Source organism: Bradyrhizobium sp. AZCC 1721 (assembly GCF_036924715.1).
Classification (GTDB): Bacteria; Pseudomonadota; Alphaproteobacteria; order Rhizobiales; family Xanthobacteraceae; genus Bradyrhizobium.
Window position 1 is genome coordinate 3423739 of sequence record NZ_JAZHSB010000001.1, and the last position, 56580, is coordinate 3480318.

Consider the following 56580-nt stretch of genomic DNA (forward strand, 5'->3'; position numbering starts at 1 on the left):
CCTGAAGCGTCTGCTCGCTGCACTGGAGCCGGATTACGTCATGCTGGGCGGCGGAAACGCCGACAAGATCGACAAGCTGCCGCGCAAGGTCCGCCTCGGCGCCAACACCAACGCGTTCGAGGGCGGATTTCGGCTGTGGAAGAAGGGGGCAGTCAAACCGCGCGGTGCACCCCGATAGAGAATGCCAGAGCTGGCGGCGTCAATGAGTAGGGCGGGCTATTGACGATCAGGGTCCGGTCGTTCGGTCGATTGCTCGACCTCTTGCTCCCAAGCGCCCTCAAACGGCCGGGACACTGCCGCCGCCTGGTTGCCTCGGATATAGGATGGCCGCGTGATCCTGCGCTCGTAGTGGGAGGCGAGTTGCAGCAGCCGCCTCTTGATCAACGGGTCAGCTTGCTCGGCGAGGGCCCTGACTGTCCTTGCCCTTTCCCTGCAAAACTCGTCGTCCATATTCGTCCCCGGAACTCGAGCACCACGGGCGAAAGTGTAGGGCAGGTGGTTTGAACCGCGTGTGGGCCAGGTCACAGATCCGGGTCGACTGTCCCGGGGTGAGTGGGCTGCGCCATCGTCGGGGTCCTTTTGTTTAGTGAGCGGGTTCCCAGCATCGCGGACAGCCCGTAAGCTGTGTTAGCCGAACGCGCCCCACCTCTCGTCAGAGATCATCGCGGAACGCCGATCGAAGACGGAGCGAAGGAGAAGAGAACAGCGAAAAGCTGCGACGCGGCTCATGGTCTTAAAGGGGAGGACACCGATGCCGCTGTCTATCGACCGCCGTCGCGCGCTTGCGCTCCTTGGCTCTTCCGTTGCCGCGCCGTGGCTTATGCCGCACGCGGGACGCGCGGCAGAGGCCTGGCCGATCCGGCCCGTGAAATACGTCAACGGCTTTCCGGCCGGCGGCGCCACCGACACGCTCTCGCGCCTGCTCTGCCAGAAGATGAGCGAACTGTCCGGGCAATCTTTCGTGGTCGAGAACAAGGCCGGCGCCGGCGGTGTGCTGGGCGCGGACGCGATCGCAAAAGCGCCGGCGGACGGCTACACGGTCGGGCTCGGCGGCATCGCCTCCAACGTGCTCGCAATCGGTAGCTACGCAAAACTCCCGTATCGCCCGCGCGAGGATTTCACCTTCATCACCGGCATGTGGCAATTGCCGAACATTTTAAGCGCGAAGAAGGACCTGTTCTCCGCGGACCTGAAGGAATTGCTCGCGGCGTTCAAGAAGGAGCCGGGCAAATACACCTACGCCTCCGCGGGCTTCGGCACCACGCTGCATCTCTCCGGCGAGATGCTGAACAGCATGGCCGGCGTCCAGCTCCGTCACGTGCCCTATCGCGGCGCAGCTCCAGCGCTGAACGACCTGCTCGGCGGCAATGTCGATCTGTTGTTCGACAACCTGCCAGGCTCGCTGCCGAGCGTGCGCTCGGGTGCGATCCGCCCCGTGGCGGTCACCGCGAAGAAGCGGATCGCGGAGCTTCCCGACGTGCCGGCGTTCGCCGAACTGTTGCCCGGCTACGAGATGACCTCATGGACCGCACTGATCGGCCCCGCCAACATGCCGGGCGACCTCGTCGCGCAGATCAACGCGCTCACCGCAAAGGCCCTGAACGACCCCTGGCTCAAACAGCGCTACGCCGACTTAGGCGCCACTACGTGGCCGACCACCCCGCAGGAGATCACGGCTTATCGTGATAGCGAGGAAGCGCGACTGTTGCCGATCATGAAGGCGGCGGGGATCAAACCGGAAGGTGGGTAAGGGGAAGGGATACTCGTGGTCTCCGCGGCTCGCCTGCCGAGATCGCCCTGAGAATTTGCGCAATGGAGCCCATGACAACGAGAGCGCCCCGTCTCGCGCCTGCGAGACGCCTGCTTTCTTCGGCTACGCCCTCACTCCTCAGGGAACACCTGTTTCGCTGCGGCGTTCCTGCTCGAGAGGAGGAATTCGCCATGAAATTTAGAGCATTGTTCATTGCAGCAGCCATGCTGCTGATGCCGACCGCCGCACTGGCGGCGCCGGGCATCGTTACCACCACGGTCAGCCTGAAGGCCGGGCCCGGTGAAGGCTTTCCGACCGTCGACCGCATTCCCGGCGGCACCCGTGTCAACATCCACGGGTGCTTCAGAGGCAAGGCCTGGTGCGATGTGAGCTGGTCGGAGGATCGTGGCTGGGTGTCGTCGCGGTATCTCCAATATCTCTACCGCAACCGCTACGTCTATCTGCCCGACTATGTCGACGAGATCGACGTTCCCATCGTGCCGTTCGTGCTGACCACGTACTGGTCGAGCCACTATGCGGCACGTCCCTGGTATCACCGCCGCGCCCACTGGAGTGGCTACTGGCGGTCGCATGAGCGTGTCGCAACGCGGTTGACGATCGACCGCTCGGCGGCCCGGATCGGCCGCGCGGCGGTCGCGCGCGATGGTGCGCTCCCCGAGGCAAGGACGCGTGCAAATGCGCGTATCGGCGTCGAGGAGAGGTCGCGTGCCCGCGTCGAGGAACGGACGCGCGCCGGTGTCACGGAGCGGAGCCGCGCCGGCGTGACGGAACGCGTGACGCGGGAGAGGGACATCACGACGCGTGGCGCACGCGAAGCGCGCGAACGCGCGGTGGTGCAGGACCGCATGACGCGCGAAAACGCGCGGACGGCGCGAGAGAGCGCACGGCTGACGCGTGAGAACGCAAGAACGACGGTGCGCGAGCAGCCGATGGTCCGCGGTGGACGCACGCAGCAGACGCCGCCGATCGTGGCCCGCGGCCATGACGAACCGCGCGCGGCTGCGCCGCGGATGGAGCGTGCCACGCCCCGCATGACGCAGCCCGATGCGGCGCGCGGTGGTGGCGGCCCGCCGAACGTACGCGCGCAGCAGACGCCGGCCCCGGCCGCCCCGCGCGCAGCAGCGCCCGCGACGCCGCAGGGCGGCGGCGCGCCGCAGATCGCACCGCGCGGTGGCGGTGGACCGGGCGGTGGCGGAGGCCACGGTCAGGACAGGCGCTAATACACGAAAAGCCCGGCCTTGAGCCGGGCTTTTCTTTTGCTCGACGATCATCCGGACAACGCTTGGGTACTACGCTGCTCCAAGCTGTATGGCGAGTTAGTTAGTGAGCGGGAACCGCCGCAAAATCGCCTCACCTGCCGAAATTTCATGCTGTTCCACGATCTCTGGTGTCGGAACACACTACCCTGCCGCTCGTTCTAACTGGCGTAACAGCTCAACGCGTTCGACAGGAGTATCCATGCGAAATGTCATTCTTCCAATTGTCACTGCCTTAGCGCTTGGTGCAGCGACACCTGCCGTCGCCTTCGATTCCGGTGACCAGATTTCGATGGAGACCGCGCTCGACGTCGCGACCGGTCTCGGCGTCATGACGGTGTCCTACACCCAGTTCCAAGGCAATCAGTGGGAGATCAAAGGCCGCGACCGCGCGGGCCGCTGGATGGAAGTCTATGTCGACTCGCGAACCGGCGAGGTACGCCACATGAATCGCGGATGGTAGCCGCGTTCTCACCGGCAAGTAACGAGTAGCAAGCAGCCTGTATGAGCCAAACCGGGTCGCGCATTCGCGCGACCCGGTTGCTCGTCCGGCCACGCTGCTAACGCCACATGCCGCGCATGCGCTCACGAATATCCATCTGCACGCTTTGACTTGGCGTCGGGCGTGCGGCCGTTGGCGCCGCCGGCCATGTGTGCCGATCGAACAGCTTCACAAGATGATCCGGTATGAAGCGCGTCCGGGACGCATAGACATGTCGGTCGCCGCGTGCCTGCTGACCGTGCACGAAGAAGCGCTGCGGCACGATCAGATGCAGATCGTCCTTGGCGCGCGTCATCGCAACATACAGAAGACGTCGCTCTTCTTCGAGTTCAGCCGTCGTGCCGGCGCCGAGGTCAGACGGCATGCAGCCGTCGACCACGTTCAAGGCGTATACCGACGTCCATTCCTGCCCCTTGGCAGAGTGGATCGTGGACAGGATCAGATAGTCCTCGTCTCGCAGTGGTGGCCCGGAGCGATCGCTGGTCGCGTCAGGCGGATCGAGCGTGAGCTCGGTCAGAAAGCGTTCGCGGGAAGGATAGCCCGACGCGATCTGCTCGAGCTGCAGCAGGTCGGCCAGCCGCACCTCGGCATCCTCGTGGATGCGCTCCAGATGCGGGGTGTACCAGAGCCTGATACGTTCGATGTCAACAGGCCATTCCGAATAGCGGAGATTACCAAGCGTTTCGACGAACGCGGTCCAATCCTGGCCGGCGCGGGGAGGCGTCGGCAGCGCTGCAAGCGCGGCGATCGGATCGGCCATTACGGTGGTTTGATCGAGAATGCGCTGCGCCGACGCCGGGCCGATACCGGGCAGCAAATGAAGCACGCGGAATCCGGCGACGCGGTCCCGCGGGTTCTCGACGAACTTGAGCAGCGCCAGCACGTCCTTGACGTGGGCGGCGTCCAAAAACTTCAGGCCGCCGAACTTGACGAAGGGAATATTGCGCCGCGTCAGCTCGACCTCCAGCGGGCCGCTGTGCGAGGACGTCCGGAACAGAACAGCCTGCTCCTTGAGACGCGATCCTTCCTCGCGGTTCGACAGCACCTGCTCGACGATGTAGCGCGCCTGGTCGGCCTCATCGCGAACCGTGACCAGACGGGGTAGCTGGGCCGAATTGCGCTCGGTCCAGAGGTTTTTGGTGAACCGTTCCCTGGCAAGTCCAATCACGCCATTGGCGGCCGTCAGAACCGGCTGAGTGGAGCGATAGTTGCGGTCGAGCGTGACGATCTCTGCTTTTGGGCTGAAGTGATCGGGAAAATCCAGAATGTTTCTGACAGTGGCCGCGCGAAACGAATAGATCGATTGGGCGTCGTCCCCGACCACGGTAAGGCCGCGTCCATCCGGCTTGAGCGCCAGCAGGATCGTCGCCTGAAGCCGATTGGTGTCCTGATATTCGTCGACCATGACATGATCGAACCGGCCGCCGATCTCCTGCGCGATTGCAGGCTCCGAGACCATCTGCGCCCACCACAGCAGCAGGTCGTCATAGTCGAGCACGTTTTGCTTCTGCTTGGCCTCGACGTAAGCAGCGAACAATCGCTTGAGTTCGTCAGCCCATCCCGAACACCAGGGATAATGCTGTCCGAGCACCGCCTCGATCGGCGCCTGCGCGTTCACGCAGCGGGAATAGATTGAAAGGCAGGTGCCCTTGGTCGGAAAACGAGACTCGGTCTTTGAAAATCCGAGCTCGTGACGCACCAGATTGAGCAGGTCTGCCGAATCCTCGCGATCATGGATGGTGAAGGCCGGATCGAAGCCGATGCGTTCGGCATATTCGCGCAGCAGCCGCGCCCCCATGCCATGAAAGGTCCCGGCCCAGGTCAGCGCCTCCGTCATGATACCGGCCTTGTCGCCGAGGACACGGCGCGCGATGCGTTCGACACGCTGCGTCATCTCGGCGGCGGCACGGCGCGAAAACGTCATCAGCAGCATGCGGCGCGGGTCGGCGCCTTTGATGATGAGGTGGGCAACCCGGTGCGCGAGCGTGTTGGTCTTTCCGGATCCTGCGCCGGCAATGACAAGGAGAGGCGAGCCTATGATTCCATCCGGGCCGATGCCGTGCTCGACGGCCTTGCGCTGCTCGGGATTGAGGCTGTCCAGATATTGATCGGTAGTTTCAGCGAGCACGAATCACCCCATGTCGATCGGAGGATCGGCGGATTCGCTGAAGGTCGCAATGAGGGATGTCCGCGGCTCGCCCTCGGCTAACTCGCCCTACGTTTGCTTCTCCTTGACATGTCAGTGCTCCGCCGCCCGAATGGCGAATAGCGCATAAGCGCCCGTCGCGGTGCCTCACCCGGCGCATAAAAAACAAAGCGGGAGGGTTTGCGAATGTTTCGCCAGGTCAGCAATTTGGTCAGAAATTTCGCGCTTGCGGCGCTTGCGGCCGCAAGCCTGCTCGGTGCCGGAAACGCGCAAGCGGCCTTCCCGGAGCGGCCGATCACGCTGATCGTGCCGTGGGCCGCTGGCGGCGGCACCGACGCGGTCGCGCGCCAGATCGCGAGCATGCTGGAACGCGATCTCAAGCAGCCGGTGAACGTCGTGAACCGCACGGGCGGGTCGGGCGTGGTCGGCCACCAGGCGATCGCCACCGCCGCGCCTGACGGTTACACGTTCGGTCTCATCACGCTCGAGATCAACCTGATGCACTGGGTGGGGCTCACCGATCTCACTTGGGAGAAGTATACGCCGATCGCGCTGGTCAACCAGGACCCCGCCGCGATCCACGTGAAGGCGGACTCGCCCTACAAGACCGTCAAGGAGCTGTTCGCGCATATCAAGGCGAACCCGAACAAGGTGGTGGCCTCGGGTACGGGGCAGGGCGGAAGCTGGCATGTCGCGCTCGCCGGCCTGATGCAGGCCGGCGGCGTGTCGCCGAGCTCGATCCGTTGGGTGCCGTCCACCGGCGCCGCGACCGCGCTGACCGATCTCGCGGCCGGCGGCGTCGACTTCGTCGCGTGCTCGATGCCGGAGGCCGAGGCGCTGATCAAGGCGGGGCGTATCCGCAGCCTCGTGTTCTTCTCGCCCAAGCGCGCGCCGAACTTCCCTGATGTGCCGACCACCGAGGAGGCGACGGGTCACAAGTGGCACAAGGGTGTGTGGCGCGGCTTTGCAGCGCCCAAGGGTCTGCCGAAGGAGATTGCCGCGCAGTACGAGACCGCGATCAAGAAGATCTGGGACAGCGAAGAGTTCAAGGAGTTCATGAACAGGCGCGGCTTCGACATGATCTATCTGGACTCGGCGAAGTTCGCGGAGTTCATGAAGGCGGACAACGAGGACAACGGCAAGGCGCTGAAGTCGCTCGGGCTGGCGAAGTAAGTGAATGAGGTGAGTGTAGCCCGGATAGCCCGGATGAGCGAAGCGATATCCGGGGCGGTGCTGGGGTCGTCCCGGATATCGCCGCGCTCGTCGGGGCTGCTTGCTGACGATCTCGCCTCCCGGACTCGGTGCAGATACTCTTCCGCAGTACACCGCAGGGCCCAGACACAAAATCGCGAAAACAACCCCATGCAAAGTAGCGAGCGCAGCCCGGATGAGCCAATGGGTCGCGCGAATGCGCGCCCGATGGCAGGCTCCACGAAATCCGAGGCGGTGCTCGGGTTGTCCCGGATATCACTGTGCTCATCCGGGCTACTCGCTGTGGAAAAAAAGGACTACAGTCAACGCAAGGCCGAGCCGCCATGCCGCGTGCGTGTCTCGCATCGGAACCCAAGGGCAACGGTAGCCCGTTCCTCCGGTCTTGGCATCGGCGGTACGTTGTCGAAGATGTCCTCCTGAAATTTTTGAGGCCCACTTGGCTTGGGTGTAGAATTGATGCCGGTTGCCCACTACAGGAGGTAAGCCATGAACAGGCTCTATGCTCTCGCGTCGGTTGGGTTCTGCGTCGCATCGGCAGCCCTCACCATCACATCGGCATCGGCTCTTCCCACCGAGGAAGTCCCGAAGACCGAACCAGAGTACATCGCCAAGGTGAAGACCGCTGCTCCGGCGTCGGTCGTGAACAACGCGACGATCACCATGCCGCAGCCGGATGGATCTTCCAAGACGATCCAAACCGGATCGAACGGTTTCACTTGCTTTATCGGAAATGACGGAACGCCCGAATGCGATGACGAGAACGCCATGGAATGGCGCAAGGCTCTGCAGGCCAAACAGACTCCGCCGAACAAAATTGGCCTCATTTTCATGCTGGACGGTGACACAGGCACGAGCAATCATGATTCCGCCGAACGGCACACGCACAAGCATTGGGTCCAGACCGGGCCGCATGTGATGATCGTCGGCGGCGCAGCACGTGAGATGCTCAGTCCCTATCCGCGCGATCTGGATGTCAAGGACCCGACGCAGCCCTACATCATGTTCCCCGGCAAACCCAACGAGCACCTGATGATCCCGGTACACTCGGAACCGATAACGACGGGCAGTGCGCGGTAACGCGCGCGAATTCCGCCGTGCCTGAGGCCAACGGCACGGCGGGGCGCGCAAACGCGAAGCAAACGCATTGTTAAGAAGTGGCTCGCGCTGATTTGTGCGATTCCGATTCGTTCTTTGCGAACAGAATGGAGTCGGATGGAGAACAAAGCTGCGTCCGCATAACATGCGGCGTCAAAAGGTCATATTACGGTGAAAGTGCATTTAATCACCGTTGGGCACCCATGCTGCCTTGCTAGCGGCTTTCCGAGTTAAGTGCACTGTCACCGTAATTGGGGCGCTCCGACGGGACCCTAACCGGTATTAAAGGGGTGTAGCGCCGGCCCAAATCGTTTCGTAAGCCTTTATCTTGAGGTCTGACGTACCGGGGTCCGTTTTTGTAAACGAAGTCGGTGCTCTGCCGGCCAGATTGTTAAAGGATTGGCCGACATTCCATACATGCTTTTCGTCGACTACGATCAATCTGTCATGCAGCGTTCTAGGGGCGGCAAGTCTGATCTCTATGGGCCGGCGCCCGCCGTGCTGTGTGGCCCATGTCCGCGCCATAGGCGCAAGCGAGGCTTTCATTTGATGGGCATCACGAAGAAGACGTAGCGGCGTTCCTTCGTTAGCCAACTGTGCAAAGTCGATGAGAAATTTTTCGTCCAGATATGGATCGACGATAAGCAGATCGATTGTTGCTTCACTGAAAATTCTGCTAACCGCTGCCATAGCGTCGAATACGTTGCCGGCCGGTATGAAAGCGCCGCGCTGACCCGCGGGCAATTCAAACTCGATAGTCGCGATAGCCTTGAAGACTAACGTCTTGATTTCTTCGACCCCCGTTTCGTGGCCGTTCATGGAATCTAGCTTGCCTTGGGCGAGTTTGAACTCAGTCTCTGCTGCCAAGCCGAGAGCCTCACCGATGAGGGCTCTGGCGCGACCCATCCAGCGGTGGCGATCATCAGTCATAGGTATTTGATATGTCAGATCGGGAAAGCTTTCTGCCAGCGCGCGCAGTTCCCCGTAAAGCGCCAGTGTCGGCAATTTCGACAGCGTGCTTCTCATTGCGTGTCCCCCTACAATGGAGAGTAGCGGTAAGGTGCCATAGCAAACGCATTGCACCGACGTTAGCAAGTAGAGCGAGTTAGCGAAGCGTAACCGCCGACGTGGTGGCAAAGAACGGCGGATAACGCCTTCGGCCAATCCGCCCGACGTTAGCTACGGGCCAGTCGATGGGTTTTGAGCGCGATAAGCCTTCACCAAGCGTGCAAGCAACGCCAGTCTAGATGGAGTAGCCGGTTTTCGATCGGCCACTCGGATGGCGTCCGCAACCAACCCAATGAGTTCAGAGACCTTGTTGCTTGAGCCAAAGGCGCCCCGACCCATCGCTTCTTGTCGTTGTTCCGGCGTGTTCGTACTGCTGTAGATAATGAAGGGTACGTCTGCTTTCTCAGCTTTCAGGCGATCCAGAAGCTCATATCCGGCCTTGGGCCCTTCGGGACGGGCCATGTCGGAAATCACTGCGTCGTAGTTGTGCTCTCTTAACTTACGCATGGCTTCGTCGGTGCTAGTAGCGGTGTGGACCGTGATGCCTAAAGCCTCCAAGGCCTGTCGTTCATGAACGTTCCCTTCGGGGTTATCGTCGGCCCAGAGAATAGTCTTGCCATTGGTCTCCTCCATCGGAATGGCGCGTGCTAATAGCTCCGCTGCCTGCCAAGACTTGCCCAGTGCGTTCTTCCAAAAAACGAAATCGGTGGGCGGATGGGCTGGGGATTCGGTCTTGGCAATTTCCGCAGTGGCGACAGCGGTTGCGAACCGTCTCTTTGCCGAGGCCTCGACTCCAAGCACCTTCAAAGAGCCTTCTCCCATATCAGAGAGAAAGTCCCGCAAGGCCGATCCGCAGCGATAAATGAGGTAAATGCCCACGGCTGGCCACGCGATCGCAGTGATCAGCTTAGCGGCGGCCTCGGTGACTTTGACGAATTCGTCGACCATGCTCAACCCCCAGTAGTGCCTATGGTTTTAGCAGGCGCGGGTCTCGCAATAAAGGCCTGCTGTAAGAGGGCCGGTCTCCAGTGCGTCGCGCCGGCAGCGCGCGTAGCCGGATGAGTGTAGCGAGTAGGGTGGGTTAGCGCAGCGTAACCCACCGACCTCTCGCGAGAGAGCGGCGGATTACGCTACGCTAATCCGCCCTACGCGCTATTTTTAAGTTACGCCGTAAATCTCAGCAGCCTTTCTGCATACCAGCGGCGATGCTGCACTTTGCAAGCTCCGAAGATATTCGAGGAAAGCGTCCCCAGACCGCGTGGAGAATATCTTGGCTCTTATGTTTAAGTCAGAGCTCAAAGGATATTCCGACAACATCTGAGCGCATTCGTTGTCCAAAAACATCGCGTCAACATAAGGGCCGTAAGTTGCGATAGCGTTGATGTCGTTGAACATCCCTTTGGTCGGCCTTCGCTTCTGGCCCGACGCGATTTTGCGCGCAAGCGCAGCGAACATGTATGCTGATATTTTGTGAACGGGCAATTGTTCATTGCCAGGCCAATCCCAAAAATCGGAAACCGTCTTGGCCGATTCGCTAGTGGGTACGCCACGTTCTTCGAAGAAGGCCCTTAAACGCTTAAACTGCTCCATAACTGGATGAGAGAGCTTTTCAAAGAAAGCCATGGCGTCCGAAGTCTCGAAAGCACGAGAGGCTCTTTCCACAGCGAAAACGAGGGCGGAACGATTTGCGGTCCCGAAGCTTTTTAACTCGCTGTTCAGAACAGCTTCAAACGTTGGTTTTTCGGCTGCCCACTTATCTAGCAGTGGGACAAATTCAGATGCAGTGGCATCTCTGTGGGCGCGGATTCGATCTGCAAACACTGAATAATCGGCATTTACAGTGATGTGCATATCCCGCAGCCACCCGTTTCTTTCTCCGTCTAGGATATCATCGATGTCGAAAGCGATATCGGGTGGCTCGCCTGCTTTGAGATAGGACTTCGCAAACTCCTCGACCTGAAGCATATTGACTTCGTCGACGTGTGAGAATGACACGTCTCCGCTAAGCATCTCATGGGCCAACATGAGTTCGCTTGAAAACGGGGAAACGATTGTCTCGTCGCTGTGTATGTTCGACGCCGGAAAAATGACCTGCTGAAGCAGATAGGCGCGATCTATTTCGTGCTCCACCTCACGCCAAAAATCTTCATTGTTTGCTCCCACACGTCGTGTTTTGGTTTTTATTTTGAAGACTTCGCTGATCGCTAGTTGATCAAGATAGATTACTTTCTTCTGTAGTTCAGGAAGAAACTCGGTGACGCGATGGCGGCAATGCTTACATCGTCGAACAAGTTGATCTCCTCCTGCCGATAGAATGCCAAGGCTTTCTGATTGTTTGCACCTGGGGCAATCTCGAAAGGGGGCGCGTTCGAACACTTCACCGCTCACATGCAGTAAGGCCGCCCCAATCAGGCGGCCTTACGAACGAAATTGGCGGTCTATAGTCTCTCACGAGCACCCCGTCGTGCTGCCACACGTATCGCACTTCATGCACGTGCCATTCCGCACCAGCGTGAAGTTGCCGCACTCCGAGCACATCTCGCCTTCGTAGCCCTTGGCCTTGGCTTCGGCGCGGCGTTCGGCCTTGCTTGGCGCGACCGCCACGGCCGCGCTGCCGGACTTGCTCCATTGCAGGGCTCCCAGCTTTTCTGTCGGGGACAGGTCGTGTTGGGATTCCTGCCTTAACGCCACCGCGCCTTCGTGCGCGTCGGAGGCGCGGGCGCTGGGGCCGTGGCCGCCGATTGCGGTGACGTTGTGGGAGCCGCGGGCATCGACATCGCCGCCGCGCATGACGACGAGGTTATCCGTGCGCGAGCGGGTCAGTCCCTTGGACAGATACTTGGTGGCCTGCTGGCCCTGGTCGGACGGCTCCTTGCCTTCCTCGACGCCCTTGCCGAGCGCGTCGAAATTCGACTCGGTCGGGTCGACATGGGCGAGATCGAAGCGCGACATGTAGCTGACCGCGAGTTCGCGGAACACATAGTCGAGGATCGAGGTCGCATACTTGATCGAGTCGTTGCCCTGCACGGGGCCCGCCGGCTCGAAGCGGGTGAAGGTGAAGGCGTCGACATATTCCTCCAGCGGCACGCCGTATTGCAGGCCGAGCGAGACCGCGATGGCGAAGTTGTTGATGAAGGAGCGGAGCGCGGCGCCTTCCTTGTGCATGTCGATGAAGATCTCGCCGAGACGGCCGTCGTCATATTCGCCGGTGCGCAAATAGACCTTGTGGCCGCCGACCACCGCCTTCTGGGTGTAACCCTTGCGGCGATCCGGCATCTTCTCGCGCTCGCGCATCACGACGATGCGCTCGACCAGTTTCTCGACGATCTTTTCCGAGACCTGCGCGGTGCGCGCTGCCATCGGCTTCTCGTAGAGCGCCTCCACCGCATCGTCCTCGTCGTCATCGTCGGCGATGAGCTGCGAGTTGAGCGGCTGGGAGAGCTTCGAGCCGTCGCGGTAGAGCGCGTTGGCCTTCAGCGCGAGCTTCCAGGACAAGAGATACGCTGCCTTGCAATCCTCGACGGTGGCGTCGTTCGGCATGTTGATGGTCTTCGAGATCGCGCCCGAGATGAACGGCTGCGAGGCCGCCATCATGCGGATATGGCTCTCGACCGACAGATAGCGCTTGCCGATCTTGCCGCAGGGGTTGGCGCAGTCGAACACCGGATAGTGTTCGGCCTTCAAGTGAGGCGCGCCTTCCACCGTCATCGCGCCGCAGATGTGCACGTTGGCGGCCTCGATCTCGCGCTTGGAGAAGCCGAGCGCTGCGAGCAGGTCGAAGCCGGGAGCGGCAATGGCTTCAGGCGCGAGGTTCAGCGTGTCGCGCAAAAAGTCTTCGCCAAAGGTCCACTTGTTGAAGGCGAACTTGATGTCGAACGCGGTCGGCAGCGCCTTTTCCACCTTGGCCAAGGCTTCGTCGGTGAAGCCCTTGGCCTTGAGGGTGGTGGCGTTGATGCCGGGGGCGTTGGAGAGCGAGCCGTGGCCGACGGCGTAGGCCTCGATCTCCGCGATGTCGGCTTCGCTGTAGCCGAGCGCGCGCAGCGCCACGGGGACGGCCTGGTTGATGATCTTCCAGTAGCCGCCGCCGGCGAGCTTCTTGAACTTCACCAGCGCGAAATCAGGCTCGATGCCGGTGGTGTCGCAATCCATCACGAGGCCAATGGTGCCGGTCGGCGCCACGACAGTCGTCTGCGCGTTGCGGAAGCCGTTGGCTTCGCCGAGGGCGAGCGCGTCATCCCAGGCCTTGGTCGCATGCGCGATCACGTCTCCTTGCGGGCAGGAGGCGTGGTCGAGCGGCACCGGGTTGACCGACAGCGCTTCATAGCCCGAGGCGTGGCCGTGCGCGGCGCGGCGGTGGTTGCGGATCACGCGCAGCATGTGCTGGGCGTTCTTCTTGTAGCCGGGGAAGGTGCCGAGCTCAGCCGCCATCTCGGCCGAGGTCTTGTAGGCGATGCCGGTCATCACGGCGGTCAGCGCGCCGCACAGCGAACGGCCTTCCTTGGAGTCATAGGGCAGGCCCATGGTCATCAAGAGGCCGCCGATGTTGGCAAAACCCAGGCCCAGCGTGCGGAACTCGTAGGACAGTTCAGCGATCGCCTTCGATGGGAATTGCGCCATCATCACGGAGATTTCGAGCACGATGGTCCAGAGCCGGCACAGGTGCTCGTAGGCCTCGACGTCGAAGCGCTTGGTGGTGGTCGAATAGAACGTCAGCAGATTGGCGGAGGCGAGGTTGCACGCCGTGTCGTCCAGGAACATGTATTCCGAGCACGGGTTCGACGCGCGGATGTCGCCGGACGCCTTGCAGGTGTGCCAGTCGTTCATGGTGGTGTTGAAGTGCAACCCCGGATCGGCCGAGGCCCAGGCGGCGTGGCCGATCTTTTCCCAGAGCTCGCGCGCCTTCAGCGTCTTGGTGATCTTCTTGTTGGTGCGGCCGATCAGATTCCACTCGCCGTCGGTTTCGACGGCGCGGAGGAAATCGTCCTTCAGCGAGACCGAGTTGTTGGAGTTCTGGCCGGAGACGGTCAGGTACGCTTCCGAATCCCAATCGGTGTCGTAGATCGGGAAGTCGATGTCCTTGTAGCCCTGCTTGGCGAACTGGATCACTCGCTTGATGTAGTTGTCGGGCACCAGCGCGCGGCGCGCCAGCTTGATCTCGCGGCGCAGCGCTGGGTTCTTCTCCGGATCGAAGCAGTCGTCGCCCGAACCTTCGCAGTTCACGCAGGCCTTCAGCACGGCCTTGAGGTGCTTCTGATTGATCTTGGAGCCGGTGACGAGGGCTGCAACCTTCTGCTCCTCCTTCACCTTCCAGTCGATATAGGTCTCGATGTCGGGGTGATCGACATCGACCACGACCATCTTGGCCGCGCGGCGCGTGGTGCCGCCGCTCTTGATGGCTCCCGCCGCGCGGTCGCCGATCTTGAGAAAACTCATCAGGCCGGACGAGCGGCCGCCGCCCGAAAGGCGCTCGCCTTCACCGCGCAGGCGCGAGAAGTTGGAGCCGGTGCCGGAGCCGTATTTGAACAGGCGCGCCTCACGCACCCAGAGGTCCATGATGCCGCCCTCGTTGACGAGGTCGTCCTCGATGCCCTGGATGAAGCAGGCGTGCGGCTGCGGGTGCTCGTAGGCCGATTTCGACTTGGTCAGTTTGCCGGTCTTCCAGTCGACGTAATAGTGGCCCTGGCCGGGGCCGTCGATGCCATAGGCCCAGTGCAGCCCGGTGTTGAACCATTGCGGTGAATTCGGCGCGACCATCTGCTTTGCGAGCTGGTAGCGCAGCTCGTCGTAGAACGCTTGCGCGTCTTCATCGCTGGAGAAGTAGCCGCCCTTCCAGCCCCAATAGGTCCAGCAGCCGGCGAGGCGATCGAACACCTGTTTTGCGCTGGTCTCGCCGATATAGCGCTCACTTTCGGGGAGCAGGGCGAGGGCCTCGGTGTCCGGCACCGAGCGCCATAGCCACGACGGGACGGTCTCTTCCTCGACCTTCTTCAGCCGCGCAGCGACGCCGGCCTTGCGAAAGTACTTCTGCGCCAGGACGTCGGAGGCGACCTGCGACCAGAACTGGGGCACTTCGACGTTCTCGAGCCGAAACACGACCGAGCCGTCGGGGTTGCGGATCTCCGATGTCGTCAGCCTGAAATCAATCCCTGCATAGGGTGACTGGCCGGAAGTGGTGTTGCGCCGTTCGATTCGCATAGTTGTCGTGCCCCGTCTTCTTGCCCGGTCCGCATTTCCTGCGGTTGCCGGATGTTTCAGTGAGCGAACCTTCGGCACCAAGGTTGAAGACAACCTTGGCCCTTGAGATCCGCCAGCTCTACCGGTGAACCCGGCCCTGTTTCTGTCTTCGCCACCCCAAGGGCTCGTCCCGCCTTTCCGGCAAGGCCAGCCCCTTCCAACTCAACGCCGCGCGTCGTCGCCTTGAGCCATTCGGCTCGTTTTTTAAGGCCCGGATCGCCCCCGAATTTTGGGCAGACAAGCCCTCGATCCGTGCCTCAACCGGCTGACGGAGTGCTCGTTCGGAACCCATTTGGGAGCGATCGGCGGGACCCAGAACTTAACTCGCGCCGTCCAGCAATAAGGCTAGGCCAAACCCGTTGCGCCCGTCAAGGAGTAGTACGAGTTCCTGAATCAAATACTAAATATGGTGGAAAGTGACGGATAACAGGGGGTGTTCCCGCGCCTGTGATGGTGCCAAGTATCGGTGAGTCCTCAGGGATTCCCAACCCAAAAATTTGTTCCTCGCATGTGGAAACAGGCTTCGTCCCGCTGTTCACAGGGCAGGTATTTTTTCGGCTTTCGGGATTGCGTTCGAAAGACTCACGTAACGCTACGGAACGGGGAGGGCTGGCATGCCGACGAGCCCGTGGTCGCGCCCGCCGATAAGCGGCAAGGTGAGGCCGATTCCACCGTTTTCCGTCCCTGCCGGGCTCCATGACAGAATCAAAACCGACCAGCGCGCCGATGCGGATCGCGCCCGCAGGCCTGATGTTCCTTGCCATCACCTCGGTGGGCTGGGGGTTCAACTGGCCCGTCACGAAGTATCTCCTGAGCGAGCTGCCGCCGTTGACGCTGCGGGGCTCGACCGGCGTGATCGGCGCGGCGCTCTTGGCCGTGCTGGCGCTGGCGCGCTCGCAGAGTCTCAAGGTCGAGCGGCATTTGTGGCCGCGGCTGATGCTCTCCGCGCTGCTCAACGTCACGGGATGGATGGTGCTGATGGGGCTGGCGCTGCTCTGGCTGCCGGCCAGCGAAGCCGCGCTGATCGCCTACACCATGCCGGTCTGGGCCTCGCTCTTGGCCTGGCCGGTGCTCGGCGAGCGGCCGACTATTCTGCGCACGGTGGCGCTGGTGATGGCGTTCGCAGGGCTCGCCGCCATCATGGGCGGCAACGGCTTTAGTGCGACCGCTGCAAAGCTGCCGGGCATGGTGATGGCGCTCGGCGGCGCATTCGGCTTTGCGCTCGGCACGGTGCTGGCGAAAAAATTGCCGGTGCCGCTGCCGCCGATCCCGGCCGCGGCCTGGCAGATCGGGCTCGGATGTTTTCCGATCGTCATCATCGGTCTCGCCGTCGAGACCACGCATATCGATGATGTGACACAGCTCGGCTGGTGGCTCCTGATCTATTCCACCGTGATCCAATTCTGCATCGCCTATGTGAGCTGGTTCGCCGCGCTCGCCCGCCTGCCGGCATCAGTCGCCGCGATCGGCACCATGGCGGTGCCCGTGATCGGCGTCGTCGCCTCGGCCATCGCACTCGGTGAGCCGCTCGGCCTGATCCAGATCGCAGCACTGGTGTTCACGCTGGCGGGCGTGGTGCTGGCGACAAGGTCTTAGCTTGCCAAGTCGCAGTTTTGTGCAAAGATACAACCGTTCCGCGAGGCTGAATATTTGTTTTTCTTCGGTACGATAGTTTGCATTTTGGAATGGAGTATGCCGTGAGCGAGTTACTTCATCCAAGCGCCCCGCATCACCTGCCGGGCTTCATCACCGCTCCTGACAGCACCGATATCCTGATGGTGGTGGTCGGCATCGTTCTGCTCGGTGCCGTTCTGCTGGTCGGTAATCTTTATCTGCGTTTGCACTCTTTGCCGGAGCGGATGGCGCATAAATCGCAGAAGCTGCAATTCGAGATCGTGGCTGTGTTGGGTTTGTTGGCGCTCTTTACCCACATCCACCTGTTTTGGGTAATCGCGCTGTTGCTTGCCATGATCGATTTGCCTGATTTCAGCACGCCGCTGCGCAGCATCGCGGGATCGGTCGAGAAGATGGCCGGCGTTCCGCCGGGAAACGAAGCGGCCGAGGTAGCCGATGAAGGCCCGGCCCACGCCGCTCGCCCCGAGGGAGCGGATGCGACAAAGGCCGGCGTCAGGGGAGTGCGCAGCCATGCTTGAATTGCTGCTCTGCTCCCTGGTCACGATCTTTCCGGATTACCTTTATCGCCGCTACTGGCAAGGGAAACGGCTCGGCCGGGAGATCACGTTCTATTCAGTGTGGTTTGAGCTAAGGTGGGGCATCGTCACCTGCCTCATGCTGACCGTCGGCCTGATCACGGTCATCTTCTATTTTCATCCGTCGACCAACACGGCGACGCTGTTCTACAGGACCATTCCGATCGTTCCTGAGAGAGTTGGCCGGGTCGCAGAAGTTCGCGCTGATTTCAGCGCTCCCGTCCAGAAGGGTGATGTGATCTTCAAGCTGGACACTTCAAAGCAGGAAGCAGCAATCGAAGCGGCCCGGCGCAAGATCGCCGAAGTCGAGGCCGCTTTGCTGGTGGCGCAGGCCGACATCCTCAAGGCCGAAGGACAGATTCAGGAAGCCAAGGGCGCCTATCAGCAGACTTCGGATGAGCTGGACACCAAGCGCGAACTTCAGAAGCGCAATCCCGGCATCGTCCCGCAGCGCGACATCGAAAAGCTCGAGGTGCTGCTTGCGGCTCGGCAAGGGAGCCTTGATTCCGCGACAGCTTCGAAACAATCAGCAATGACTCGCGTGAGCGCGCTTCTGCCCGCGGAGAAGGCAAGCGCTGAGGCGGCGTTGGCCGATGCGCAGGTGGATATGGACAAATCATACATTCGAGCCGGTGTCGCCGGCCGGGTAGAGCAGTTCACGCTGCGTGTGGGAGATGTCGTCAATCCTATGATGCGATCGGCTGGCGTTCTCATTCCGGAGGGGGCAGGACAACGCGCGCTTTTTGCGGGCTTTGGACAGATCGAGGCGCAGGTCATGAAGGTTGGAATGGTCGCCGAGGCCACATGCATCTCGAAGCCCTGGACTATCATTCCGATGGTGGTGACCGGTGTGCAAGATTACATCGCAGCAGGTCAGGTCCGCGCCGGCGAGCAGTTGGTCGACGCGCAGCAGGTGATGCGTCCAGGTACCATTCTCACCTACCTGGAGCCTATCTATAAAGGCGGCCTTAACGGCGTGACACCGGGAAGCAGTTGCATCGTCAACGCCTATACCAGTAACCACGAGCGGATTGCCTCGAACGAGACTGGCGTATTCAAGCGGCTTGCGTTGCATGCCGTTGACACCGTTGGCATCGTGCACGCGATGCTGTTGCGCATCCAGGCCCTGCTGCTTCCGATCAAGACACTTGTGCTGAGCGGACACTGAGTTGCTCGTTTTGAAACGCTTTTCGTGATCCCGCTGGCCTTCACCGGCCAAACCTAGCGATTGTGGCCGCGTTGGAGATGCAATTGTAGGAAGGGAGATCGCACGTGCGCCAGACGCTTGGACATCCTCTTGGCTGCGATTGCCTGGGTCGCCGTGGTTTTCTCAAGCTGGCTGCCGGAGCTACTGCAGTCAGCATTAGCGGTGGCAGCGTCTTTCTTGCAGATCGGGCACGTGCAGACGCACTTACCAAGGAGCTGCGCGACAAGCTGACGCCGGAGCAAATCATCCAGGCAATGAAGAACGGTAATAAGCGTTTTCGTATGGGAATAAGGAAGGAACGCAATTACCTCCGCGAACAGAAAGCGAGTGCAAAAGGTCAATACCCGGCGGCCGTCTTGCTGACGTGTATAGATTCGCGCGCGCCTGCCGAGGTGATCATGGATCTTGGACTTGGCGACATTTTCAATTGCCGGGTTGCGGGTAACGTTAGAAACGCGGACATCTTGGGCAGCATGGAATTCGCCTGCAAATTGGCGGGGGCAAAGGTCGTACTCGTAATGGGCCACACTGCATGTGGCGCCATCAAGGGCGCCATTGACAATGCCGAATTGGGAAATTTGACGGGCTTGCTGACCAAGATCAAACCAGCAGTGGAGGAGACGACCTATACCGGCGAGCGCCTGGCAAAGAACTACGCCTTCGTCGATGCTGTCGCTCGAACGAACGTAGAAAAGAACGTTGCGGGTATCCGGAAGGACAGCCCCGTACTTGCCGAGCTGGAAGCGAAGGGTGAAATCAAGATCGCCGGCGCAATGTACAGTCTCGAAACAGGTGCGGTTGAGTTCTTTGACTGAAGAGCGTGCAGATCGCTTGTCGGGTAAAGCTGATGGATGAAGCACCCTTTACGACGGCTCGAAGCTTGGTCGCCTTCTCGGCCAACCGCCTCCCGACGGCGTAGCCGGACGGGTAAATTTGAGAGCCGCTATCTGATTGTAATATCTGCCGGTTTGCAGTAGGCCTCCTGCTGAGATAGTTCTGGCATAATGGGTGCCAGACCTGGAGGGGCCTGGTTTTATCTGTGAAAGAGAGAGTATGGCGCGCAACATTTTGATCCTCGGGGCCTCGTATGGCTCCTTGCTGGCGACGAAGCTTTTGATGGCCGGTCACAACGTGACCCTGGTGTGCCGGAAGAAGACGGCCGAGCTCATCAACCGCGACGGCACCGAAGTACGCATCAAGCTGCGCGACGAGGCGGTGCACCGCGCGATCTTTTCGCGTGACCTGCCGGGCAAGCTGGACGCGACGACGCCCGCTGAGGTCGATCTTTCCCGCTATGACCTGGTCGGTCTTGCCATGCAGGAGCCGCAATACACCAACCACACGATCCGGGTTCTGATGATCAAGATCGCCGAGGCGAAGCTGCCTTGTCTGTCGATCATGAACATGCCGCCGTTACCTTATCTCAAGCGGATCCCGGCGCTGGCGGACATGGACCTCGAGGAGGCCTATACCAACGCGCAGGTGTGGGAACGCTTCCAGCCCGGGCTGGTGACGCTGTGCTCGCCCGATCCGCAGGCCTTCCGCCCGCCGGAGGAGGCGGCAAACGTGCTGCATGTCGGCCTGCCCACCAACTTCAAGGCCGCCGCCTTTGCCGACGAGAAGCACAACAAGCTGCTTCGCGAGCTGGAAGCTGATATCGATGCGGTGACGCTGGATGGCCACGACGTCCCGGTGAAGCTGAAAGTGTTCGACTCGCTGTTCGTGCCGCTCGCCAAATGGTCGATGCTGCTGACCGGCAATTACCGCTGCATCACGCCGAACGATCCGCAGTCGATCCGCGACGCCGTGCACGGCGACCTGAAGCTGTCGCAGTCGATCTACGATCACGTCGACGGTATCGCACGGCGCCTCGGCGCCGATCCGCAGGACCAGGTGCCGTTCGCGAAATACGCCAAGGCGGCCGAAAGCCTGCTCAAGCCGTCATCGGCGGCCCGCGCGGTTGCCGCCGGCGCGCCGTTCATCGAGCGCGTCGACCTGCTCGTGAAGCTGATCTCGCACCAGCTCGGCGCGCCCAGCGCCGAGATCGACCGCACGGTCGAGACCGTTGACCAGAAGCTGAATGAGAAGATCGTGGCGGGCGGTTCGGGTTCGCAGTAGGCGGAAATGGCGCGTCCGCTTCGGCGCAGCAGAACTCGACATCGATCAGCGCCAACCCAACCCTTCTGGTGCGGATCATGCCTCTACGGCAACTTGTTTCACCAATTCGGGAATAAGCTGCTTGAGCTTGCCGTGACTGATCAGCGGCGCAGCGGCGATCTCGGCGAGGCGCTGTTCGACGTGCGGCCATTGATTGGTCTCGCGCGGGTCGGTGTCGCCCTTGGCGAGATTGCAGGGGTAGCAGGACAGCACGCGGTTGCTCCTGCCATTCTGGCCTCCCTTGGAGAGCGGGATGAAATGATCGATGCTGGCCTTGACCTTGCCACCCGTCTTTTGCCGGGGCAGTCCAACGTCGCAATAAGCGCATCGTCCGCCCCAATCGAAATAGCAGCGCTTGTAGATCACGTCGGCCATTAGCCTTGGCTCTTCCCCCGAATCTCTTCGTCCAAGTCTCTCACCCTTTCATACATTAAGTTGGCATTGAAAACGACGCCGCAGGAGGGAGGCTTGCGCCTTGTTTATCCCGACAGCGCGCGGCGGACCATGTTCGCCAACTGCGACTTCCGGTACGGCTTGGTCAGCAGCAGCACGCCGGGATCGAGGCGGCCCTGGTGCACGATCGCGTTGTCGGTATAGCCGGACGTATATAGCACCTTTATGCCGGGCCGGAGCTTCAGCACCTTGTCCGCGAGTTCGCGTCCGGTCAGGCCGCCGGGCATGATGACATCGGTGAACAGCAAATCGAACGCCTGACCGCCTTCGATCAGGTTCATCGCCGCCGGTCCGTTGGCAGCGGCCACCGTCCGGTAGCCGAGGCTCTGCAATTGCGCGGTGACGAAGTTGCGCACGAGCGCATCGTCTTCCACCACCATGATGGTCTCGTTGCCATGCGGCAGCGGCGCTGCCGCCGGCGGCGCGGCCTCGGCCTGGCCGCGGGCAGGAGGCAGATAAAGCTTGATCGTGGTGCCGTGGCCGACCTCGCTGTAGATCCGGATGTGCCCGCCGGACTGCTTGACGAAGCCGTAGACCATGCTCAAGCCGAGGCCTGAGCCCTTGCCGACCTCCTTGGTGGTGAAGAACGGCTCGAACACCTTGTCCAGCACGTGCTGCGGCATGCCGGCGCCGGTGTCGCTGACCGCGAGCATCACATAGGGACCGGGCTTTGCGTCCGGGTTGGCCTGCGTATAGGCCTCGTCGAGCACGACGTTGCGCGTCTCCAAAAGCAGCTTGCCGCCGTTCGGCATCGCATCGCGCGCGTTGATCGCCATGTTGAGCAGGGAGTTGGCGAGCTGCGATGCGTCGATATGGGCAATCGCCACTTCCTGTTCGAGAATGGAGTTGACCTCGACTTGCTCGCCGAGCGTCGGGCGAAGCAGTTTTGCGATATCGAGCACGGTCGCGTTGATGTCGACATTGCGCGGCTGCAGCGGCTGGCGGCGGGCGAAGGCGAGCAGATGCTGGATCAACTCACTGCAGCGCTCCGCCGCCTGGTCGATCAGTTCGGCGGTCTTCTGCAACGCCGGCTCATGCGCAAGGTTGGTTACCAGCGTTTCGGTGGTGCCGGTGATCACGGTCAGCATGTTGTTGAAGTCGTGCGCGACGCCGCCGGTGAGCTTGCCGATGGCGTCGAGCTTTTGCGCTTGCTGCAGCTTGTGCTCGGTTTCGCGCGATCCCGTGATGTCGTGGTAGACCAGCGCCGCGCCGCTGATGGCGCCCGAGGCATCGCGCAGCGGCCGGCCGCTGATCACGAGGTGAACCGGCGGATCGCCGCTAACCGGGCGCAACACGATTTCGCTGGCGTCGAACGCTTCGCCGCGCAGCGCGCGCGAGGCGGGCATGTCACGGAGAGGTAGCGGCGTGACGCCGTCGGCATGGAAAACCGCGCTGAGCGACCGTATGTGCTCGACCGTCATGCCCGGCCGGTAGCGCAGCATCTTCTCGGCGGCCGGGTTCGAGAGCAAAACCTCGCCCCTGGTGTCGATGACGAGCACGGCCTCTGCCATGCTGTGGAAGGTGCTGCGCAAGACGGCGGCCGAAAGCCTGAGTTCCTCATGCGCGGCGACCAGATGTTCGGTGCGCTCAGCGACCGCGGCCTCCAGCGCCTCGTTGGTGGCCTTGGTGGCGCTCAGCGAATCCTGCAGTTCCCGGCGCGAGCGGCGGGTTGAGACCGTCAGCAGAGTGGCGAGGAACAGAATCAGCAGGACGCCGGCGAGATCGATCGCCAGCAGGAGCGTCCCGTTGGTTTCGGATTCGGCGCGTCTGGCAAAAAGCAGCCTGCGCTCTTCCGCGACCGCTTTCTCGAGGTTTCCGGTGATTGCGGCTGTCGCCGCACGGTCCTCCTGGTTGACGAGCGCCGCGACAGCGGCGCCATCTCCCGCGGTCCGGAGCCTGATCAACTCGCCATTGACGGCAATCTGCCGCTCGACCAGTGCCTTGGTTTCCTCGATCAGCCGCTTTTCGGTGGGATTGTCCTTGACCGCCTCGACCAGAGCCGCCAGCGCCGGCACGGTCGCGTCGCTGGCCTCGCGGTATTCCCTGGCGAATTCCTGATCGCCCGATAGCGCAAAGGCACGCGCCGCGCTTTCCGTCCGGCGCAGCAGCGGGCGCATATCCGAGATTTTGCTGAGAATTCCAAGCGCACGGTCGACCGAGGCTGCGTCGGACCGCGACTTGAGGTCGAGACCGATCGAGGCAGCGCCGATAATGAGGAGGATAGCGAGGCCACTTCCAAGAATGATACGCTGCGAGGGCATTGCCAGTTGTTTACTTCACGATTTCGACTGCTGCGCGGAAGCTTTCGGTTTGGTGATGCATTGATTGACCGAGGTCAACAACGCGTCCGGCGTGAACGGTTTGCGCAGGCAGCATGCCGCGCCGAGCTGGATGGTCATCCGCAGGAAATCCGGTGCGCGTTCGGTGTTGGCGAAGGCGTAGCCCGACATCGCGATAACAGGTACGTCCGGCTTGCGCTCGTGGAACATCCGGATCGATTCGAAGCCGCGCATATGCGGCATGAACACATCGATCAGCATGACGTCGAAATCGGAAGTTTCGAGCGCGCGCATTCCCGCTTCACCACCGTCGGCAACGGTGACCTCGAAACCCTTGCGCGTCAGACAAACCTCGATGGCAACGCACACCATCGGGTCGTCATCGACCACGAGAACGCGCGGCACGATGATTCCTTCTTCCTCGGGGCGGCGGCAGGTCGCACGTCCCATGTGACGATTAAGTCGAAACGCCGACAAGTCGTCTACATGGCAGAGTGCCCATAAAAGTTGCCGAGGGCAATTCCGTTTCGCCGTATCAGAACGATAACAAGTTCAACCGCCGGTTCCGGACCCAATCCCGTCATGTCGCCGATCAACCATGGCGCGCATCGTCGGCGCGCCGCGGCATTGGCGCTGTGCGCGCTCGTGCGGCGGCAGAAACTTGAGCGTGCGCTGGCAGGCGCGGTGTGCGTTGGGCTTGGCTCCGTATTGACCAAGCATTGCCTGCGCGAGGTCGCGGCACTGACGTTTACGCTTGGCGGCGTCGCGGTGGCGTTGCGCGCCTGGCAAACGCTCTAACTCTGGAACGAAAAAGGGCGGCACACTGTGGAATGTGCCGCCCTTGAACTCACGCTATCGTGCTACTGCGCCGGGCAGGGGTGACGCTGCCCGTCATAGCCGAGATACGTTCCCGATGCCGGATCGTAGGATTTGTACCGCCGCATGCAATACGCCACGGCATCATCGTCGGCCACGGGCGCTGCGGCGACTACGGTGTCGTCGTAATAATAGGGGTCATCGTAATAGGTGCTACCGTAATAGCCATAGGCCGACCCGATACCGGCACCGATCGCGAAGCCCGGCCAGAAGCCGTGACGATGGCGATGAAAATGACCGCCGTGCCAGCGGCCAGCATAATAATTCCCCCGACCGCCGCCGCCCACGACGGCTGGGCCGCCGATGCCTGGACTGGGGCGGAATCCAGCAGAAGGTGCGCCTGGGGCGACAGCTCTACCGCCCCCAATCGCGGGGCCGCCGGCTTGAACGCCACCGCCACCGACCGCCACGCCGCCACCTCTGATGCCGCCGCCACCGATGGCTGCACCGCCACCGCCGCCGCCCCTGGCGCCACCGATAGACGGAACGGCACCGCCTCTATCCTGCGCCTGAACGGCGCTGAGGCTTGGCGCGACCACCGGCAACACAAGCGCCATCGCTGCCGCGGCACTCAAAACCTTTAGACTGATCATTCTAGGCTCCATTTGCGGGATATAGGCCCTAACCCGCTCAAGGGGCGGACGTTCCAGAGCCCGCGCGTTGATTGCATGCGGATTCAGCCTGCCGGATCGGAACCGTATCCGGGATGAACGGATTGCGCCGATTCCGCGACCATGGACGGGCGGCAAGCCGCTGTCCGGCAGGGCCGCAGTGTCAGCCTCTGCTGGACAATCCGTCCGGCCGGTGGCATCAGAGCGGCACGATATCTCGAACCGGCCGAGCCCTCATGAAGCTGTTTCTGCTGAAATTTTTCACTTGGTGGAACGGCCAGACGTTCGGCACGCAATTGTGGACGTGGCGGTTCGGCGAATTGGTCGGCCAGGACGAGCAGGGCAACCGCTACTACCGGACCAAGGGCGGCAAGATCGATCCGACGCTGGGTTTCGAGCGGCGCTGGGTGATCTACAACGGGCTTGCCGAGGCGAGCCGGGTGCCGCCGTCATGGCATGGCTGGCTGCATCACGTTGTCGATACCGCGCCGACCGAAGAGAGCTACACGCCGCGCGAGTGGGAGAAGCCACACGTTCCGAACCTGACCGGCACGCCCGCGGCCTACCGCCCATCCGGCTCGACGCTGGCCAGTGGCCGCCGCCCCAAGGCGACCGGCGATTACCAGCCCTGGACGCCGGGAAGCTGAGACGATCGTCATTCCCGCGCGTCGCGGTCATACCGCGGTTACATGCGCCTTAGACCACAATCATCGACCCTGTGAATACAATCATCGACCCTGTGAATAACGGGATCAGCGGGGACATCCGCCGCAGCCGTCTTGCGCCATCCGCGTTATCGCGGCTCAATGTAGCCATCTTACGGAGATGGGAAACCATCGCGTCGGTGCCGGGCTCCAGTTCGCGACTGCCCCGGCGAGCAGCGGCCACCGAGTAGGACACGGCCGGGAGATAGGCCCCCGGTGCAGAGGTTCTGAAATCGCCCGCTAATGTGTGGCTGCCGTAGGACAGGAAAGGCCGTCTGGGAAACCAGGCGGCCTTTTTCTTGTTGCTGCCATTTGCTCCATGTTCCGGACGCGGTGCAGCGTTCTCCCGGCGATGCGAAGCATCGTCCGGTACGCTGCGCCGCAGAGCCGGGACCTATTCCGGTGGGTCCCGGCTCTGCGTCGCGTCACCATAGCGCGTCGAAGACGCGCGTAAACGCGCTGATGGTGCCGCGCCGCGTCCGGGACACGATTGCAGAGGCGCAGCGCTACCCCAGCCGTGCGGCGGCGCGGTCGATCATCTCGCCGCGGCGGATTTGCGCTGGCGCGATCCTGTCCTTCATGAAGGCAAGCACTTCCGGCGGCGCGGTGTCGGGTGAGCCGGAATTGAATGGCGGCGCCGGGTTGTATTCGAGCCGGAGCTGGATCGCCTCCGCGGTCTTCTGATCGTGCAGTAGCGAGACCAGCGTCAGCGCGAAATCGATCCCCGCGGTGACGCCGCCGCCGGTGACGCGGTTGCCGTCGACGCAGACGCGCGTCTTGGTCGGGATCGCGCCGAACGCGCTCAGAAAATCCATCGCCGTCCAGTGCGTCACTGCGCGAAAACCCTTGAGCAGGCCGGCGGCGCCGAGCACCAGCGATCCCGTGCAAACCGAGGTGATGTATTTTGCGCCCGGCGCCTGCTTGCGCAGGAAGGCCAGCATCTCCTGGTCGTTGATCATGTCGTCGGTGCCGAACCCGCCGGGCACGCAGATCACGTCGAGTTGCGGGCAGTCGGCAAAGGTCGTGGTCGGCGTCAGCACCAGCACGGAATCACTCGTCACCGGCTCAATCCGTTTCCAGATCAAATGCACGTTGGCGCCGGGCAGGCTGGAGAACACCTGCAAGGGACCGGTGAAGTCGAGCTGGGTGACGCGCGGAAACAGCACGAGACCGATCTGAAGTGGCGTGGACGGTTGAGATGGCGCGGACATCGTGACCTCCGGAAAATTTGGCTTGACGAAGGGCATCCTGCCATGGTCGCTTCTTGTCCGAAATGGCATAATTCCCTCATTTCAGGACATCTCATTCCAGGACATCGGCCCAAAACAGGCAAGCATAAGACAGGCAAGCATCATGATCGGCGTTCTCGTGTTTCCGGATTTCCAGTTGCTCGACGCGGCCGGGCCGATATCGGCGTTCGAGATCGCGGCGCGCTTTGCCGAGGGGGCGTCCGCGATCCGGGTTCTGGCGGTGACGCCGGGGCCGGTACGCTCGTCGTCGGGCGTCGAAATCGTTGCGAAAGGTTTGAAGTCGGCATCTGCGATCACGACGCTGATCGTCGCCGGCGGCGAGGGCGTGCGGCAGGCCGCCGCCTGCGAGAAGACGATCGGCTTCGTGCGCACGATTGCCAAACGCGGCATCCGCATCGCCAGCGTCTGCTCCGGCGCCTATGTCCTCGCAGAAGCCGGCCTGCTCGACGGCCGCCGCGCCACCACGCATTGGCAGCGCACGCGGCATTTTCTGAAAACCTATCCGCAGGTGAAGCTGGAGCCCGATCGCATCTTCGTGCGCGACGGCGACGTCTGGACGTCGGCGGGAATATCGGCCGGCATCGATCTGTCGCTGGCGATGATCGCGGAGGACTATGGCGACGAGATCGCGCAGAAGACCGCGAAGCAGCTCGTGCTCTATCACCGCCGCAGCGGCGGCCAGTCGCAATTTTCCTCGCTTCTGGAATTGAAGGCGCCGAACGGCCGCTTCGGGCCGCTGCTGGCCTGGGCGCGCGAAAACCTCGATGCGCCGCTCACCGTCGAGGATCTCGCCGAGCAGGCCGGCATGAGTTCGCGCCATTTCACCCGCGCCTTCATGGCCGAGACCGGCACCACGCCGTCAAAGGCGGTGGAGCGGCTGCGCATCGAGGTGGCACGGCAACGCGTGCAGTCCTCCAGCGAGGCGATCGAGCGCGTGGCGCAGACCACCGGCTTCCGCGACCCCGAGCGGATGCGCCGCGCCTTCATCCGCGCCTTCGGCCAGCCCCCGCAATCGCTGCGCCGCGCGGCGCGAGCAGGGTGAATGGAAGCCGCTACCTCCGGAAATCCACCCGGCCTTGCGCAAAGTAGCCGTCTATTCGCTGATCGCTCACCACCAGGCCGACCCAGGGCACCGTGATCTCCGGGTTGTTCAGGTTGATATACTTGCCCACCAGCCGCCGCGGACCTTCGCGCCGTGCCTCGATCAGTCCCCGGCGCGCGCCGGAATTCCAGTCGAACAACAGGTACACGCGGTCTCCCACGGTTCTTGCTTCGCCCCGGCCCTGTTTCCATTTTTCGGGGGCATCGCCCGGTATCGTGGGGTCTGCGGCACCCTTCCAGCGGCTCGACCACTCACCGTCGATCGTGCCGCGCTGGTAGCTCGCATCTCCAGGGCTCCATGGCTTTGCATTCTCGTCGGTGGCGGATTCTTCCGGCATCGTGATGCGGGCGAACTGCATCACGTCGTCATCACCGGGATTTGGAACGTCCATGACGCCGAACGGATTTCGGGTCGTCAGATCGCTTTCGGCTTTCATTGGCCTTCTCCAACTGCAATCGCCTTGCCTTGGTTCAGCGGCACGGCCTGGTTCGAGCGTTCGGGATCGCAGGATGAAGGCGTCGCCGCCACCCGATTCCCGAAGGAACCGTGGTGACGATGCTGCCAGAGCCGATTTCGAACAGTGCCCGGCTGCAAGGCCCAGGGTAACCCTCACGCGGAGGGAGCGGCGCTGATTTCCAGATCGGCCACGACGCCGAAATGGTCGCTGGGCCAGATGCCGTCGACCGCCAGGTCGAATGCGAGCGAGGCGGCCTGAACCTCGCAGCTCGCCTTCGGGTGGGCGTCCCAGGAGCCCACGAAGACGTAATCGACCCTGCGCCGATGACGCGACTGACGGACGATCCTGCCGATCTCGGACTGTGCATTTGGATTGTCGACGCTCCAGGTATACCCCTGACCTTCGCCCGCGACTTCCCAGGCGTCGTGATACTTGACGCTTCGTCCGCCGAGCGACTGCAGTCCGGTGAGGTAGCGAATGCTGGCCGCGTCAGGCGTTGCGTTGAAGTCGCCGGCGATGATGGTGGGAAGCGGCTGCCGGTGACGCGCGTCGAGATCCGTCAGCGCAACGACCTGCCGTTCCCGGGCCGATTCCGCGGCGAGCCGCCACGAGGTCGCAGCGGCGATGAACAAAAGATCGCCTTCGCCGGGTAGCGGCACCGTTACTGCCAGCGAACACCAGGGGACATCGTTCGCATCCGACATGCGCAGATCGAGGACTTCCTCGACGCGATGCGGCCATCGCGTCGCGATGGCGCTTCCGCCAAAACGATCGGCATCGGGCGGGACGGTGCGCAGCACGTCAGCCTGATGTGTTCCATGCAGACCGGTGTCGTGGATCAACTCGTCGAGTTGCGAATGGTCGGGCGATTTGACCACTTCCTGGAATGACACGAGATCGGGAGCCAGCCGGCGCAGTTCCAGATTGATCAGACCGATGCGTTTCGGATCGCCTTGCCGATTCCAGACGTTGAGCGTGACGACGCGTAGCCGCATCCTCGTAAGCCGGCTTCATGAACCAATCCGGACAACGTCCGCTGGAGCGGTTGGTTCGGCGCTTGTCGGCGGCCGTCTGCGCTGGCTCAGGCAACGTCGGCTTGGGCGCTCAGCGTTTCCTCGGTGAGCAAGGCATCCAGATCGACAAGCTGCGGATCGTCGTCCTGCGGTTCGCCGTTTCCTGCGCTGCCGTGAAGATGCATCAACGTCTGCACGCGGCGGGCATTGAGATGGTCTACATGCTGATGCTGCAGCGCTACCGGCAGCAGCGCCTTGGGCAGCCCGACCAACGCAAAGGCGGGAACTTTGCGCACCTTGCCGTCCTCGCGCCAACGCAGGGGATGGAGGGTGTACATCAATTGCCGCTCGGTCTCTGCCGATGGCGGCTCCTCCGACAGGGATGGCGCGGGGTTGGCGAGGTTGGCGTTGCCCGCGCGCGTGCGCACCGCGGCGGAACGCAGCTCCCAGCAGATCAAGTCCGCCGCCGCGCGGACTTCACTACGCACCGCATCCACGCTGGCCGAGAACCGGCTGGCTTCGGGTATCGACAGCGAGCTTTTTGTAACGGCTTCGACGAGCGTTGTGGCGCCGGCTTCGAATCCGGGCGCAGCCCGCTCGATCGCCGCAGCCATCGCCTCGATCTCGTCAGCCAGCGCGTCGCGGTCGCGCTGGGTCTTGGCATCAGCGAGGGCGCGCTCGGCCGAGGCCACCTGATCGTCAAATTCCACCAATTCGGCGCGCAACGTCTTGGCGCGGTCTTCAACGGCGCGCATGCTGGCTTCGGCCCGATCGAGCCGGGAATTGTCGGCACCGGCTACCGCCAGCCGTTCGGCAGCTGCACGCTTTTCTGCGAGTTCCGATTCGGCGACGCTCAACCGTTCGGCCAACTTCTGCCGCGCCGTCAGCTTGTCCTTCAGCGCAACCTCGAAGCGCTCGATCGGGCCGAGCTCGCGCCTGAAAAATGCCATTGCAATCACCTCGCGGATTGCTGCCGAATCACCGGCAGAGTTGTTGCGTGCGAGAGCTAGTCAGAAACTTGGATAACATTGCGGCCTGAGTCGGTACAGCCTCGCCAGCCAAATGGATGATCGCCGGCACGAGGCCGGCAATCCCCTTCGACCGCGCTAAGCCGGGCGTCGGGGCGCCAGCCAAGGATAGCGAGCATCACCAGGAAACCGACGACGTAGGCCACCACCACAGGCCAGCCATGCCTGAGCCAGCGCCCGACGGACTTCGCCTCCGGATACATGTTCGACAAGGCGACACCGGCCGATGAGCCGAACCAGATCATCGAGCCGCCGAATCCGACGGCGTAAGCCAGGAAGCCCCAGTCATAGCCGCCCTGTTTCAGGGCGAGCGCGGTGAGGGGAATGTTGTCGAACACCGCGGAGACGAAGCCTAGTCCAAGCGCGGTCGGCCATGACGCCACCGGCAGCCGCTCGACCGGCATAAGGGAGGCCGCCGTGACGAGGGCGAGCAGGAAGATGGTTCCCTTGAAGGTTTCCGGCATCACCTTCCAATCCGGCGCGCGTAATCCTGCCGTGAGCAGGATGGCCGCCCAGACCGCGAGGCCCAGAACCGGAACGGTATCGAGCAGCGCGGGAAATTTCAGGTTTGCCGTGACGTTTGCCACCAGCGCTGCAGCGAGGATGACCGCGACAATGAACACCCGGGTCGGGTCGATCCTGAGCCCCCTCGGCGCGTCTTTCTGAATTGGCGAATAGCGGTGCTGCTGGATCGACGCCGGCACCGCAAAAATCAACATCGCCACGATGGCGGCGATGTAGGCTTCGACAACGGCGAGCGGACTGACGCCGGCGATCCACATCATGGTGGTGGTGGTGTCGCCGACGACGCTGCCCGAGCCGCCGGCGTTCGAGGCTGCGACGATCGCCGCGAGATAGCCGATATGAACCTTGCCGCGGAACACGTGGCGCGCGACGGTGCCGCCGATCAGCGCGGCGGCGATGTTATCGAGGAAGCTCGATAGCACGAACACAAGGCCGAGCAGCACGACGCCGCCCTTCCAATCGTCCGGCAGCAATGCCGGCATCTCGTCCGGAATCCGGCTTTCTTCGAAATGCCGGGACAGCAGCGCAAAGCCCATCAGCAGCAGGAACAGATTGCCGAGCGTAACCCATTCATGGGCCATGTGGTGGCCGAGGCCATTAAGACCCGCACCGTATTTGAAGCCGGTGAAGATCAGCTTGTAGATCACGATGGCGGCCAGTCCCGTCAGCGCAACGGGCAGCGTGTGATGATGGAACAACGCGACGCCGAGCAGCGTCAGCGCGAACAGCAGAAAATCGACGGGTATGCCAAATAGGAGGATTGGTTCGATCACAGCGGCCCCAAATGTGCGCAGGAGAAATTCACGGTTTACCGATAGCGTTGCGCAATGTGCATTATTTCAAAGTTTTCAGCCAGCCGGCGATTTCGCTGACGGCGACGTTGGCCTGCTGCAGCAGCTTGCCCATGGTGAAGAAGCCGTGGAATTGGCCTGGGAAATGCCGGTAGGTCATCGGCACGCCGGCTTCCTTGAGCCGCGCGGCATATTCGGCGCCCTCGTCGCGCAGCGGATCGGCGCCTGCGGTCAGCACATAGGCCGGCGGCAAGCCGGCGAGCGTTTTCGCGCGCGCGGGCGAGGCTTTCCAATGCTCGATGTCGGCCGCGCCGTTCAGATAATGGTTGCAGAACCATTTGATCACGGAGTGCGTCAGCAGGATGCTGGTCTCTGGCTCGCTGTGCGAGGGATGCGTCATCGCAAAATCGGTGGCGGGATAAATCAGCACCTGGCCGGCGAGCTTCGGGCCGTCGCCGTCGCGTGCGGCGAGCGCCACGACGGCGGCGAGATTGCCGCCGGCGCTGTCGCCGCCGACCAGTAAGTGGCCAGCGTCGATGCCGAGCCGGCTGGCATTGGCGGCAACCCACTTCGTCGCCGTGATGGCGTCTTCGGCGGCGGCGGGAAATTTGTGCTCCGGCGCTAGCCGGTATTCGACCGAGATCACGATCAACTCGCCCTCGTGGGCAAGCTTCTGGCAAACCACTTCATGGGTATCGAGATCGCCGATCACCCAGCCGCCGCCGTGAAAGAATACCAGGCACGGCGCAAGGCCGTTGCTCTTGCGCAGCGTCTTCGGCGTGTAGATGCGCGCCGGAATCGTGCCGTGCGGCGCGGGGATCGCGAGCGGTTTGGTCGATTCGAGCGCGGGCGGTTCGGGATTACTGACGACGCGGGCGCTTCGATAATATTCGCGCGCTTCCGGCGCAGTCAGCGTCTCATAGGCGGGACGGCCCGCCTCCTGGAAAGCCTTGTAGACGGCGGCGGCATCGGGATCGAGCGTGACGGGCATGAGACCTCTCGTTTTGAGTTGTCATCCTGGGGTGCGCAGCGAACCCGGGATCTCGAGATTCCGGGCTCGGTCCTTCCGGACCGCCCCGGAATGACGGTGCTAGGCCGCGGTGCGGCCGCCATCGACGGTATAGGCCGAGCCGGAGACGTAGCTGGCCTCGTCGGAGGCGAGGAACGCCACGATGGAGGCGACTTCTGAGGCTTGTCCGAGCCGCCGCGCCGGAATCCGGTCGACGATCTTTTCGGTCGGCGGCGGCTCATTGCCGGGATTGCGGCCCTGCAGGATCGTGCTCAGCATCCGGCTGTCGATCAGGCCGGGGCAGACGCAGTTCACCCGCACGCCGGTGCCGGTGCACTCCCATGCGGCGCTCTTGGTGAGACCGATCACGGCGTGCTTGCTGGCGCTGTAGACGGCGATCATCGGCGAGCCGATCAGGCCGGCGATGGAGGCGGTGTTGATGATGCTGCCCTTGTTCTGCTTCAGCATCACCGGCAGCACGTGCTTCATGCCGAGAAAGACGCCGACCACGTTGACGTCGAGCACGCGCCGAAAACTCTCCAGCGAATATTCCGGGATCGGCTTGATATCGCCCTCGACGCCGGCGTTGTTGTAGAGGACATCGATCGTGCCGAACCGGTCGACGCTGGCGCGGACATATTCCGTGACTTCTTCCTCCCGGGTAACGTCCGCCGCGACCGCGAGCGCTTCGGCCGAGGCCGGCAGGTCCTTGATGGCGGCCGCAAGATCCTGCTTCTTGCGGTCGATGGCGACGATGCGGGCGCCGCGCTCGGCCAACAGCCGGATGGTCGCGGTTCCAATGACACCGGCCGCGCCGGTCACGACGGCAACCCGGCCATCGAGGCGAATTCGATCGGGCATAGCTTGAGGTTTCCTCTGGCTCGTCCGGTTATCCCGGATTTTGGTGGTTTTCGCGCGTGGCCGCGCGATCAGGCCACTATTCCATCTGCAGGCGGGGCTGACTAGATCATGGAGCGATGTTCCGAAAACCGGCTTCCGCCTTCCAGGCCCATGATATTCACTGCGGCAGGATGAGGGCAAACCGCCCTTTCCCCGCCGTATTCACCGTGTTAACCGGGAGGGACGCGAGCGGCGGACAAGTCTGTACTATGTCGCGAGCCCGATTCGCCTGTTAAAGCCGCGCGAGATGCTTCGAACCATTGCCATGACCGGTCTTGCGGCCCTGATTGCCGCCACAACGACCTCGCTTGCGCCGCCAGCGCAGGCGCAGATCGGCAATATCTTTTCCGATCCTCCGCTGCGGCCGCCGGGCGCCATTCCCCGCGGCAATCAACAGCAGCAACAATTCCCCGACGACGACGAGGAAGTGCCGGAACTGCCGCGCGGCCGGCTGCTGCCGACCCCGAACCGTCCGCCGCCGGGGCAGGGCGCTCCACCGCCGGGAAGCTTCCAGTCGCAGCCGCTGGCGCCGCCGCCCGGCACCACCGCTCCTCCGCAGGGGACGCAGCCGGGCGTCGCGGTTCAGCCGCCGCAGCCCGGAGGTCCAGGCGTCGCCAACGCGCCATCGGGTCAGCGGCAGCCCCCGGCCAAGGGCGTGCCCAATTCGCCGGCGACCCTGCAGCCGGGCGACGAGGTCGTGTCCGAACCGCCGGCCACCAAGATCACCAACAAGAAGGCGAGCTTCTCCGGCCTCGACAAGATCACCGGCCGCATCATCAATTTCGACGAGGACATCGGCGAGACCGTGCAGTTCGGCGCACTGCGCGTGAAGACCAGCGCCTGCTACACGCGCCCATCGACGGAAGCTGCCAACACCGATGCGTTCGTCGAGGTCGACGAGATCACGCTGCAAGGCGAGGTGAAGCGGATCTTCTCGGGCTGGATGTTCGCTGCCAGTCCCGGTCTGCACGGCGTCGAGCACCCGGTCTACGATATCTGGCTCACCGACTGCAAAGGCCCTGACCAGACCATCGTCAGCGCGCAGCCCGATCCGGCCAAGTCGGCCGCGCCGCCGCAGGCTGCGAAGCGTCCGCCGCCGCCGAAGCAGGCGGCGCCGCGCCCGCCAGGACCGCCGCCGCAGCCGCAATTCCAGCAGCAGCCGCAGCAGGCCCCACCGCCTCCGCCGCAGCAGCGGCCGGGCGGGTTGTTTGGTGGATTGTTCGGGAATTAACGGCGTCCATGCCCCGCGGGGCACTTCTACACCTAGCATCCGTATCCGCCGTGCAGCTTCCACTTGCCGTCGGCCGTGCGCCTTAGGGTGGGGTCGCCCATCCGGATGTGCGTTGCGAGGAAATCGATGAAAGTGCGCACGCGCGCCGGCAGCGGTCCGGCGTGGCCGACGTAGATCGCATGAATGTCTTCGCGGTCCCCGGGATTGTAGTTCTGCAGCATCGGAACGAGGCGCCCGGCCTCGATGTCGGGACCGATGTGGAATAGAGCCAAGCGTGCGCAGCCAACGCCGCCGAGAGCGAGCCGGCGGACCGCTTCGCCGTCGCTGGCGCGCGCGGCTGGCGGCGGCAGCACCTCCTCGATCCGCTCGCCGCGCCGGAACGGCCAGCCGCGAATGCTGCGCGGAAAAGTCCAGCCGATGCCGCGATGACTGGCGAGTTCGGCCGGCGTCTTCGGCTCGCCGAAACGGGCAAGATAGGACGGCGCGGCTACGACCGCCATGCGGCTGGTTCCGAGCTTGCGCGCGACGAGGCGCGAAGCCCCCAGCGGCCCGACGCGGATGGCTACGTCGGCGCGCTCCTGCATCAGGTCGATGATTGTATCGGTGAAGACAATGTCGACCGTGATCTCCGGATGCTCGACGAGGAAGCGCGGTAACAGCGGCATCACGTGCTGCATGCCAAAGGGGATGTTGCTGTTCACCATCAGATGCCCGCGCGGCGCTGCGCCGGAGCCGGCCTCGCGCTCGGCCTCCTCGATCTCGCCGAGGATGCGCAGCGAGCGCTGGTAGAAGGCTTGGCCTTCCTCAGTCAGTTGGAGTTTGCGCGTCGTCCGGTTGACGAGCCGCGTGCCGAGCCGGGCTTCCAGGCGGGATACCAGCTTGCTGACGCCGGATGGGGTCAGGCGAAAGCTCTTTGCCGCGGCGGTGAACCCGCCGAGGTCGACGACGCGGACGAAGACCTCCATCTCGGCGGAACGATTGGTGTCGAGTCGAGCCACGTTGATTTCACGTCACAAATGATTGGACTACCGGCACTCTAATCCTTCTGCCGCCCCTTCGCTATTTGCGTTGGCAGCAACCCTGTCCTGATCGGGAGCAACGCATGCCTGCCGCCGTCCTTGCGCTGACCGCCGGTGCCTTTGGCATCGGCACCACTGAATTCATCATCATGGGTCTCTTGCTGCAGGTCGCCGCCGACATGCAGGTCTCGGTCTCCGCGGCAGGTCTCCTGATTTCCGGCTATGCGCTCGGCGTGTTCGTGGGTGCGCCGATCCTGACGCTGGCGACGCGGCGGATGCCGCGCAAGGCGGTGCTGCTTTCTCTGATGGCCATCTTTACCTTCGGCAACGCGGCCTGCGCGCTGGCGCCGGACTACGGGCTGTTGATGGCGGCGCGGATCCTCACCTCTCTCGCCCATGGCACATTTTTTGGCGTCGGATCGGTGGTGGCGACGAGCCTGGTCACTGAGGACAAGCGTGCCTCCGCAATTGCCACCATGTTCATCGGACTGACGGTGGCTACTCTGCTCGGCGTACCCTTTGGTGCGTGGTTCGGCCTGATGCTGGGATGGCGTGCCGCGTTCTGGGCGGTGACCGTGATTGGGCTGGTCGCCTTCGCTGTATTGGTCGTTCTGGTTCCCGGCAACGTGGGCGGCAATGAGAAAGCCACTTCGCTGCGCGAGGAGCTGGCGGTGGTCGGCCGTCCGCGAGTCCTTCTCGGCCTCGCCATGACGGTGTTCGGTTTTGCCGGCCTGTTCGTCGTCGTTACCTATGTCCAGCCGATCCTGACGCGGCTGACCGGCTTCTCTGAAGCGGCGGTCTCGCCGATCCTTCTCGTGTTCGGCGTCGGACTGTCGATCGGCAACGTTGCAGGAGGGCGGCTCGCCGACCGTGGTCTCGGACGCGCCCTGATCGGCACGCTTGCCGCGCTTGCGCTCGTCCTCGTCGCGCTTGCGGCGGTGCTGTCGATCAAGGGTCTCGCCGTGGCCTTCATCTTTCTGCTTGGCACCGCCGCCTTCGCCACCGTGGCGCCGCTGCAGCTTCGCGTGCTCGAAGCGGCCGGCGCGGAGGGGCGCACGCTCGCATCCAGCCTCAACATCGCGGCCTTCAATCTTGGCAATGCGCTCGGCGCCTGGGCCGGCGGGCTTACGATCGATCGCGGCTTGGGCCTTGCCGCGCTTCCGCTCGTCGCGGCGGCGATCACCGCGGCGGGACTCCTGCTGGCGCTATGGAGCATGTATCTGGACCGTCCGGTACCTTCCGCCGCGGCGTGCCCGGCGGAATGAAAGCAAAGGATCAAAAGGGAGCACAGTGATGGAATATCGCAACCTCGGCGCCTCGGGCCTGAAGGTCCCCGTTATCAGTTTCGGTACTGGCACGTTCGGCGGAGAGGGGCCGCTGTTTTCGGCCTGGGGCCGGAGTGGCGCCGAGGAGGCGAGGCGGCTAATCGACATTTGCCTCGAGGCCGGCGTCAACCTGTTCGACACCGCCGATGTCTATTCGAACGGCGCGTCGGAAGCGATTCTGGGCGCCGCGATCAAAGGCCGCCGCGACAGGGTGCTGGTCTCTACCAAGACGAGCTTGCCGACGGGTGACGGTCCATTCGACGCCGGCTCATCGCGACATCGCCTCGTGTCGGCGGTGGACGCCGCCTTGCGGCGGCTCGGAACCGACTACATTGACTTGCTGCAGCTCCACGCCTTCGATGCCTTCACGCCAATCGAGGAAGTGCTGTCGACGCTTGATGGGCTCGTCCGTGGCGGCAAGTTGCGCTATGTCGGCGCCTCCAACTTCTCGGGCTGGCAGTTGATGAAGTCGCTCGCCATTGCCGAGCGTCACGGCTGGACGCGCCATGTGGCGCACCAAGTCTATTATTCGCTTGTCGGCCGCGACTATGAGTGGGAGCTCATGCCGCTCGGCCTCGATCAGGGCGTCGGCGCGCTGGTCTGGAGCCCGCTGGGTTGGGGGCGTCTCACCGGCAGGATACGACGCGGCCAGCCGCTGCCGGCTGGTAGCCGCCTGCGCGAGACGGCGCAGTTCGGTCCACCAGTCGACGAGGAGCGGCTCTATCGCGTCGTCGATGTCCTGGATGCCGTCGCGACCGAGACCGGTCGCACTGTGCCGCAGGTCGCGATCGCATGGCTGCTCACCCGCCCAAGCGTGTCGTCCGTGATCATCGGCGCGCGCGACGAAGCGCAACTGCGCGACAATCTCGGCGCCGTCGGCTGGTCGCTGACCGCCGAGCAGGTCGCGCTCCTGGACAAAGCGAGCGCGGTGATGCCATGCTATCCCTATTATCCTTATCGTGTCCAAGAAGGCTTTGCGCGATTGAACCCGCCGCCGGTTTGAGCCAATTGGAAGCGGGCGACACAACGAGCCAGTAGCTCTCGATTTGCCCGGCGCCGCGCGCACAAGGTTTGGACCAAATCAATTGTGTTGGGCGATGATCGCGAGTGCGTCGGCACCGCTGACGCTGGGCGGCAAACGCATAAAATCCGCTGGTTCTCCCGCAATCGCCTTGTCGAGCAAGGTGCGATAGCGGCGCCTTGGAATTTCAACCGCGCCGAAGCTGCGCAGATGTTCGGTGACGTATTGCGTGTCGAGCAGCTCGAACCCGCCTGCGATCATTCGCGCCACCAGATGCACCAGCGCCACCTTGGAAGCGTCGCGGGCGCGGTGAAACATGCTCTCGCCGAAGAAGGCCCGCCCCAGGCTGACACCGTAGAGGCCGCCTGTGAGGTCGCCGTCCTGCCAGACCTCGACGCTGTGGCAGTGTCCGAGCTCGTGGAGCCCGAGATAGAGATCGCGGATGCGCTTGTTGATCCAGGTGTCGTCGCGGCCCGGCTGGGGCGCCGCGCAGCCCGCGATGACCGCCTTGAAGGCGGTATCGACGGTAACACGGAAAGTGTCCGAACGCACGGTGCGGGCAAGCCGCGAGGCAATGCGGAAGCCGTCGAGCGGAATGACACCGCGCATTTCCGGCTCGACCCAGAACAGTGTCGGATCGCCGGCACTCTCGGCCATCGGGAAGATGCCGCAGGCATAGGCCCGCAGCAGCACTTCGGGCGTGATTTCGGAAGCAGCAGACTCGCGCGAGGTCATGTGTCGATGATAGCAGGACACACGGGGCGTATGCTACGTTCCATAACAAATTGGTGCGCAGCATAGCCGCATCCATACGAAGCGGATGACGACGGGGTATTCGCCCGGCCGAATTTCCAAGATGAGTGCGGCATGAGCGCAGTGTTGATCGTCGTTCCGGTGTTCGCCTTGATTGCGGCGGGTTATGCGGCGGTCGCGCTGCGTTTCATCTCGCCGACGGCGCATAAGGGCATTGCCGAGTTCGCCTTTAGCATCGCCATTCCGGCGCTGCTGTTCCGGATGGTGGTTGTCGCGGAATTCCCCGCCGTGAGCGCCTTCTCGGTGTGGGGCGCCTATTATGGGGCAACGGCGGTCACGTGGATCGCCGCGCTGCTGGCGTCATCCCTTCTTCGGCAATCCCGGGCGGATGGCGTGGTGCTCGCGATCGGCTCGATCTACGGCAACATCGTGATGCTCGGCATTCCCCTGACGTTGTCGGCGCTGGGAAGTCAGGCCGTCGGCTCGATGGCCTTGATCCTGTCGGTCAACACGCCGCTGCTCTGGCTCTGCGGCACGCTGCAGATGGCGTGGGCGGAACGAAAATCTTCCGAGACGGCGCCGCTGCTGGTGCTGCGGGCCGTGCGCGAAATCGCGCGCAATCCGATCATGCTCGCGCTCGGCTTCGGCTTTCTCTGGCGCCTCACCGGCTTGGGGCTGAACCCTGTCGCGGACAAGACTCTGGAACTGCTGGCGCAGGCGGGCTCGCCCACGGCCCTGATCGCGCTCGGCATCAATCTCTTCGGATTCAGGATCAAGGGCCAGGCGCTCGGCATGGCGGTGATGTGCGCGCTCAAGCTCTTGGCGATGCCGGCCGTTGCGGCGGTCCTCGCGTTCCATGTTCTGGCGTTACCGCCGATTTCCGCGGCCGTGGTCGTTGTTTTCGCCGCGATGCCGACCGGCGCCAATGCCTACATCTTCTCGGCTCAGTACGGACGGCTCACCGAAGCCGTCTCGGGCGCCGTCGCGCTCGGCACGACGTTGGCGGCGGTGACGTTGCCCGTTGTCGTGTTATTCGTGACGGCCGCCCCGCGCTAGTCCTCGTAGCCGAACAGCATGGCCGGGTTGGTGACCAGGATCCTCTTCAGTTCCGCTTCATCGGCCACATAGCGGTAGAGAAGTTCGAGCAGGTCGGCATCGTTGGGCGGCTGCACCACCGAAACCGGGTGCGGCCAGTCGCTGGCCCAGACGCAACGGTCCGGCGCCGCCTCGATGTAGGCGCGCGCGATCGGAATGACGTCGTCCCAGGGCGGGCCCTTCTTCGAGGTCTTTTCGCCGAGCGACAGCATTACCCAGAAATTGCCCTTGGACAGGAGCTCCAGCATCTTCTGCAGGTTCGGGTCGTCCTTGCCGCGCGTCGGGTCGGGCCTCGCCATGTGATCGATCAGTAGGGGGACGTCGAGATTTTCGTACTTCGCGACGCTGGAGACGATACCGTCCTTCTCCGGCTGGATTTTTGCATACCAGCCGAGTTCACGAATCTTCGCGATGGCGCGGGCAAAATCCTTGTCCGAGAGCACGGCGCCGAGTTCCTGGCGGAAGCTGAAGCGGGCGCCGCGGACACCGGCATCGTGCAGCTTGGCGAGATAGGCGTCATCGGCTTCGGCAAACACCAGCGCGTTGGCACAGCCGCGATAGTTCGGTCCCATCGCGGCGAGGCCATCGAGCACCACCGAATGATCGGCGCCATAGGTCGTGGTCTGCACGATGATGCCGCGCTCGATGCCGAGCGCCTTGTGGACGCGAAGCGCGGCCTCCCAGGTCGCAGTCGGCATCTGGTAGGCGGCACCCGGCCGCACCGGATATTTTTCCAGCGGCCCCAGCACGTGAAACTGGCTGTCGACGCTCTTCGGCGGCGGCAGTTTTGAGGGACGGCGCGGGTTCGGATCGAACGGAAGATAGGTCGGCATCTCGGGTTCCTTGTCTGATCGCGGTCAGCCGATTACGGCGGTGAAATCGCATTGCACGAGCGCGCCATTCTCCATGTCCATCTGCAGCGCATGGCGGGCAGGGCGGGAATGCTCGTCGGGAAACATCTTCAGCCATTCGGTATTGACCGGCGCGCGCTGCTTTCGATCTTGCAGCCATACCGTCATCTTGATGATGTCATCGGTCGTACCGCCGCCGGCTTCGACGATTGTCTTCATATGCGCGAACATGTTGGCGCACTGGTCCTCGATGCGCTCGGGCATTGCGCCGGTCGCGGGATCACGGCCGAGAATGACGCCGGACATCAGGAGATGGCCGATACGGCAGGCGTTCGGAATGGGATTGGCGTGCTTGAATTCGCCGATGTGAATGCTCTTGCGCCTTGTCATCACTGCTCTCCCTCCGGGATGCTTCTCGTTCAGACGAACTGGCAGGACACCGATCCGAACCGGCCGTAATCGGCATGAAATGTATCGCCCCTGATGATCTCGACCGGGCGCGTAAACGATCCCGCCAGCACCACTTCGCCGGCCTCGAGATACTCGCCTTGGGCAGCCAGCCGATCGGCAAGCCAGGCCACGCCGTTGGCAGGGTGATTAAGCACGCCGGCGGCGATGCCGGTCTCCTCGATCTGGCCGTTGCGAAACAGCAGCGCGCCGATCCAGCGCAGGTCGGCGTCGAGCGGACGAATGGGCCGGCCGCCGACGACCAGCGCCGCATTCGCGGCATTGTCGGAGATCGTATCCATCACCTTGCGCGGCGCCTTCGTCTCGGGATCGACGCGATGCATCCGGGTTTCCAGGATTTCGAGCGCCGGCGTGACGTAATCGGTGGCGTTGAGCACGTCGAACAGGCTGCAATCCGGGCCCTTCAGCGGCGTCTTCAGCACGAAGGCCAGTTCGACCTCGATGCGGGGCGCACGGAAACGGTCGAACGGGATCGGCGATGCATCGGGGTAGAACATGTCGGCGAACAGCACGCCGTAATCCGGCTCGGAAATGCCGACGGCGTTCTGCATCGCTTTCGACGTCAGGCCGATCTTGTGGCCCCTGACAATGCGGCCGCGGGAGAGCTGCAACCTGGTCCAGGCGCGCTGAACGGCGTAGGCGTCCTCGATCGTAAGCTCAGGAAATTCGCGCGTGAACGCCGGGATCAACGACTTGCTGCGTTCGGCGTCATCGAGGCGCTGCGCCAGCCGTTCGACGGTTTGTTGATCGAGCATCTTCTATTGCTCCGCCGCCACGGTGTTGCGAAGGATGCCGATCTTTCCGGACTCCACCTCGACGACGTCGCCGACCTTAAGCCAGCGCGGCGGCGTGAATCGGGCGCCGGCCCCGGTGGGGGTACCGGTGGCGATCATGTCGCCGGGTCTTAAGGTGGCAAAGGTGGAGAGGTAGGCGATCAGGTAATCGAACGGGAACATCAGCCGCTCGGTGGAGTCGCTCTGGCGCACCTCGCCGTTGACACGGGTGATGATGTCATGCGGGCCACGCGGATCGCATTCGTCCGACGTGACGATCCACGGCCCGATGCTGCCCGAGCGGTCAAAGTTCTTGCCCTGGGTGACGTTGAACTTGCCGTGGTGCAGCCAGTCGCGAACGCTGCCCTCGTTGCACAGCGTCATGCCGAAGATGTGCTCCCACGCGCGCTCGCGGGGAATGTGCCGGCCTTCCTTGCCGATGACGATTACCAGCTCGCCTTCATAGTCGAGCTGTTCGGAGACCTTCGGCTTCTCGATCGACTGGCCGGAGCCGACGACGGAGGAGGGGTTGCGCACGAACAGGCTCGGATATTTCGGCAGGTCCGAGTTGTCCTTGTACTCGGCGTTGCGATCCCTGTAGTTGACGCCGATGCACCAGAGCTTTTCCGGAGCCGGGATGGGCGGCAGCAGCACGAGGTCATCGAGCGCATGGTCCGGCTTCTGCCCGGCAATTGCCTGGCGCGCGATGTCCAGTCCGCCTCCGGCAATCAGCGCCCGCAGGTCGGCAAACTTCGTCCGTTCGGTCAGGTCGACGACCCCGCCTGGGATGCGCGCGCCGAAGCGCGGCTTGCCGTTTGCAAGATAGCTCAGAAGATGCATGCGATCGGTCTCCGGATCAGCGCGGCGCGCGATGGCGCGGCATGCTTCAGGATTCAGTTTTCGACGTCTGGAATACGGGTTTTAAGGTGACGATCTCGCCGAGCTTGGCGTAACGCGGGCCGGCGATGCGGGCGATCGGGTCGAGCGCTTCGGTTTCGATCTTGCCGTTGTTCAAAAGGCCATCCCTGATGTGGAAGACCAGTACTTCGCCGACGATCAGCCGGCTACGGGTCTCGCCGAATTCGAGGCACTGCCGGAAGCGGCATTCCATCGCAATCGGTGCGGCCGCGAGACGAGGCACCTTGATGCGCTCTCCCGGCAGTGTCGAAAGCCGCAACTCCTCGACCTCGCTGACGTCGGGCGGATGTTCGGTGGAGCTCTCGTGCACTGCCGTCATCAGGCTGGAGTCCGCGATGTGAACGACATATTCCTCGTTGTTGAGGATGTTCTGCGCGGTGTCCTTGTAGATTCCACCCTTGCGGCCGACGCTGATGGCCAGCATCGGTGGCTTCGGGGCGACGAACGTAAAGGCAGAGAATGGCGCGAGGTTGAGCACCCCGCCGCTCGACAGGCTGGTCACCCAGGCGATCGGGCGGGGCACCACGACGCCGGTGATCAGCCGGTAGGCCGTTTCAGCGTCGAGATATGCAGGATCGATCCGCATCGGGATACGCTTCAATCAGCCTTGATGTTCGCCTTGCGGACGACGGGAATCCACTTCGCGTCCTCGCGTTCGAGGTAGCTCGTGAACTCTGCCGGCGTCATCGATACGGCCTCGGCGCCGAGCGCGTTGAACTTCTCGACGACGGCGGGATCTTTCAGGATCTCCGCGAGGGTATCGTGGAGCTTGGTCACGATTTCGGGCGGCGTGCGTGCGGGCGCGAACAGGCCGGTAAAGGTCTGGCCGTCAAATTCCTTGTGGCCGAGTTCGGTGAAGGTCGGGACATCCGGCAGCCAGGAGGCGCGGCGGCTGCCGGTGACGGCGAGTGCACGCAGCATGCCGCTCTTGATCGAAGGCAATCCGACCGAGATCTGGTCCAGGGCAAACTGCACCTGTCCGCCGATCAGGTCGTTGAGAGCGGGCGCGTTGCCGCGGTAGTGCACCGTCAGCCATTGCAGGCCCAGCGTCGACTGCATGAGCTCGCTGAGCAGATGGTTGGTGGTGCCTTGGCCGGGCGAGGCCATCGTCAGCTTGCCCGGATCGCGGCGCGCGAGCTCGATGAATTCCTTCAAGTCCTTGGCCTGAACCGACGGATGCACTTCGAGCACCAGCGGCGTCATCGTGATCGAGGTGATGGGAACGAAGTCCCGCTTCCAGTTGTAGGCCTCGCGCTTGGCGATCTCGGGTGCGAACAGCACGGGACCATTGGCGCCGACGAACAAGGCGTAGCCGTCGGCCGGCATTTTCGCGAACGCCTCGCCGGCGATCAGTCCGCCGGCGCCAGCCTTGTTTTCCACGATGAACGGCTGGCCCAGCTTCGCCTGCAGCCTGTCGGCGATGACGCGCGCGGCGCTATCGACATTGCCGCCTGCCGGGTAAGGGACGATCAGCTTAACCTGACGCGCCGGCCATTGCTGGGCGTTTGCCGGTGTGTTCAACGTTGCCGTAAATAGCGTCGATAGAGCGACGCCTGCGATCGCGAAAAATTTCATCGCATTCTCCCGAAAAGCGGCACATCTGCCGCTACATTCTTGTTTTGCGCGAGCCCCGTCCCGAACGGCATGCGCATGTATTGTTCCGCGCCACCGATCTTGCGCGCAGCCCTTCCGCTGTCGACCAAATTGTGGTGTTTTTGTCCACATTGTGGACAGCGGGTGGGGCGTAATGACGAATGGTCGGTTAAAGACAGGAGGGCCGCGGCAGGGTGGTCAGGCGATCCGCCGCGCGTTGGCGGTGCTGCGGACGCTCGCGGTTGGTGGGGAACGAGGCGTACCGCTGGCTGAAGTCGTGCAGGCGACCTGGCTCGCTCGCCCGACGGTACATCGCATCGTGCATGTGCTGATCGAGGAGGGGATTGTCGAACGCAGCGAGCGGACGGGAAATTATGTCGTCGGCCGCCAGGTGCCTGAACTGGCGCTGGCGCGTCCATCGCGTTCGCCCCTGATGGTTGCAGCCGAGCCGCATCTGGCGGCAGCGTCGGCGCAACTCGGCGATACCTTGTTTCTCACGGTGCGCACCGGCCTCGATACGCTGTGCGTGGCGCGCCGCATCGGTAGCTATCCGATCCAGGTGTTGTCGATCGAGGTCGGCGTGCGGCGTCCCTTGGGCGTCAGCAGCGCTGGCGTGGCGATCCTGGCCGCCATGCCGTCGGCCGAGGCGCGCAAGATCGTGCTCGCCAACGAAACGCGGTTTGGCGCTTACCGGACCGATACGGCCACCGTGCTCGGACAGATCCAGCTCGCGCGGCGCCGAGGCTACAATCTGCGTGATGTCGGCCTCGTGCAGGGAACGAAGTCGCTTTCGGCCTGGATCCGGACTCCTGACGGTCAGCCCGCCGCCGCGATTACGCTCTCCGCCATGCGGAACAGATTGGGCCCACGCCGCGCGATCGAGGTGGCGGACGTTCTTGTCTCGGCTGCGCGGGCGATCGAAGCGGCGACGGCGAGGGACTAGCCTAACTCGCCGCGGCGTTGGTCGACTTCGGCGTCGCTGCTGGGATGCGGCGGAAACGCAGTACGATCCTGGTGCCGTGGTGGTTGGGATCGCGCTCGGCACTGGCATCCAGTTTGGCGGCCATGGCGCTCACGATGCGTTGTCCCATGCCGGTGGAGCGCGGGTCCGACTTGGCGTTGAGGCCGACGCCGTCGTCCGCGATCGAGACCACGAGGTCTTCGCCCTCGGGCTTGAGCTCGACGTGAATGGGACCGGCGCCGTCGGGATAGGCGTATTTGACGGCGTTCATCACCAGTTCGTTGACGATGATGCCGATCGCCACCGCGCGGTCCGGGTCGATCTCGATCGGTTCGGCCTTGAGCGTCAGCCGCGACATCCTGTTGCCCTCGGCCGAACGGCGGAGATCTTCCAGCAGAGCTTCGAGATACTGGTTCAAGAGCACGCTCTTGAGATCGTGCGAGGTGTAGAGACGGCGGTGGACCTGGGCGACCGCCGCGACGCGGCCCATCGCATTGGTCAGTGCCGCCTTGACGTCGTCCTGGGTCGCCGAATTGGCCTGCAAGTGCAGCAGCGAGGCGATGATCTGCAGGGAGTTGCCGACGCGGTGGTTGACTTCGCGCAGCAGCACTTCACGTTCGGCGGCGAGCGCCGCATAGCGGTCGCGCGAGGCGTGAACCTCGGCTTCGGCTTCGTCGCGGGCCCGTTGAAGCTCGGCCTGCCTGAGCGCGCCGGAAATCGCGACCTGAAGCAGCGGAATGAAATCGCCCCGCGTGTCCTTGACGAGATAGTCGGCAGCGCCGGCCTTCAGCGCCGTGACGGCGATCGCCGAATCCTGCGCGGCCGTGACAAACACCACCGGCGGGGCGTCCGGTATCGCCATGATGCGTTCGAGCGTTTCGAGGCCGTCGAGACCCGGCATGTACTGGTCGAGCGCAATCACGTCGATACCGCCTTGCGCCAGCCGCGCCAGGCCTTCTTCGCCGCCCGCCGCGTGCACGACCTTGAAGCCTGCCCGCGTCAGGCCGCGGTCGACCAGCCGGGCGAGGCCGGCGTCGTCGTCGATATAGAGCAGCGTCGGCGTCGCGGGTTTCATACGGCGGCCGGAGGGACCTGAATGACGGAGAAGAACAGACCGAGTTGGCGAATGGCGTTGGCGAAGCTTTCGTAGTTCACGGGCTTGGTGATGTAGACGTTGCAACCGAGTTCGTAGCAGCGCTTGATCTCGTAGGAGTCGTCGGTCGTGGTCAGTACCACGACCGGCGTGGTCTTGAGATACTGGTTTTCTTTCACCCGCTTCAGAATGTCGATACCGGACGTATCGGGCAAGTTGAGATCGAGCAAGATCAGGAGCGCGCCGCCCTTGTGGTCGAGGCCCGTCCCGTCCTTGCCGAACAGGTAGTTCAGCGCTTCTGTACCGCTGGTGAACGGTACTATCTCATTGTTTACGCCGGATCGGCGTATATTCCGTTCGATCAGGCGAGCGTGGCCCTCGTCGTCCTCGATCATGATGATGGTGACTGGATTACTCATATCCGTATGTTCCGGTTACCTGCTGGCCAATTAATGGGCAGTGTGATCGTGAACGTGCTGCCCTGGTGAAGTTCCGATGCGACCGACATGGTTCCCCCCAAGCGGCGCACCAATGCGCGGACATGAGCAAGCCCGATGCCTTGTCCCGGCTTGTCCTGGGTTCCCGCGCGGCGGAACAAATCGAAAATGCGCTGATGGTCCTTGGGATCGATGCCGCGGCCGTTGTCTGATATCTCGAATACCGCAAAGCCGAGCTTGGTGCGACCGCGAATCGTGATTTCGCCGGGCACGCCGGTTTTGAGATATTTGAGCGCATTATCGATCAGATTGGAGAATATCTGCTCCAGTGCAAGGCGATCGGTGACGATATTCGGCAATGCGTCGATCCGGATCTCGGCCTGGGCCTCCGCGGCCTGGTGCGCCACGGTCGCCGCAATGCCCTCGATCAGTTCTTTGGTATCGATCCGGACCGGCTCGAACTCGCGCCGCCCCTCGCGGGTGAGATTGAGGATCGCCGATATCAGCCGATCCATCTTGCCGATCGACGATTTGATGAAGCTGAGCGCTTCGGAGAAATCCTCCGAGAGCTTCTGGTCGGGACCTTCGAGTACGGGCTCGGCGGTATCGGTGGCATTTTCCGGGACGGGCGGCGCTTCGGATTGCACGCGGGAAAGCGCTGCGATCCGCTTGAAGATGTCGCCGCGCAATTCCTCCAGCTCGCTCGTGAAGCCCATGATGTTCACCAGCGGCGAGCGCAGATCGTGGCTGACGATGTAGGCGAAACGCTGGATCTCGTCATTGGCTTCACGCAGATCCGCCGTGCGCTCGTCTATGGTGGCCTCGAGGTTGAGGTGGCTGTCGCGCAGCCTGGCGTCGGCCTCGTCGCGTGCGCGCGACGAACGGCGGACCAGGAAGATCGCAATGCCAGCCAACACGACCACGAAACCCGAGCCGATGCCGGTGATCGAGGCCGCCAAGGTCTGGCTGCGATCGGCGTTGGTCGTGCGCTCGACAAACAGACGGTCCTCCTCGGTTCGCATCCGCACGGCTAGATCGTCAATGTGTTTCATGGTGTCGCGCCCAATGCCCTCGCGCACGATCTTGGAGGCATCGTTCAGGCGCTGGGACCGGGCCAGCTCCATCGTCGTACGGAATTCATCGATGCGCTGGTCGTAGAGCGGCATCATCTCGTTCATGAGCCCCCGTTGAACCGGATTGTCGCTGACAAGCCGGCCCAACCGCGTCAGCGCCGGCGCCAGTTCGGACATGGCTTGCTCAAAGTCGGTCCGAAAGTCGGGGCGCAATGTTGCGAGGTAGCCGCGCTGTGCGCTTTCGGCACGCCGCAATTGCAATTGGACGAGCGATATCTGGTTCTCGACCTCGACGGTGCGTTGCACCGCGCGCGCGTCCTCGCGCGCCTTGTTCACCAGATGGACCGAACCCGCGCTGATGGCGGTCAACACCAATAGCCCCGCCGCAAGCAGCAGGATGTGGCCCACGGCGCGCTTGCGCTGGACATCAGCGATCACGGTGATCTCGCGTCATGGACAAGCGGAATACGCGCCCCCGGCAACCCCCTGTACATACCAACGTGCGATGGAACCCATCGGTTCCATCGGCCGTCGAAAATTTCAGGCAATCTTCGCGCCCAGAGCTCTAGACGTCCGCGGGTTGGCCGGCGAGGTACTGCTCGAGCCAGTGAATGTGGTAGTCGCCGTTGATGATATCGGCCTCCCGGACCAGTGCCCGGAACAGCGGCAGGGTGGTTTCGATGCCGTCGACCACCATCTCGTCGAGCGCCCGGCGCAGCCGCATCAGGCATTCCGCGCGAGTCTTGCCGTGCACGATCAGCTTGCCGACGAGCGAGTCATAATAGGGCGGAATGACGTAGCCCTGATAGACCGCGGAATCGATCCGCACGCCGAGCCCCCCGGGCGGATGGAATTGCGTGATCTTGCCGGGCGAGGGGCGGAAGGTCTGCGGGTTTTCCGCATTGACGCGGCATTCGATGGCATGCCCGATGATAGCAATCTCTTCCTGCTTCGCGGGCAGGTCGCCACCGGCGGCGATGCGGATTTGCTCCAGCACGAGGTCGATGTCGGTGATGCTCTCGGTGACGGGATGCTCGACCTGGATGCGGGTGTTCATCTCGATGAAATAGAACTCGCCATCCTCATAGAGAAATTCGACGGTGCCGACGCCGAGATATTTCATGTCCCGCATCGCCTTGGCGCAGGTCTCGCCGATCTTGGCGCGGGCGGCGGCGGCGAGAACCGGCGAGGGGCCTTCTTCCCAGACCTTCTGGTGACGGCGCTGCAGCGAGCAATCGCGCTCGCCGAGATGGATCGCGCCGCCGCGGCCGTCACCGAGAATTTGGATCTCGATGTGTCGCGGCTTCTGCAGATATTTTTCGAGATAGACCGAGGCGTCGCCGAATGCGGATTTCGCCTCGTTGGAGGCGGTGGACAGCGCCAGCATCAGGTCGTCGGCGGTGCGCGCTACCTTCATGCCGCGTCCGCCGCCGCCGGCGGCAGCTTTCACCAGCACCGGAAAGCCGATCGCCTTGCCGATCGCCAGCGCGTCGTCGTCCGACGAGACCGCGCCGTCGGAGCCCGGCACCACCGGAATGCCGAGCCGCTTTGCGGTCTTCTTGGCCTCGATCTTGTCGCCCATCAGGCGGATGTGTTCGGCCTTCGGGCCGATGAAATGCAGATTGTGCTCGGCGAGGATTTCGGCGAAGCGGGCGTTCTCGGAAAGAAAGCCGTAGCCGGGATGCACGGCATCCGCGCCCGTTATCTCGCAGGCCGCGAGCAGCGCCGGGACGTTGAGATAGGAGTCCTTGGAAGGCGGCGGCCCGATGCAGACGCTCTCGTCGGCGAGCCGCACGTGCATCGCGTCGGCGTCGGCGGTGGAATGCACGGCAACGGTGGAGATGCCGAGTTCCTTGCAGGGCGCGCAGCACGCGCAGGGCAATTTCGCCGCGATTGGCTATGAGGATCTTGTCGAACATGTTTTTCCAAGCCGCGAGTAGCGAATGGCGAATAGCGAATAGGGAAACACTCTCTTCACCATTCGCTACTCGCTACTCGCCATTCGCCTCTATTCAATGATCACGAGCGGCTCGCCGAATTCGACCGGCTGGCCGTCCTCGACGAGAATTTGCGTCACCGTGCCGGCACGCGGCGACGGGATCTGGTTCATCGTCTTCATCGCTTCGATGATCAGGAGAGTCTGGCCGGCCGAAACCTTGGTGCCGACCTCGATGAACGGCTTGGCGCCGGGCTCAGGCGCCCAATAGGCGGTGCCGACCATCGGCGAGGGGACCACGCCCGGATGCTTGGCCAGGTCGGCAACCGCCGCGCTACCCGCAGCGATGGCTGCCGCCGCGGCCGGCGCCGGCTGGAAGCTCGCCGGCATCGCCGCCGACACGGTGATGTTGCGCGCGACACGCACCCTTAAGCCGGCACGCTCGATCTCGATCTCGGTCAGGCTGGTCTCGTCCAGCAACAGCGCGAGTTCGCGAATGAGCGTGCTGTCGTCGCTCTTGAGATTTGCGGCTGATTTGTCCGCTGATTTGTTGTCGGGCTGGCGGGCCATGCTCTTGATCCGGAATTCTCGATGTGGGTGACGGCTTAAGCGTCAGGTGTCGTTCGACGTCAGATTTTTGAGGTCAGTTTTTTGAAGTCAGTCTTTGGCCTTGGCGCCGAGTTTGGCGGCCAGGCCTGATATTGCGAGCCGGTAGCCGTCGACGCCGAAGCCACAGAGCGATGCAAAGGCGGCCATGGCCGTGAAGGAGTGGTGACGGAAGCTCTCGCGGGCGTGGATGTTGCTGATGTGCACTTCCACCGTCGGGATTTTGACCGCGACCAGCGCGTCGTGCAACGCGATCGAGGTGTGCGAATAACCGCCGGCGTTGATGATGATGCCGGCCGCCTTCTTCGCATGCGCCTCATGGATGAAGTCGATCAACTCGCCCTCGCGGTTGGACTGGCGGCAATCGGCCTTCAAGCCGAATTGTGCCGCTGCTTCGACGCACAGCTTTTCGACGTCGGCGAGCGTCGCGTGGCCATAGGTTTCCGGCTCGCGCGTCCCCAACATGTTGAGGTTCGGGCCGTTGAGCACATAAATCGTCGCGGCAGAGGCTTGGGCGCTTCCTTGGGCCATCCGGATTCCAGCAAAAAGGGGCGGGCGGGTCGCGGGGTTATAGGTAACAACGCGGCCAAGGGGAAGCCTTTAGGCCGTCCTGGGAGCCTTTCAAGGGCCTTACCCTGTTCATAAAAAGGCGGATATAACCCGCTGAATTTATTCATTAACCAATGGAGTGAATCGGTTGCCTGGTCTGCTGCGGCTTGGTCATGCTCTTGATCAGCGAAAAGGGCGGGCATTGCTGCCCGCCCTTGTCCTTGCGAAAGGCCGCTGTCAGGCGTCCAGAATCGCCACGATCTCGTAGGTGTTCGGATCGACGATCACGATCTGCTCCCTGACGAGGATGTACTTATACCTGCGCCATTCCGGATAGATCGTCACCACGCGCGCGGGCAGCGTGTGGAAGGTCACGTCGCGCGGGATGCGGGTGCCGACCGAAACCGAGAAGTTCACGTTCGTCACCGGCTGAACGCGTGTCTCCTTGATCACGTTGGTGATCTGGGTGCGCTGCTCGGTCGAGAGCTTGGCGCCCGCGCCGGCCTGACCTGTTGTGGTCGTTTCGCCCGCGGCTCCGCCCTGGGTCTGGGTCTGCGTGCGGTCGCGGTCCTGCTGGCCTTGGACCTTCTGGTCACGCTGCATTTGGTCACGGCCCTGCGTCGTGGTCCGGTCGCGGTCACGCTGGGTCGTGCCCTGTTCACGCTGCATGCCTTGGCCCGTCGTCTGGCCCTTGTCGCCCTTCATGCTGCCGCGGTCCTCTTTGCCCTCGGCCTTCATGTCCTTGCCGCCCTTCATGCGGTCTTCGCTGCGTTGGGCCTTTTCACCGCCCATCGACTTCTGCTCGGACTGTCCCATGCCGGTGGTGCCGCGGGGTTCGCGCTGCTGCATCGTGCCGGCACCGCCCCGCTCGGAAGCGGCACCGCCCCGCTCAGAAGGCGCGCCCTGCTGCGCCGCAGAACCGGCCGACCCCGCGTCGCCGCGTCCCATGCCGGTGCCTTGAGCATTCGCAAAGCCGGTTCCGGCGATCAGGGCCGCTGCCGCGACCGTCATCAGAAAGCGATTACTCATTCGAATGTCTCCTCACGTTTCTGCATTGCCCGCGCCGACAACGAAAGGAATTAGCTGATGTTCCTGATACTTGCCGGTTCCGCCGGCTTTGTTTTGTGAACGCGGGATGAACCGCTGCGCCACATAGTGCTGCAACGAAAACGAAAAGGCCGGCTGTCGAGCCGGCCTTTTACGCCATGCGCGAAGGAAGCGTCGCCTCAGCAGGTCGCCTTGCCGCAGCGGGCGTTGCTGATCTTTTCGCGTAAGGCCTCGACGCCGACCGCGCCGATCACGACCTGCTTGCCGATCACGTAGCTGGGCGTGCCGTTCATGCCCATGGCCTCGGCGAGCTTGAAGTTTTCCTCGAGCGTGCTGCGCACCTCCGTGCTGTTCAGATCCTTCTCCAGCTTCGCCATGTCGAGGCCGACTTCCTTGGCAACGGCCATCGCGCGTGCCTTGTCGGCGGCGCCCCGGCCGGTGAGCAGCTTCTGATGGAAGTCGAGATATTTCTTGCCGGTCGGATCCTGCATGCGCACGGCGACGCCGACCTGAGCAGCTTCGACCGAGCCCGCGCTCAGCACCGGAAATTCCTTGAGTACGACCTTGAGCTTCGGGTCGCTCTTCATCAGCTCCATCATGTCCATCATCGCGCGTTTGCAATAGCCGCAATTGTAATCGAAGAACTCGACGAAGGCGACGTCGCCATCCTTGTTGCCGAGCGTGACGTTGCGCGGCGAGTTGAAGATCGCGTCCGCATTCTTGGCGACGCCGGCTTCGTGCTTGGCGGCTTCGGCTGCGGCCTGACGCTTGCTGAGTTCTGTCATCGCCTCTTCGAGCACCTCGGGATGCGCGATCAGGTAATTGCGGATGATGGCCTCGATGTCGCCGCGCTGGGTGTCGGTAAAACTCTGCGCGGAGGCGGACAGCGGCGCGCCGCAGAGCGCCAAAGCGAACAGTGCGGGGATGAGAAGACGGAACGAGGGCATCGGTAAATCCTTATGCGGCGAGTTCCCGGGCAATTCTGCTGAAGGCCGGCTCCTCGAGAATATCTTGGTTCGGGTTGGCCAAATCCTTGATAGCGAAGTCCTTGATGATAGCGAAGTCCTTGATGATCAAGTCTTTGGTGACCAAGTCCGATTATAGCCGAATGCGGCTTAATTCTAGTTGCCCTTCTGGCCGGGCAGCGGCTTGGTGTTCACGATGTCGTCAGCCTTGACCCATCCCGGCGTCCCGATCGCGAAGCGTGTTTTTGCCCGTGAGGCGAGATCGCGCGCCGTCTTGCTGTCGCCGCGCAGGTAGGCGGCCTGGGCCGACGCCAGATCGGCCTGCGCATAATCTCCTTTTCGGCCATAGGCCATCGCAAGCTGCATATAGCCGATCGGTGCCTCGCTCTCGCGCGCTACCGCCGCGCGCAGGATGGCAATCGCCTCGTCGGTGTAGGCGTTGTTGCCGGTTGCCACGAGGGCCTGCCCAAGCAGCATCTCGATGAGTGGCGAGTTGTTGGAAAGTGCTACGGCCTTGCGAAGCGGCGCGATAGCCTCCTGCGGCTTGCCGCCCTCCAGCAGCGCCTGGCCGCGCACCTCGTGGAAATAGGGATTGTTGGGCTGCTGCTGAATCAGCGCGTCGATCTGTGCGAGCGCGCTGCGCAGGTCGCCGTGCCGATAAGTCGCGATCGCATGGGCGTAGCGCGCAGGCAGGCTGTTGTTGGACAATGGATAGCGCCGGTACACAGTATCCTGCCGCTCCATGAAGGCCGAGATCTTGGCGCGCACCATGTCGTGGCGCAGTTGCAGGGCTGGGTCGTCCTTTTTGTCCCAGTAAGGGCTCGACCGTGCCAGCTCTTCCAGCGCGGCGACGCGCTGGGCCGGCATCGGATGCGACTGAACGTAAGGATCTGAGCCGCGCGCGGCAAACAGGCTCTCGTCGGTGAAGCGTTTGAAGGTCTCGTGCATGCCCCTGGCGGACTGGCCTGTGGCGGTCAGAAACTTCACGCCGGCCTTGTCGGCGTTCTCCTCTTGCTGACGTACATAGGAGAGCAGGTTGCGGCGGATCATTTCTCCCGGCGCGGAAAACATCGCCGCGCCGGCGTTGGCCAACCCGCTGTTGCTGCCGCCTTGCGCGCCCGCGACCATCGCGCCGGCGCCAAGCAGCATGGCGATGATCATCTGCGTCTGGGCCCGCGCCATCTCCTCGCGCATCTTGGCGAGATGGCCGCCGGCAAGATGGCCGGTTTCGTGCGCCATCACGCCGATGATCTGATTCGGCGTCTCCGACTGCATGATCGCGCCGTAGTTCACGAAGATGCGTCGGCCGTCGGCAACGAAGGCGTTGAAGACGCCCTGGTTGATGATCACCATCTGGATGTTCTGCTTTTCCAGACCGGCGGCGCGCAGGATCGGGCGCGTATATTCGCGCAGCAATTGTTCCGTCTCGGTGTCGCGGAGCACCGGTGGGCCCCTGTTCTCCTGCGCCAGCGCAGCCATCGGCGCGACGGCAAGGGCGACCGCAGTCGTCAACGTGGTCAAATTCAGTGATTTCTTGCGTAGGGCGATGCGGAGCAGCATGAGCGGTCTTTGGCGATTGGCGGTGCATCCGGATTTGCCCGGACGCCGGTTCGGTTTCCGATTGGATCAGAAACGGGTCCCAGTTTGTTGTTTCAACGCGTTTCTTCACCGAGCCGGTATCACTTCGCTTGAAAACGCTATAACAAGCCATCGAATACGGCCAGTCTGGGGCGCTTACCGGCTCGGGAACCCGAATTCGGAACGGCGCCCGTGCAATAGCAGAGATCGATGCTGGAATCGACACTTAGAGACCGCGCGACAGCGCTGCTGACCCCCTCGGAGCGGAGCGACGTTCCGCCCTTCATGGTGATGGACGTGATGGCGGCTGCAGCGCGCATTGAGGCGGCCGGCGGCCATGTCATTCACATGGAAGTGGGGCAACCGGCGGCGCCCGCGCCCAGAACCGCGATCGCGGCCGCGCACGCGGCGCTCGATGAGGCGCGGATCGACTACACCTCCGCACTCGGCATGCCCACGCTGCGTGCGCGGATTGCCAGGCACTACCGCGACACTTACGGCTGCGCGGTCGACACCGACCGCATCGTGATCACGACCGGCTCGTCCGGTGGATTCATTCTGGCGTTCCTGTCGATGTTCGAGCCGGGGGATCGCGTGGCGGTCACGGTGCCGGGTTATCCACCCTACCGGCATATTCTGACCGCGCTCGGTTGCGAGCCGGTGCTGATCGAGACCTCGAGCGCGACGCGCCATGCGCTGACAGGAGAGGCGTTGCTGGCGGCGCACTGCAAGGCGCCGCTGAAGGGGGTGCTGGTCGGCAGCCCAGCCAATCCGACGGGAACGATGATGTCGCGCGAAGCGCTCACCGGCCTGATCAACGCGGCAGAAGGCGCGGGCATCCGCTTCATTTCCGACGAGATCTATCATGGGCTCGACTATGCGTTTCCGGCGGTGACGGCGGCGGAGCTTTCGCCGCATGCGCTCGTGATCAATTCGTTCTCGAAATATTTCTGCATGACCGGCTGGCGGGTCGGCTGGATGGTGGTGCCGGAGGCTCTGGTGCGCCCGATCGAGCGGTTGCAGCAGAACCTGTCGATCTCGGTGCCGACGCTGTCGCAGATCGCGGCCGAAGCGGCATTCGAAGGCCGCGAAGAGATGGAGGCGATCAAGCGCGGCTACCAGGAGAACCGCGGCATCCTGATCGAGGGATTGCCGAAGGCCGGTCTCACCAAGTTCCTGCCGGCCGATGGCGCGTTCTACCTCTACGCCGATGTTTCGGATTTCACGTCCGACAGTTTCGAGTTTGCCGGCCGCATCTTGGAGAAGGCGCACGTGGCGGCGACGCCGGGCGTCGATTTCGATCCGATCCACGGCCGCAGCTTCATTCGCTTCTCCTATGCGCGCTCGGCCGACGAGATGCGCGAAGCGGTGACGCGCATCGCGCGTTGGCTGCGATAATACCTCCGGCCTGTCGCACACTTCATCCGCACCTATAACCAACCGGGAGCTATCCGTGTCCAGAACCATGACTGAAACCGTCGCGCCATCGCAT

Annotated in this window: 54 protein-coding genes and 1 pseudogene (2 of these 55 cut by a window edge); 21 read left to right on the plus strand and 34 right to left on the minus strand. The window is 63.1% G+C overall.

Features of this window, described 5'->3' with window-relative positions:
• From V1273_RS16315 to V1273_RS16330, 4 genes are all read left to right on the plus strand, one after another.
• Positions 1–178: the final stretch of an ROK family protein gene (locus tag V1273_RS16315; RefSeq protein ID WP_334410214.1), read on the plus strand. 536 nt of this gene lie to the left of the window's left edge; the window shows 178 of its 714 coding nt (coding positions 537–714); its start codon lies off the left edge, out of view; it ends in the stop codon at positions 176–178.
• Positions 179–751: 573 nt separating this feature from the next.
• Complete coding sequence (locus V1273_RS16320) at positions 752–1750, plus strand: Bug family tripartite tricarboxylate transporter substrate binding protein (protein ID WP_334410215.1); 999 nt, start codon at positions 752–754, stop codon at positions 1748–1750.
• Between the two features lie 191 nt (positions 1751–1941).
• On the plus strand, positions 1942–2991 hold the full coding sequence (locus V1273_RS16325; RefSeq protein ID WP_334410216.1) for an SH3 domain-containing protein: 1050 nt from the start codon (positions 1942–1944) through the stop codon (positions 2989–2991).
• A gap of 238 nt (positions 2992–3229) precedes the next feature.
• On the plus strand, positions 3230–3490 hold the full coding sequence (locus tag V1273_RS16330; protein ID WP_334410217.1) for a PepSY domain-containing protein: 261 nt from the start codon (positions 3230–3232) through the stop codon (positions 3488–3490).
• A gap of 97 nt (positions 3491–3587) precedes the next feature.
• Here V1273_RS16330 and V1273_RS16335 read toward each other — a convergent pair whose 3' ends face one another.
• The gene (locus V1273_RS16335; RefSeq protein ID WP_334410219.1) at positions 3588–5657 is read right to left on the minus strand and encodes an ATP-dependent helicase; all 2070 of its coding nucleotides are present in this window, start codon (positions 5655–5657) and stop codon (positions 3588–3590) included.
• 204 nt (positions 5658–5861) lie between these two features.
• On the opposite strand from V1273_RS16335, the gene V1273_RS16340 reads away from it, so the two are divergent.
• Both V1273_RS16340 and V1273_RS16345 read left to right on the plus strand, forming a co-directional pair.
• Entirely contained in the window at positions 5862–6848 is a 987-nt protein-coding gene (locus V1273_RS16340; protein WP_334410220.1) for a tripartite tricarboxylate transporter substrate binding protein, read from the plus strand.
• A gap of 525 nt (positions 6849–7373) precedes the next feature.
• The gene (locus V1273_RS16345) at positions 7374–7964 is read left to right on the plus strand and encodes a hypothetical protein (RefSeq protein WP_334410221.1); all 591 of its coding nucleotides are present in this window, start codon (positions 7374–7376) and stop codon (positions 7962–7964) included.
• 300 nt (positions 7965–8264) lie between these two features.
• On the opposite strand, the gene V1273_RS16350 is transcribed toward V1273_RS16345, so the two are convergent.
• The 4 genes from V1273_RS16350 to V1273_RS16365 all read right to left on the minus strand — a co-directional run bounded on the left by V1273_RS16350 (position 8265) and on the right by V1273_RS16365 (position 15185).
• Positions 8265–9008 carry a phosphatidylserine/phosphatidylglycerophosphate/cardiolipin synthase family protein gene (locus V1273_RS16350; RefSeq protein ID WP_334410222.1) on the minus strand — a complete coding sequence of 248 codons (744 nt, stop codon included), beginning with the start codon at positions 9006–9008 and terminating at the stop codon, positions 8265–8267.
• Positions 9009–9161: 153 nt separating this feature from the next.
• Positions 9162–9938 (minus strand): response regulator, encoded by a 777-nt coding sequence (locus tag V1273_RS16355; RefSeq protein WP_334410223.1) that lies wholly within the window; start codon positions 9936–9938, stop codon positions 9162–9164.
• 210 nt (positions 9939–10148) lie between these two features.
• Positions 10149–11366: a hypothetical protein gene (locus V1273_RS16360; RefSeq protein WP_334410225.1), complete on the minus strand. Its 1218-nt coding sequence runs from the start codon at positions 11364–11366 to the stop codon at positions 10149–10151.
• A gap of 72 nt (positions 11367–11438) precedes the next feature.
• Positions 11439–15185 (minus strand): vitamin B12-dependent ribonucleotide reductase, encoded by a 3747-nt coding sequence (locus V1273_RS16365; protein ID WP_334410226.1) that lies wholly within the window; start codon positions 15183–15185, stop codon positions 11439–11441.
• Between the two features lie 735 nt (positions 15186–15920).
• On the opposite strand from V1273_RS16365, the gene V1273_RS16370 reads away from it, so the two are divergent.
• From V1273_RS16370 to V1273_RS16390, 5 genes are all read left to right on the plus strand, one after another.
• Positions 15921–16820, plus strand: a complete 900-nt coding sequence (locus V1273_RS16370) for a DMT family transporter (RefSeq protein WP_334382375.1) — start codon at positions 15921–15923, stop codon at positions 16818–16820.
• A gap of 101 nt (positions 16821–16921) precedes the next feature.
• Positions 16922–17377 (plus strand): hypothetical protein, encoded by a 456-nt coding sequence (locus V1273_RS16375; RefSeq protein ID WP_334412221.1) that lies wholly within the window; start codon positions 16922–16924, stop codon positions 17375–17377.
• Positions 17370–18602, plus strand: coding sequence for an HlyD family secretion protein (locus V1273_RS16380; protein WP_334410227.1), 1233 nt, complete (start codon positions 17370–17372; stop codon positions 18600–18602). The genes V1273_RS16375 and V1273_RS16380 overlap by 8 nt, the downstream gene beginning before the upstream one ends.
• Before the next feature lie 104 nt (positions 18603–18706).
• A complete protein-coding gene (locus tag V1273_RS16385) occupies positions 18707–19456 on the plus strand; it encodes a carbonic anhydrase family protein (RefSeq protein WP_334410229.1) in 750 nt (249 codons plus the stop codon).
• A gap of 238 nt (positions 19457–19694) precedes the next feature.
• A complete protein-coding gene (locus V1273_RS16390; protein ID WP_334382372.1) occupies positions 19695–20759 on the plus strand; it encodes a ketopantoate reductase family protein in 1065 nt (354 codons plus the stop codon).
• A gap of 75 nt (positions 20760–20834) precedes the next feature.
• Here V1273_RS16390 and V1273_RS16395 read toward each other — a convergent pair whose 3' ends face one another.
• From V1273_RS16395 to V1273_RS16405, 3 genes are all read right to left on the minus strand, one after another.
• Positions 20835–21173, minus strand: a complete 339-nt coding sequence (locus V1273_RS16395; RefSeq protein WP_334410230.1) for an HNH endonuclease — start codon at positions 21171–21173, stop codon at positions 20835–20837.
• Positions 21174–21277: 104 nt separating this feature from the next.
• A complete protein-coding gene (locus tag V1273_RS16400; protein WP_334410232.1) occupies positions 21278–23512 on the minus strand; it encodes a CHASE3 domain-containing protein in 2235 nt (744 codons plus the stop codon).
• Positions 23513–23527: 15 nt separating this feature from the next.
• Positions 23528–23935: a response regulator gene (locus V1273_RS16405; RefSeq protein ID WP_334382369.1), complete on the minus strand. Its 408-nt coding sequence runs from the start codon at positions 23933–23935 to the stop codon at positions 23528–23530.
• 177 nt (positions 23936–24112) lie between these two features.
• Here V1273_RS16405 and V1273_RS16410 point away from each other — a divergent pair, with 177 nt between their 5' ends.
• Positions 24113–24328, plus strand: a complete 216-nt coding sequence (locus V1273_RS16410) for a hypothetical protein (RefSeq protein WP_334410233.1) — start codon at positions 24113–24115, stop codon at positions 24326–24328.
• Between the two features lie 62 nt (positions 24329–24390).
• On the opposite strand, the gene V1273_RS16415 is transcribed toward V1273_RS16410, so the two are convergent.
• Positions 24391–24999: a BA14K family protein gene (locus V1273_RS16415; RefSeq protein ID WP_334368700.1), complete on the minus strand. Its 609-nt coding sequence runs from the start codon at positions 24997–24999 to the stop codon at positions 24391–24393.
• Between the two features lie 254 nt (positions 25000–25253).
• On the opposite strand from V1273_RS16415, the gene V1273_RS16420 reads away from it, so the two are divergent.
• Entirely contained in the window at positions 25254–25664 is a 411-nt protein-coding gene (locus tag V1273_RS16420; RefSeq protein WP_028346327.1) for an NADH:ubiquinone oxidoreductase subunit NDUFA12, read from the plus strand.
• 563 nt (positions 25665–26227) lie between these two features.
• On the opposite strand, the gene V1273_RS16425 is transcribed toward V1273_RS16420, so the two are convergent.
• Positions 26228–26932, minus strand: coding sequence for a DJ-1/PfpI family protein (locus tag V1273_RS16425; protein ID WP_334410234.1), 705 nt, complete (start codon positions 26930–26932; stop codon positions 26228–26230).
• 142 nt (positions 26933–27074) lie between these two features.
• Here V1273_RS16425 and V1273_RS16430 point away from each other — a divergent pair, with 142 nt between their 5' ends.
• Positions 27075–28013 (plus strand): GlxA family transcriptional regulator, encoded by a 939-nt coding sequence (locus tag V1273_RS16430; RefSeq protein WP_057845243.1) that lies wholly within the window; start codon positions 27075–27077, stop codon positions 28011–28013.
• Positions 28014–28023: 10 nt separating this feature from the next.
• Here V1273_RS16430 and V1273_RS16435 read toward each other — a convergent pair whose 3' ends face one another.
• From V1273_RS16435 to V1273_RS16460, 6 genes are all read right to left on the minus strand, one after another.
• Positions 28024–28509 (minus strand): hypothetical protein, encoded by a 486-nt coding sequence (locus V1273_RS16435; RefSeq protein ID WP_334382363.1) that lies wholly within the window; start codon positions 28507–28509, stop codon positions 28024–28026.
• Positions 28510–28682: 173 nt separating this feature from the next.
• Positions 28683–29525 carry an endonuclease/exonuclease/phosphatase family protein gene (locus V1273_RS16440; RefSeq protein WP_334410235.1) on the minus strand — a complete coding sequence of 281 codons (843 nt, stop codon included), beginning with the start codon at positions 29523–29525 and terminating at the stop codon, positions 28683–28685.
• 86 nt (positions 29526–29611) lie between these two features.
• Complete coding sequence (locus tag V1273_RS16445) at positions 29612–30493, minus strand: hypothetical protein (protein WP_334410236.1); 882 nt, start codon at positions 30491–30493, stop codon at positions 29612–29614.
• Between the two features lie 56 nt (positions 30494–30549).
• The gene (locus V1273_RS16450; RefSeq protein ID WP_334410237.1) at positions 30550–31869 is read right to left on the minus strand and encodes a citrate transporter; all 1320 of its coding nucleotides are present in this window, start codon (positions 31867–31869) and stop codon (positions 30550–30552) included.
• A 61-nt stretch (positions 31870–31930) separates the two neighbouring features.
• The gene (locus V1273_RS16455) at positions 31931–32878 is read right to left on the minus strand and encodes an alpha/beta hydrolase (RefSeq protein ID WP_334410238.1); all 948 of its coding nucleotides are present in this window, start codon (positions 32876–32878) and stop codon (positions 31931–31933) included.
• A 99-nt stretch (positions 32879–32977) separates the two neighbouring features.
• Positions 32978–33757, minus strand: a complete 780-nt coding sequence (locus tag V1273_RS16460; protein WP_334382358.1) for an SDR family NAD(P)-dependent oxidoreductase — start codon at positions 33755–33757, stop codon at positions 32978–32980.
• 286 nt (positions 33758–34043) lie between these two features.
• On the opposite strand from V1273_RS16460, the gene V1273_RS16465 reads away from it, so the two are divergent.
• A complete protein-coding gene (locus V1273_RS16465) occupies positions 34044–35027 on the plus strand; it encodes a DUF2155 domain-containing protein (protein WP_334368709.1) in 984 nt (327 codons plus the stop codon).
• Between the two features lie 32 nt (positions 35028–35059).
• On the opposite strand, the gene V1273_RS16470 is transcribed toward V1273_RS16465, so the two are convergent.
• The gene (locus V1273_RS16470) at positions 35060–36025 is read right to left on the minus strand and encodes a LysR family transcriptional regulator (RefSeq protein ID WP_334382357.1); all 966 of its coding nucleotides are present in this window, start codon (positions 36023–36025) and stop codon (positions 35060–35062) included.
• A gap of 104 nt (positions 36026–36129) precedes the next feature.
• Between V1273_RS16470 and V1273_RS16475 the strand changes: the two genes are divergently transcribed.
• Entirely contained in the window at positions 36130–37311 is a 1182-nt protein-coding gene (locus V1273_RS16475) for an MFS transporter (RefSeq protein ID WP_334410239.1), read from the plus strand.
• A gap of 28 nt (positions 37312–37339) precedes the next feature.
• Positions 37340–38374, plus strand: coding sequence for an aldo/keto reductase (locus V1273_RS16480; RefSeq protein ID WP_334410240.1), 1035 nt, complete (start codon positions 37340–37342; stop codon positions 38372–38374).
• Positions 38375–38452: 78 nt separating this feature from the next.
• On the opposite strand, the gene aat is transcribed toward V1273_RS16480, so the two are convergent.
• Entirely contained in the window at positions 38453–39127 is a 675-nt protein-coding gene (aat, locus tag V1273_RS16485) for a leucyl/phenylalanyl-tRNA--protein transferase (RefSeq protein ID WP_334410241.1), read from the minus strand.
• A gap of 132 nt (positions 39128–39259) precedes the next feature.
• Between aat and V1273_RS16490 the strand changes: the two genes are divergently transcribed.
• Positions 39260–40201: an AEC family transporter gene (locus tag V1273_RS16490; protein ID WP_334410242.1), complete on the plus strand. Its 942-nt coding sequence runs from the start codon at positions 39260–39262 to the stop codon at positions 40199–40201.
• Here V1273_RS16490 and V1273_RS16495 read toward each other — a convergent pair.
• Genes V1273_RS16495 through V1273_RS16520 form a run of 6 tightly spaced genes read right to left on the minus strand, consistent with a single transcriptional unit; the run spans position 40198 to position 44825 of the window.
• Positions 40198–41073, minus strand: a complete 876-nt coding sequence (locus V1273_RS16495; protein WP_334382353.1) for an amidohydrolase family protein — start codon at positions 41071–41073, stop codon at positions 40198–40200. The two genes, V1273_RS16490 and V1273_RS16495, sit on opposite strands and share 4 nt — an antisense overlap.
• Positions 41074–41097: 24 nt before the next feature.
• Entirely contained in the window at positions 41098–41481 is a 384-nt protein-coding gene (locus tag V1273_RS16500; RefSeq protein ID WP_334368719.1) for a RidA family protein, read from the minus strand.
• A 29-nt stretch (positions 41482–41510) separates the two neighbouring features.
• Complete coding sequence (gene hpaH / locus V1273_RS16505; RefSeq protein WP_334410243.1) at positions 41511–42314, minus strand: 2-oxo-hept-4-ene-1,7-dioate hydratase; 804 nt, start codon at positions 42312–42314, stop codon at positions 41511–41513.
• 3 nt (positions 42315–42317) lie between these two features.
• The gene (locus tag V1273_RS16510; RefSeq protein WP_334410244.1) at positions 42318–43172 is read right to left on the minus strand and encodes a fumarylacetoacetate hydrolase family protein; all 855 of its coding nucleotides are present in this window, start codon (positions 43170–43172) and stop codon (positions 42318–42320) included.
• A 46-nt stretch (positions 43173–43218) separates the two neighbouring features.
• On the minus strand, positions 43219–43836 hold the full coding sequence (locus V1273_RS16515; RefSeq protein ID WP_334410245.1) for a flavin reductase family protein: 618 nt from the start codon (positions 43834–43836) through the stop codon (positions 43219–43221).
• Positions 43837–43847: 11 nt separating this feature from the next.
• A complete protein-coding gene (locus V1273_RS16520; protein ID WP_334410246.1) occupies positions 43848–44825 on the minus strand; it encodes a Bug family tripartite tricarboxylate transporter substrate binding protein in 978 nt (325 codons plus the stop codon).
• Between the two features lie 172 nt (positions 44826–44997).
• Between V1273_RS16520 and V1273_RS16525 the strand changes: the two genes are divergently transcribed.
• Positions 44998–45786 (plus strand): IclR family transcriptional regulator, encoded by a 789-nt coding sequence (locus tag V1273_RS16525; protein WP_334410247.1) that lies wholly within the window; start codon positions 44998–45000, stop codon positions 45784–45786.
• 1 nt (position 45787) lies between these two features.
• On the opposite strand, the gene V1273_RS16530 is transcribed toward V1273_RS16525, so the two are convergent.
• The 10 genes and pseudogenes from V1273_RS16530 to V1273_RS16575 form a co-directional block, all read right to left on the minus strand.
• Positions 45788–46879 carry a sensor histidine kinase gene (locus V1273_RS16530; protein WP_334410248.1) on the minus strand — a complete coding sequence of 364 codons (1092 nt, stop codon included), beginning with the start codon at positions 46877–46879 and terminating at the stop codon, positions 45788–45790.
• On the minus strand, positions 46876–47316 hold the full coding sequence (locus V1273_RS16535) for a response regulator (protein ID WP_334382347.1): 441 nt from the start codon (positions 47314–47316) through the stop codon (positions 46876–46878). The genes V1273_RS16530 and V1273_RS16535 overlap by 4 nt, the downstream gene beginning before the upstream one ends.
• Positions 47313–48845, minus strand: coding sequence for a sensor histidine kinase (locus V1273_RS16540; protein ID WP_334410249.1), 1533 nt, complete (start codon positions 48843–48845; stop codon positions 47313–47315). The genes V1273_RS16535 and V1273_RS16540 overlap by 4 nt, the downstream gene beginning before the upstream one ends.
• A 127-nt stretch (positions 48846–48972) precedes the next feature.
• A pseudogene (gene accC, locus V1273_RS16545) lies at positions 48973–50326 on the minus strand (acetyl-CoA carboxylase biotin carboxylase subunit).
• Between the two features lie 89 nt (positions 50327–50415).
• Complete coding sequence (gene accB, locus V1273_RS16550) at positions 50416–50913, minus strand: acetyl-CoA carboxylase biotin carboxyl carrier protein (RefSeq protein ID WP_334410251.1); 498 nt, start codon at positions 50911–50913, stop codon at positions 50416–50418.
• Positions 50914–51000: 87 nt separating this feature from the next.
• Positions 51001–51480 (minus strand): type II 3-dehydroquinate dehydratase, encoded by a 480-nt coding sequence (gene aroQ, locus V1273_RS16555; protein WP_334410252.1) that lies wholly within the window; start codon positions 51478–51480, stop codon positions 51001–51003.
• A 255-nt stretch (positions 51481–51735) separates the two neighbouring features.
• Positions 51736–52527 (minus strand): DUF1236 domain-containing protein, encoded by a 792-nt coding sequence (locus tag V1273_RS16560; RefSeq protein WP_334368731.1) that lies wholly within the window; start codon positions 52525–52527, stop codon positions 51736–51738.
• 197 nt (positions 52528–52724) lie between these two features.
• The gene (locus tag V1273_RS16565) at positions 52725–53492 is read right to left on the minus strand and encodes a DsbA family protein (RefSeq protein WP_334368732.1); all 768 of its coding nucleotides are present in this window, start codon (positions 53490–53492) and stop codon (positions 52725–52727) included.
• Between the two features lie 10 nt (positions 53493–53502).
• A complete protein-coding gene (locus V1273_RS16570) occupies positions 53503–53637 on the minus strand; it encodes a hypothetical protein (RefSeq protein ID WP_334410254.1) in 135 nt (44 codons plus the stop codon).
• Between the two features lie 29 nt (positions 53638–53666).
• Positions 53667–55070, minus strand: a complete 1404-nt coding sequence (locus V1273_RS16575; protein WP_334382344.1) for a M48 family metalloprotease — start codon at positions 55068–55070, stop codon at positions 53667–53669.
• A gap of 228 nt (positions 55071–55298) precedes the next feature.
• On the opposite strand from V1273_RS16575, the gene V1273_RS16580 reads away from it, so the two are divergent.
• Both V1273_RS16580 and V1273_RS16585 read left to right on the plus strand, forming a co-directional pair.
• Positions 55299–56486, plus strand: a complete 1188-nt coding sequence (locus tag V1273_RS16580; protein WP_334410255.1) for a pyridoxal phosphate-dependent aminotransferase — start codon at positions 55299–55301, stop codon at positions 56484–56486.
• 67 nt (positions 56487–56553) lie between these two features.
• Positions 56554–56580, plus strand: partial view of a biotin transporter BioY gene (locus V1273_RS16585; RefSeq protein WP_334384243.1) — the 5' end (the start) only. The gene runs 576 nt beyond the window's last position; the window shows 27 of its 603 coding nt (coding positions 1–27); the start codon lies at positions 56554–56556; the stop codon falls past the right edge of the window.

Excerpts from the sequence above, each read along its gene's own strand:
- V1273_RS16320 (WP_334410215.1), top strand. The coding sequence starts at position 752 with ATGCCGCTGTCTATCGACCGCCGTCGCGCGCTTGCGCTCCTTGGCTCT.
- V1273_RS16325 (WP_334410216.1), top strand. The coding sequence starts at position 1,942 with ATGAAATTTAGAGCATTGTTCATTGCAGCAGCCATGCTGCTGATGCCG.
- V1273_RS16330 (WP_334410217.1), top strand. The coding sequence starts at position 3,230 with ATGCGAAATGTCATTCTTCCAATTGTCACTGCCTTAGCGCTTGGTGCA.
- V1273_RS16340 (WP_334410220.1), top strand. The coding sequence starts at position 5,862 with ATGTTTCGCCAGGTCAGCAATTTGGTCAGAAATTTCGCGCTTGCGGCG.
- V1273_RS16345 (WP_334410221.1), top strand. The coding sequence starts at position 7,374 with ATGAACAGGCTCTATGCTCTCGCGTCGGTTGGGTTCTGCGTCGCATCG.
- V1273_RS16350 (WP_334410222.1), bottom strand. The coding sequence starts at position 9,008 with ATGAGAAGCACGCTGTCGAAATTGCCGACACTGGCGCTTTACGGGGAA.
- V1273_RS16355 (WP_334410223.1), bottom strand. The coding sequence starts at position 9,938 with ATGGTCGACGAATTCGTCAAAGTCACCGAGGCCGCCGCTAAGCTGATC.
- V1273_RS16365 (WP_334410226.1), bottom strand. The coding sequence starts at position 15,185 with ATGCGAATCGAACGGCGCAACACCACTTCCGGCCAGTCACCCTATGCA.
- V1273_RS16370 (WP_334382375.1), top strand. The coding sequence starts at position 15,921 with ATGACAGAATCAAAACCGACCAGCGCGCCGATGCGGATCGCGCCCGCA.
- V1273_RS16380 (WP_334410227.1), top strand. The coding sequence starts at position 17,370 with ATGCTTGAATTGCTGCTCTGCTCCCTGGTCACGATCTTTCCGGATTAC.
- V1273_RS16390 (WP_334382372.1), top strand. The coding sequence starts at position 19,695 with ATGGCGCGCAACATTTTGATCCTCGGGGCCTCGTATGGCTCCTTGCTG.
- V1273_RS16395 (WP_334410230.1), bottom strand. The coding sequence starts at position 21,173 with ATGGCCGACGTGATCTACAAGCGCTGCTATTTCGATTGGGGCGGACGA.
- V1273_RS16400 (WP_334410232.1), bottom strand. The coding sequence starts at position 23,512 with ATGCCCTCGCAGCGTATCATTCTTGGAAGTGGCCTCGCTATCCTCCTC.
- V1273_RS16410 (WP_334410233.1), top strand. The coding sequence starts at position 24,113 with ATGTCGCCGATCAACCATGGCGCGCATCGTCGGCGCGCCGCGGCATTG.
- V1273_RS16415 (WP_334368700.1), bottom strand. The coding sequence starts at position 24,999 with ATGATCAGTCTAAAGGTTTTGAGTGCCGCGGCAGCGATGGCGCTTGTG.
- V1273_RS16420 (WP_028346327.1), top strand. The coding sequence starts at position 25,254 with ATGAAGCTGTTTCTGCTGAAATTTTTCACTTGGTGGAACGGCCAGACG.
- V1273_RS16425 (WP_334410234.1), bottom strand. The coding sequence starts at position 26,932 with ATGTCCGCGCCATCTCAACCGTCCACGCCACTTCAGATCGGTCTCGTG.
- V1273_RS16430 (WP_057845243.1), top strand. The coding sequence starts at position 27,075 with ATGATCGGCGTTCTCGTGTTTCCGGATTTCCAGTTGCTCGACGCGGCC.
- V1273_RS16435 (WP_334382363.1), bottom strand. The coding sequence starts at position 28,509 with ATGAAAGCCGAAAGCGATCTGACGACCCGAAATCCGTTCGGCGTCATG.
- V1273_RS16440 (WP_334410235.1), bottom strand. The coding sequence starts at position 29,525 with ATGCGGCTACGCGTCGTCACGCTCAACGTCTGGAATCGGCAAGGCGAT.
- V1273_RS16445 (WP_334410236.1), bottom strand. The coding sequence starts at position 30,493 with ATGGCATTTTTCAGGCGCGAGCTCGGCCCGATCGAGCGCTTCGAGGTT.
- V1273_RS16455 (WP_334410238.1), bottom strand. The coding sequence starts at position 32,878 with ATGCCCGTCACGCTCGATCCCGATGCCGCCGCCGTCTACAAGGCTTTC.
- V1273_RS16460 (WP_334382358.1), bottom strand. The coding sequence starts at position 33,757 with ATGCCCGATCGAATTCGCCTCGATGGCCGGGTTGCCGTCGTGACCGGC.
- V1273_RS16465 (WP_334368709.1), top strand. The coding sequence starts at position 34,044 with ATGCTTCGAACCATTGCCATGACCGGTCTTGCGGCCCTGATTGCCGCC.
- V1273_RS16475 (WP_334410239.1), top strand. The coding sequence starts at position 36,130 with ATGCCTGCCGCCGTCCTTGCGCTGACCGCCGGTGCCTTTGGCATCGGC.
- V1273_RS16480 (WP_334410240.1), top strand. The coding sequence starts at position 37,340 with ATGGAATATCGCAACCTCGGCGCCTCGGGCCTGAAGGTCCCCGTTATC.
- aat (WP_334410241.1), bottom strand. The coding sequence starts at position 39,127 with ATGACCTCGCGCGAGTCTGCTGCTTCCGAAATCACGCCCGAAGTGCTG.
- V1273_RS16490 (WP_334410242.1), top strand. The coding sequence starts at position 39,260 with ATGAGCGCAGTGTTGATCGTCGTTCCGGTGTTCGCCTTGATTGCGGCG.
- V1273_RS16495 (WP_334382353.1), bottom strand. The coding sequence starts at position 41,073 with ATGCCGACCTATCTTCCGTTCGATCCGAACCCGCGCCGTCCCTCAAAA.
- V1273_RS16500 (WP_334368719.1), bottom strand. The coding sequence starts at position 41,481 with ATGACAAGGCGCAAGAGCATTCACATCGGCGAATTCAAGCACGCCAAT.
- hpaH (WP_334410243.1), bottom strand. The coding sequence starts at position 42,314 with ATGCTCGATCAACAAACCGTCGAACGGCTGGCGCAGCGCCTCGATGAC.
- V1273_RS16510 (WP_334410244.1), bottom strand. The coding sequence starts at position 43,172 with ATGCATCTTCTGAGCTATCTTGCAAACGGCAAGCCGCGCTTCGGCGCG.
- V1273_RS16515 (WP_334410245.1), bottom strand. The coding sequence starts at position 43,836 with ATGCGGATCGATCCTGCATATCTCGACGCTGAAACGGCCTACCGGCTG.
- V1273_RS16520 (WP_334410246.1), bottom strand. The coding sequence starts at position 44,825 with ATGAAATTTTTCGCGATCGCAGGCGTCGCTCTATCGACGCTATTTACG.
- V1273_RS16525 (WP_334410247.1), top strand. The coding sequence starts at position 44,998 with ATGACGAATGGTCGGTTAAAGACAGGAGGGCCGCGGCAGGGTGGTCAG.
- V1273_RS16530 (WP_334410248.1), bottom strand. The coding sequence starts at position 46,879 with ATGAAACCCGCGACGCCGACGCTGCTCTATATCGACGACGACGCCGGC.
- V1273_RS16535 (WP_334382347.1), bottom strand. The coding sequence starts at position 47,316 with ATGAGTAATCCAGTCACCATCATCATGATCGAGGACGACGAGGGCCAC.
- accB (WP_334410251.1), bottom strand. The coding sequence starts at position 50,913 with ATGGCCCGCCAGCCCGACAACAAATCAGCGGACAAATCAGCCGCAAAT.
- aroQ (WP_334410252.1), bottom strand. The coding sequence starts at position 51,480 with ATGGCCCAAGGAAGCGCCCAAGCCTCTGCCGCGACGATTTATGTGCTC.
- V1273_RS16560 (WP_334368731.1), bottom strand. The coding sequence starts at position 52,527 with ATGAGTAATCGCTTTCTGATGACGGTCGCGGCAGCGGCCCTGATCGCC.
- V1273_RS16565 (WP_334368732.1), bottom strand. The coding sequence starts at position 53,492 with ATGCCCTCGTTCCGTCTTCTCATCCCCGCACTGTTCGCTTTGGCGCTC.
- V1273_RS16575 (WP_334382344.1), bottom strand. The coding sequence starts at position 55,070 with ATGCTGCTCCGCATCGCCCTACGCAAGAAATCACTGAATTTGACCACG.
- V1273_RS16580 (WP_334410255.1), top strand. The coding sequence starts at position 55,299 with ATGCTGGAATCGACACTTAGAGACCGCGCGACAGCGCTGCTGACCCCC.